Genomic DNA, 56,098 nt, shown 5'->3' with positions numbered 1-56,098 from the left:
GTCTGCGCGATTGCGGTGCGGGGCCGGAAATGATGCTGGCGGATGCCGATTGGCAGCGTGTGGTGGGGGTGCGCCTGACTGGCGGCCAGCTTGCACGGCGCGATATCGGCCCCTTCGCGGGGGCCGAGAGCTTTGCCAAGGCGCTGGCTTGTGAATAAGGGGCGGCTGCGGCTTTGGTAGAGCCGCTACCCGTCAGCTCAGCGCGCGCCAGCCGATGTCGCGGCGGCAGAACCCTTCGGGCCAATCGATGCCATCGACCATCGCATAGGCACGCTCTTGCGCCTCGGCCAAGCTGGCCCCGCGTGCGGTCACGTTCAGCACCCGCCCGCCATTGGCCAAGATCGCCCCGTCCTGCGCCTTGGTGCCCGCGTGGAACACCATATTGGCACTATCCTCGGGCAGGGCGGAGAGGCCCTTGATCTCACTGCCCTTTTCATAGTCGCCGGGGTAGCCTTTGGCGGCCATCACCACGGTCAGCGCGTGATCCTCGGCCCAGTTCACCTGCATATCGGCCAGCGTGCCCTTGGCCGTGGCCTGCATCAGGTCGAACGCCTGCGCGCCGAGGCGCATCATCAGCACTTGGCACTCCGGGTCGCCGAAACGGACGTTGTATTCCACCAGCCGCGGCTGGCCGTCCTTGATCATCAGGCCAGCGTAGAGCACGCCCTGATAGGGCATCCCGCGTTTCGCCATCTCGGCCATACAGGGGCGGATGATCTCATCCAGCGCGCGTTCGGCGATCTCGTCGCTCAGCACCGGGGCGGGGGAATAGGCGCCCATGCCGCCGGTATTGGGGCCGCTGTCGCCTTCGCCGACCCGCTTGTGGTCTTGGGCCGTGCCGATGGGCAGCACCGTCTCCCCGTCGCAGAGCACGAAGAAAGACGCCTCTTCGCCCTCCATGAACTCTTCGATCACCACTTCCGCGCCCGCCTCGCCAAAGGCGCCGTCAAACATCTCATCCACGGCGGCCAGCGCTTCGGCATCGGTCATGGCGATGATGACACCCTTGCCCGCCGCCAGACCGTCGGCCTTGATCACAATCGGCGCGCCTTGCGTTTCGACATAGGCGCGGGCGCTGGCGGCATCGGTGAAATGGCCATAGCCCGCCGTGGGGGCCGCGCAGGCGTCGCAGATTTCCTTGGTGAAGGCTTTGGAAGCCTCCAGCGCCGCCGCCGCTTTTGAAGGGCCGAAAACGTCGAAACCCGCCGCGCGCAGATCGTCGCCCACACCCGCGGCAAGGGGCGCTTCGGGGCCGATGATGACGAAGTCGATGTTGTTGCCCTCGCAAAAGGCCACCACCGCCGCACCATCCATGATGTCGAGCTTGGCGCATTGCGCAATCGCGGCGATGCCCGCATTGCCCGGTGCCACGATCAGCTTGTCGCATTTGGGGTTCTGCATGACCGCCCAAGCAAGTGAATGTTCGCGGCCACCGCTGCCGAGGATCAGGATATTCATGCCGCGCACTCCCTTGGACTTCTTTGCTCCGCGTTCTAAGCTGGGGGGGCCACAGACACAAGGTGCCCAGATGGATCTGTTCGACGACCCCGCCCCCGGTGGCAACAGCCCCGAATTCACGGTGACCGAGCTTTCGGGCGCGATCAAACGGGTGATCGAGGGGGAGTTCGGCCATGTGCGGATTCGCGGTGAAGTGGGCCGCGTCAGCCGCCCGCGCTCGGGGCATGTCTATCTCGACCTCAAGGATGACCGCTCGGTCATCTCGGGCGTGATCTGGAAGGGCGTGACCGCGCGGCTTGAAACCCAGCCCGAAGAGGGGATGGAGGTGATCGCCACCGGGCGCATCACCACCTTTGGCGGGCAGTCGAAATATCAGATCGTCATCGAGGATATCAAACCGGCGGGCATGGGCGCGCTGATGGCGCTGTTGGAGAAACGAAAGGCGGCGCTGGCGGCGGAGGGGCTGTTCGCCCCCGAGCGCAAGCGCCCGCTGCCCTACCTGCCTGAGATCATCGGCGTGGTAACTTCGCCCTCGGGGGCCGTGATCCGCGACATTCTGCACCGGCTGCGGGATCGTTTTCCGCGCAAGGTGCTGGTCTGGCCGGTCGCCGTTCAGGGCGCGAAATGCGCGCCCGAGGTGGTGCGCGCCATCCAAGGGTTCAACCGGCTCACCCCCGGCGGCGCATTGCCCCGGCCCGAGTTGATCATCGTGGCCCGTGGCGGTGGCTCGGTCGAAGACCTGTGGGGCTTTAACGAGGAAAGCGTCGCGCGCGCGGCGGCAGCCTCGGAGATCCCGCTGATCTCTGCCGTGGGGCATGAGACGGATACGACGCTGATCGACTTCGTCTCGGACAAACGCGCGCCCACGCCTACGGCGGCGGCGGAGCTTGCCGTGCCGGTGCGGCATGAATTGGCGGCATGGCTGGAGGGGCAGGGCGCGAGGATGCGTCAGGCGCTGAGCCAAGGGCTGACCCGGCGCGGCCAGCGGATGCGGGATCTGGCGCGGGCCTTGCCCCGGGCCGACACGCTGCTGGAGGGGCCGCGCCAGCGTCTTGACCGCGGGGGGGAGAAACTGGCCCCCGCGCTGATCGCAGGCGTCCAAGGCCGCCGCGTCAAGCTGGCCGATATGTCCGGCGCGCTGCGCCCCGGCACCCTGCGCCGCCAGTTGGAGGCGGATCGCCAACGTCTGGCGCAGCTCTCGGCACGGCTCGACCCTGCGTGGCAACGCAATTTGGCCGGGCAGCGCGAGCGGCTGGCCGCGCGGGTCGACCGGTTCCACCCCGAGGTGCTGCACCGTCAGATCCTCCGCCGCCGGGAGCGGCTTTTGGACCGCACCCAAACCTTCCGCCCCGAGGTTTTGCGCCGCGACCTGTCGCGTCAAGACCAGCGGTTGCAAGAGGTGCTGGCCCGGCTGGCGCGCGCAGGCCGCGCCGATCAGGACCGCCGCCGCCGCCAGATCGACGCGATGGGCCGCACGCTTGGCACGCTCGGCTATCGCGAAACGCTGGCCCGTGGTTTTGCCGTGGTGCGGGGCGATGGTGATGTGGTGACCAGCGCAAAGGCCGCCAAGACCGCCATGCATCTGGAGATCGAATTCGCCGACGGTCGCTTGCCGGTCAAAGGCGAGGGCTGAACTGGCCTAGACCCCGACCTGCGGCCCAAGGCACAGCAGAGGCTCGGTCATCTCCCGCGCCTCATAAAGCGCGGTTTCGGTCGGATCATTCTCGAACCGCGCGACCAGCCCGGTCGGGCTTTCGCTAAAGCTCCAGCATTGCGGGGCGGGGTCGTCTTCATAGACAAAGCAGATCAGCCCTTCGGCCTCATACCAGCGCCCCTCTTTGCAATGGCCATCCAGAAAGGACCACTGCACGCGCCGATTCTCGCGATAGATTTCCGCTCCATAGGGCGCGCCGGACTGGCCGAAATAGAGCGTCTTGCCTTGGGTATAGGCTTCGAACTCCGCCGCCGACATCTCGGCCAAGGCAGGCAGGGGAAGGAGAGTGCAGATCAGGGCGAGGGCAAGTCTCATACCACGAGCCTGCCAGAAGCCCGCGCCCCGCGCCAGTGGGATCAGCCGCGACCCCACCGGGCCACGCGGCGGTCCATCACGCGCCGCCAAAGCGGGGGGACAAGGGCGATCACCGCCATCACGGGCAGGGAATAGGGCAGTTTTGGCATCTCTGGCGTCACCTCCAGCGCCGGGAAGGCGCGGGCGGGGCGCATGTGGTGGTCCGAATGGCGCGGGGCATTCAGCATCATCGCGGCAGAGTACCATTTCGGCGCGTTCCAACTGTGCTGCGGGCCCATCGGCTCGAAGCGGCCATCGGGGCGTTGCTCTCGCCGTAGCCCATAGTGCTGCACGTAGTCCGACAGCAGCAGTTGCATCTGCGCATAGGCCGTCAGCCCGACATAGGTGAGCAGCCCGGCGACCCCGCCGAGCAGCAGTGCCGTGAGCAGCTCCAGCGCCGCGCCACCGAGGTAGAGCGCATAAGGGTGCAGCCCCTGCGCCCCCGTCTTGCGCGCGCGCTGCGCGCTGTCGGCCTGCCACCCGGCGCGAAACTCCCCCCAGCTTGCGCTCAGCAAAAACCGCCAGAACCCCATGCCCTCGGGCGCGGAGTTGGGATCAGCCGGGGTGGCGGCGGCGGGATGATGCACCCGCAGATGGGCCGAGACGTGATGCCCGTGCAGCAGCGAGATATAGACTGCCGTGCCGATCCGCCGGGGCAGGCGGCGGCTGGCATGGATCAACTCATGGGCGTTGGAATTGCTGATCTGACCCAGAAACAGGCCAAGCGCGGCAAAGATCACCGCGCGGTCCAACCCCTCAAGATGCGGGGCTGCGCCAATCGCCCAGACCCCGAGCGGAAGCAGCAGGAAATGCGCGGCGGCCAAGGTCAGCGTCAGGGCGCGGCCCGAGTTGTCGGACAGGCGCAGCGCGCGGCCCAACCGGTCCATGAAGGCCGCATGCACCGTGATCGACAACAGCGCCAGCACGGGCCAGACCCCACCACAGAGGGCGGCGGCGGCGATCAGCACCGCCGGTGTCAGACTTGCGATCACATACCACAGCATGCGTTTTCCCCTGCGACCCCGCGCCAATCGGCTCGGCCCCCGCATTCTGCCCGCCGCAGGGGCTGTGCACAACGCAAACACCCGCGCGATTGTCGCTTTTTGATCGCGCCTCGGCCTTTGGATTTGCTACCAAGGCGGAAAGCAAGGCGGGGGGAGAGATATGGCGCTGGACGATCACGGCAATGCAGCGGCGGGGGCGCCGCGAAAGGGCGTTTGGAAATCCGGCAAGGGCAAGGGGCGGCATCACCCCAAGGGGCGGCAGTTGCAGGATACGGCTTGGGCGGAGGTCCGCGCGCTGTTGGGCGACCGTCCGCGCGCCCGCGATCTGCTGATCGAGTTTCTGCATCTGATCCAAGACCGCTTTGGTCATCTGTCGGCCGCGCATCTGCGGGCCTTGGCCGAAGAGATGCGCCTGTCGATGGCCGAGGTCTATGAGGTTGCCAGTTTCTACGCGCATTTCGACGTGGTGAAAGAGGGCGAGACCCCGCCGCCCGCGCTGACCATCCGTGTCTGCGATTCGCTGTCTTGTGAACTGGCCGGGGCGCAGGCCTTGAAAACCGCGTTGGAGGAGGGGCTGGACCCGACCGAAGTGCGCGTGCTGCGCGCGCCCTGCATGGGGCGCTGCGACACGGCACCGGTGCTGGAGCTGGGGCATAACCATATCAACCATGCGACGCCCGACAAGGTGCGCTTGGCGATTGAGGCTGGGGATACCCATGCCCGTCTACCTGACCGTGAGGCTTATGAAACCTACGCCGCCTCAGGGGGTTATGACACGCTGTTGAACCTGCGTCAGGGGGGCGATTGGGAAGCGGTGCAAGAGCAACTGCTGGAGGCTGGGCTGCGCGGTCTTGGCGGGGCGGGTTTCCCCTCGGGCAAGAAATGGGGCTTCGTGCGCGGCAACCCCGGCCCGCGCTATCTGGCGGTGAATGGCGATGAGGGCGAGCCGGGCACCTTCAAGGACCGCTGGTATCTCGAACGCCGCCCGCATCTCTTCCTCGAAGGGATGTTGATCGCCGCTTGGGCGGTGGAGGCCGAGAAGGTCTTTCTCTATATGCGCGACGAATACCCGGCGGTGCTGGAGATCCTGCGCCGCGAGATCGCGGCTCTGGAAGGTGCGGGCCTCATCGCGCCCGGCTATGTCGATCTGCGCCGCGGGGCGGGCGCCTATATCTGCGGCGAGGAAAGCGCCATGATCGAAAGCATCGAAGGCAAGCGCGGCTTGCCGCGCCACCGCCCGCCCTATGTGGCGCAGGTGGGGGTCTTTGGCCGCCCGACCTTGGTGCATAACATAGAGACCCTGCATTGGATTGCCCGCATCTGTCGCGAAGGGCCGCAGGTGCTGAACGGTGTGGAAAAGAATGGCCGCAAGGGGCTGCGCAGCTATTCCGTCTCGGGACGCGTGGCGCGCCCGGGGATGTATCTGCTGCCTGCGGGGTCAACCATCACCGACATCATCGCGGCGGCGGGGGGCATGATGGAGGGGCATCTGTTCAAAGCCTATCAACCGGGTGGGCCGTCCTCTGGCCTGTTGCCGGCCTCGATGGATGACCTGCCGCTCGACTTCGACACGCTGCAACCGCACGGGTCGTTTATCGGCTCGGCGGCGGTGGTTGTCCTGTCGGAGCATGACAGCGCGCGGGCCGCCGCCCTCAACATGCTGCGGTTTTTCGAGGATGAAAGCTGTGGCCAGTGCACGCCCTGCCGGGTCGGCTGTGAAAAGGCAGTGAAGCTGATGCAAGAGGACCGCTGGGACCAAGGGCTGCTGGAGGCGTTGTCGACCGCCATGGTCGATGCCTCGATCTGCGGGCTGGGTCAGGCGGCGCCGAACCCGATCCGGCTGGTGATGAAGCATTTCCCTGACGAAATTTAACCCCGCCCCCTCCCGGCGGGCTTGATCTGCCCGGGCGCCCTTCCATCTGCCCGGGCAAGCCTATAGATCAAGACGAAACTGCATGGGAGACGCCGATGGCCTTCTTCACGAAGCTCAAGGACCGCTTGTTCAAATCCTCGTCCAAACTTGATGAGGGGTTGGAGGCAATCGTCAGCGATGGCGGCGAGGCGGAGGCCGAAGCGGCCCCCGTGGATGCGGTGATGGACCAGCCCGGCGCGGCTTCTGACGTGATGCCCGATGGGCAAGAGGACAGCGGCCCGATGTTGGCGGCAGAGGGGAAGAGGGCGGAAGAGCCGACCCCCGCGCCCGAACCCGCCCCGGAGCCCGAGCCGCTTCCAGAACCCGAGCCGCAGCCTGCGCCCGAACCGCACCCCGAACCGTCTGAGCCTCAGCAGGAGCCCACGCCCGCGCAGGAACCCCCTGCCGCTGACCCTGAGCCTGCCCCGGCACCGGAAGAAGTTCCCGCGGCGACCGACCTGCGCCAAGCGATGACCCCCGTCGCCCCGGTGCTGGACGAAACCGCAGCCGAGGCCACCCCCGCCAAAACGGGCATCCTGGGCCGCCTCATGGGGCGCGGCGCCGCACAACCCGTGCTGCGCCGGACACTGGATGACGAAATGCTCGAACAGCTCGAAGAGCTGTTGATAAGCGCCGACATGGGCGTCGACACGGCGCTGCGGGTCACCGCAAATATGGCCGAGGGGCGCTTTGGCAAGAAGCTCTCGGTGGCAGAGATCAAGCAACTGCTCGCCAGTGAAGTCAGCCGCATCATGGAGCCTGTGGCTCGGCCCCTGCCGCTCTATCCCAAGACCCCGCAGGTGGTGCTGGTGGTCGGCGTGAACGGCTCGGGCAAGACGACGACCATCGGCAAATTGGCCTCGCAATTCCGTGCGGCGGGCAAGAAGGTCGTGATCGCCGCGGGGGATACCTTCCGCGCCGCGGCGGTGGAGCAATTGCAGGTCTGGGGCGAACGCGCGAACGTGCCGGTGCTGACCGCGCCCGAGGGCAGCGACCCGGCGAGCCTTGCGTTTGACGCGATGGGCCGCGCGCAGGAAGAGGGGGCGGACCTGCTCCTGATCGACACGGCGGGCCGTTTGCAGAACCGGGGCGACCTGATGGAGGAATTGGCCAAGATCGTCCGCGTTATCCGCAAGAAGGACGAAACCGCGCCGCATAACACCCTATTGGTGCTGGATGCGACGACGGGGCAGAACGCGGTCAATCAGGTGAAAGTCTTTCAAGAGATTTCCGATGTCAGCGGTCTGGTGATGACCAAGCTCGACGGCACCGCCAAGGGCGGCGTGCTGGTGGCGTTGGCGGATCGCTTTGGCCTGCCCATCCATGCCGTGGGCGTGGGTGAGCAGATCGACGATCTGTCGCCGTTTGACCCCGATGAATTCGCCGCCGCCTTGGTAGGCACGGATGGCTGAGAGTACACTGGCCGCCGAAAGTGGCGGCCCTGTTCAGTCATGGGTGCCAAGCTTTCGTTCGATCCAGCGCAGAACGGTCAGAACCAGCACCACAATCCCTGCGGTCAGACAGGCCAGCAGGATTTGCCCCGCGCCGCAGGACAGGCCGATGGCCCCGGCCAGCCACATCGACGCGCCGGTGGTGATGTTGCGCACCTCACCGTTCGAGGTGAAGATGATCCCCGCTGCAAGGAAGGCCACGCCCGCGGTCACCGCTTCGATCAGGCGCAGCGGATCGAAACGCATCTGGTCGCCTTCGCCAAATTGCAGACTGCCAAGCTCTTGCCCGATGATGATGAACAGACAGGCGGCGATGGCCACCATGATATGGGTCCGCAGCCCCGCAGGCTTGTCGCGCCGCTCACGCTCATATCCGACGATGCCCGCCAGAAAGGCCGCCATCAGCAGCCGCGCGGCAGCAACAGTGACCGGCACTTTTGAAAAACTGTTGGTGAGATCCGAGATCAGGCTTTCGAACATGGAAATTCCGTTAGTGCTAAAGGCTTTGAAATATAAACTTCTCGCTCAGGGGGGAGTTCCGCGATGACCGATTGGATCCTGTCGATCGAAGGCACCCCCGCGGGCCATACCGCGGCCCTGTGGCTCGCGCTTTCCGCCGCCTTCCTGCATGCGGTTTTCGGCGCATTGCAAAAGGGGCGGCATGATCCGTGGCTCACGCGCGGGGCGATCGACGTCTCTTATGGCGTGATGGCCGCCCCCTTCGCCCTGTTCGTCGTGCCATGGCCCGAGCCGCATATGTGGGTGATCTTCCTCGGCGCTTTCGTGATCCATGTGATCTACAAGCTGTTGCAGGCATGGGCCTATACCAAGGGCGCCTATACGGTGGTCTACCCGGTGGTGCGTGGCACGGGGCCGCTCTTTGCCGTGGTCGGCGCCTATCTGATCTTTGGCGAGCGGTTCAATGCGGTGCAATGGCTGGGTGTGGCGGTGCTCTTGAGCGGTATCTTCGGCCTTGCCCTTTATAACCTGCGCAATCTGGTCGCGGCGCGGGATACGCTGCACGCGGCCTTGGGCCTTGCAGTGCTTACGGGCTTGTTCGTGGCGCTTTACACCACATATGACGCATATGGCATCCGCGCCACGGCGGATCCCTTCACCTTCCTCGCATGGTTTTTCATGATCGACGGGCTGGTGATGCCAGTGATCGCATGGCGGCGCTGGCATAGGATGGAGAACCCGCCCGAAGTGGCGCCGCTGATGCTGCGCGGCTTTATCGGGGGGATCATCGCATTCGCGAGTTTCGGGTCGGTCATGCTGGCCACGCGGCTCGACAAGGTGGGCGAGGCGGCGGTGCTGCGCGAGACCTCGACCGTCTTTGCCGCGCTGATCGGGGTGCTGGTGCTGAAAGAAACCGTCGGCCCGCGCCGCATCGCGCTGATGGCGCTGATCGCAGCCGGGGCGGTGATTGTTGAAATGGGCGGCTGAAGGAACAGGCATGTCAGAACCAAGAGAGATCAACCCAATGCTGCGGGCGGGCTTGGAATACGGGCCGGTGCTGGCCTTCCTCGTGGCCTATCTGTGGCTCAAGGATAACACCTATACCTTCGGCGGGACGGCGTATGACGGCTTTATCGTCGTCACCGCGATGTTCGTGCCGCTGCTGGTACTCTCGACCGGCGCGCTTTGGGCGCTGACGGGCAAGCTCAGCCGGATGCAGGTCGCTACCGTGGTGCTGGTGGTGATCTTTGGCGGGCTGTCGGTCTGGCTGAACGACGACCGCTTCTTCAAGATGAAGCCGACGCTGATCTATGTGCTTTTCGGCGGCCTTCTGGCGGTCGGCCTGCTGCGCGGGCAATCCTACCTGAAATACGTCATGGAAGAGATGATGCCTCTGCGCGATGAAGGGTGGATGCTGCTGACCAAACGGCTGATGTACTTCTTCTTTGGTCTGGCGCTGGCGAATGAGGTGATCTGGCGGTTCTTTTCGACCGACACATGGGTCTATTTCAAGACCTTCGGCCTGACGGCGGCGATTTTCGTTTTCTTCATGGCGCAGGGCAAGCTGTTCGAAGCCTACGGCGAGAAGAAAGACCAAGGCTGACCCGAATTTAACGAGTGCCCCGCGCGAAACTGTTGACCTGTAGCGTCGCGCGGCGTAATCCACCCCGCGTGGCGATTTGTTACCGGATTGTGGGCCACGTTAAACATGCCGCTAAAAGGTCAGGATGAAAGACCCCTTTCGCTTGGCCGCGTCTGGGGTTTTTTTATGCCCGCGAGGTCGGGCCGGAAGGATGAGAGAGATGAGCAACGACCGTCACCCGCGCACCCAAGCGATCCACGCAGGCACCCGCCGCAGCCAATATGGCGAGGTGAGCGAAGCGATCTACCTGACCCAAGGTTTTGTCTATGACAGCGCCGAACAGGCCGAAGCGCGTTTCGAAGAGATCGGCCCGGATGAGTTCATCTATGCCCGCTACGGCAACCCCACGGTCGCCATGTTCGAGGACCGCATCGCCACGTTGGAAGGGGCCGAGGATGCCTTTGCCACCGCCAGCGGCATGGCGGCGGTGTCGGGCGCGCTGATCTCGATGCTGAAGGCGGGCGATCATGTCGTCTCGGCCCGGGCGCTGTTCGGGTCTTGTATCTATGTGCTAGAAGAGATCCTTGGCCGCTACGGGGTGGAGGTCACTTTCGTCGACGGCAGCGATCTCTCTGCTTGGGAGGCCGCGATCCGCGAGGACACCCGCGCGGTGTTCTTTGAATCCGTGGCCAACCCCACGCTTGAAGTGATCGACATCGAAGCCGTGTCCAAGCTCGCCCATGCCAAGGGCGCGCTGGTGGTGGTCGACAATGTCTTTGCCACGCCGGTCTTCTCGCGCGCGATCTCGCAAGGGGCGGATGTAGTGGTCTATTCCGCGACCAAACATATCGACGGGCAGGGCCGTGCGCTTGGCGGTGTGGTGCTCGGCAGCCGCGATTTCATTCGTGGCACGCTTGAGCCTTACATGAAACATACCGGCGGCTCGATGAGCCCCTTCACAGCTTGGATCATGCTTAAAGGGTTGGAGACCATCGACCTGCGGGTGCGGGCGCAGGCGGCCAGCGCACAGGAACTGGCCGAAGCGCTGAGCGGTCACGCAGCCTTGGCGCGGGTGCTCTACCCGGGTCTTGCGGGCCATGCGCAGAACGCGCTGGCGATGCGCCAGATGGGGGCAGGGGGCACGGTGCTGTCCATCGACCTCAAGGGCGGCAAGGCGGCGGCTTTCGCTTTCCTGAACGCGCTGAAGGTGGGCGTGATCTCAAACAACCTTGGCGATGCCAAGACCATCGTCACCCATCCGGCCACCACCACCCACCAGCGTCTACCGCAGGAAACCAAAGACCTTTTGGGCATCACGCCGGGGCTGGTGCGGATCAGCGTGGGGCTGGAATATAGCGGCGATCTCAAGGCCGATCTGCTGCAGGCCTTGGACGCGGCGGCGCAAGCCTGACCTGATGTGTCGCGGGCGCGGTGGCATTTTGGCCCCGCGCATCATACATTGAGAGCGACAGACCGGAGGGCCGCGCAATGAACATCGTGACTGAAATGTCCGAGACACCGGACCGGGAGGCGGCGCAGTCCGCGCTCGCCACGCTGCGCGCTTGGGCCGAAACGGCCACCCCGGCTGAGATTGCGGCGCTGGACCCGGCCATGGCGCGGATGCTGGCTCCTGCCGAATATCCCGCCCTCAGCCGCGCCTATCCCGAAGATTTCACCGCGGGCGACAACTACCGCGCCAGCCTGCCGGATCTGCAAAACGGCCCCTCCAGCCTGATCCGCGGCGCGCAGCAGTTGATCCAGCATGTCGGCATCTCGAACTTCCGCCTGCCGATCCGCTACCGCAGCCGCGAGGGCGGGGATCTGCGGCTTGAGACCTCGGTCACCGGCACCGTCTCGCTCGATGCGGAAAAGAAGGGCATCAACATGTCCCGCATCATGCGCAGCTTCTACCGCCATGCCGAAGCCACCTTCAGCTTTGAGGTGATCGAAGCGGCGCTGGATGATTACAAAGCCGATTTGGAGAGCCTGGACGCCCGGATTCAGATGCGCTTTTCCTTCCCGATGAAGATTGGCAGCCTGCGCTCGGGCCTCACGGGTTATCAGTATTACGACATCGCGCTTGAGCTGGTCGAACAGAACGGCGAGCGCAAGAAGATCGTGCATCTCGACTATGTCTATTCCAGCACCTGCCCCTGTTCGTTGGAACTGAGCGAACACGCGCGCCAGACCCGAGGGCAGTTGGCGACGCCGCATTCGCAGCGCTCCGTCGCGCGGATATCGGTCGAGACGCGGGACGAGGGCGATTGCCTGTGGTTCGAAGACCTGATCGAGATTTGCCGCCGTGCCGTGCCGACGGAGACGCAGGTCATGGTCAAACGCGAAGACGAACAGGCCTTCGCCGAGCTGAACGCCGCCAATCCGATCTTTGTCGAGGATGCCGCGCGGCTCTTTTGCGAGCAACTCTTGGCCGATGGCCGGGTGGGCGATTTCCGCATCGTCGCCAGCCATCAGGAAAGCCTGCACAGCCACGATGCGATCAGCGTGCTGACCCAAGGTGAGACCTTTGCAGCGCAGAGCATCGACCCCAAGCTTTTCAACACGCTCTTTCACGTCGGCTGATCCGGCACGGGCCCGACAATCGCGCGTAGGTTGTCCGCGTCTCGCGCTGCGCCCCTTTGGGGGGCATTCCGCCAGTCTTAGCGCAGAAATGGCGAATATCTCCCTGCCAGCCCTGCAAAGCCCGACCATCGGCTATGCGAAAACGTCGGTTCTGCTGCGGCGCAGCATTGCCTATCTAGCGGTCATCGAAATACTGGAAATTGCAAAGGCAATCAGATGACCTACCAGAGCACTGCTCACCCCGCCCACTCCGTCTCTCCCCTCGAAGGGCTGCGGCGCGCCGGCGCCGGTCTGCGCCGCTTTTTCGCGGGGATCGGCCATGGCATCATGATGGGCTCCACCGCCCAACGCCGTTTTGAGCAGGTCCAAGCCCTGCAAGCGAAAAGCGACGAAGAACTGGCCGCCATGGGCATCAAGCGTGACGACATCGTTCACCACGTTTTCAAAGACCTCTACTACATCTAAGACGACACGGACCGGGGCCAAATCACGCCCCGGTCCCGTCTCGGCTTGACAGCGACGAGCGGCCAAGCCAACGCTGCGCGCATGTTGGATATACGACCTGTCGGATATGTCGTGGGCCTTTTGGTGGCCGTGCTTGGCCTTGCCATGATCATTCCGATCTTGGTCGATCTGGCCGAGGGCCGGGGCCATTGGTGGGTTTTCGTCGAAAGCGCCTTGATCACGACGCTGGGTGGCGGGATGATCGCCCTCGCTAGCGCCAATGGGGTCCGTGAAGGGCTCACCATTCAACAGACATTCATGCTGACCACCAGCGTCTGGTTGATGCTGCCGCTCTTCGGGGCGCTGCCTTTCGTGCTGGGCGCGACCGAGGCCAGCGTGACCGACGCGATGTTCGAGGCGATGTCGGGGCTGACGACGACCGGGGCCACGGTGCTGACCGGGTTGGAAGACCTGCCCAAAGGGCTGCTGATCTGGCGCGGGATCCTGCAATGGCTGGGCGGCATCGGTATCGTTGTCGTCGCCATGGTCTTCCTGCCCGAGCTGCGGGTCGGTGGTATGCAGATCTTCAAATCCGAATCCTTTGACACCTTTGGGAAAATTTTGCCCCGCGCAGGGCAGATCGCGACGCAGATCTCGGTGATCTACCTGTGGCTCACGCTGGCCTGCATGCTGAGCTATCTGGCCCTTGGGATGACCACCTTTGACGCGACGGTTCATGCGCTGACCACGGTCTCCACGGGTGGTTTTTCAAATTACGATGCCTCATTCAGCACCTTTTCCGGCGCTGCCGAATATGTTGCCGTGATTTTCATGATCCTCGCCGCGTTGCCCTTCGTGCGCTATGTGCAGCTGATCAACGGCAACCCCGTGGCCCTGCACCGCGACCCGCAGGTGCGCGGCTTTTTCATGACGATGACCTTTCTGGTGGTGATCGTCTTTTTCGTTCTGCGCAGCGCCACGACCTATGATTCCGAGCGGGTTGTGCGCGAAGCATTATTCAACATCACCTCGATCATCTCGGGCACCGGCTATGCTTCGGCAGACTATATGCAATGGGGCAGCTTTGCGGTGGCGCTGTTCTTTTTCATCGGTCTGATCGGCGGCTGCGCGGGCTCGACGACCTGTTCGATCAAGATCTTCCGCTATCAACTGCTTTTTGCGTCGATCCGCGCGCAACTCCGGCGGATCCGCTCGCCCCATGGCGTGTTTACCCCACGCTACGATGGCCGCCCGGTGGGGGCGGACGTGCTAAGCTCTGTGATGGCCTTCTTCATGTTCTTCGTCGTATCGCTCGGCCTGATCTCGGTCGCGTTGAGCCTGACGGGATTGGACTTCGTCACCTCCGTTTCAGGGGCGGCGGCGGCGCTGGCGAACATCGGCCCGGGGTTGGGAGAGATCATCGGCCCGGCGGGGAATTTCAGCAGCCTTAACGACACGGCGAAATGGATTTTGATCATCGCCATGTGGATCGGGCGGCTGGAGCTAATGGCGGTCTACGTCATGTTCACCGCCAAGTTCTGGCGCGCCTGAAACGTGAAAGGGCGGCGCCGATGGCACCGCCCTTTGATTTGCTCGCGACAGGCGCTGCGCCGCCCGCGTTACTCCCAACAGCTGACCAAGACGGTCATGCCCTGCGCGCGCAGGGTCAGGTCGCGCGGCGCGATCGGGCCTGTGGCCCCTTGCGCCTGTGTGCTGCCCAGACCTGCGTCTTGCGCGGCCTTGAGGATCACATCGCCATCAAGGGCAAAGCTTACGTCTTCGGGGAGTTTGCGGTCAGCATCGCTTTGGGGAAGCAGCATGCCCACGACATGGCCATTCTCGTCGAACACCGGCCCTCCGGCATCACCCGGCTGGGCCTTGACCGACAGGCGTTTGAGGGTCTCATCCCCGTCCAGCCCCTTGAGGTCCGACAGGGCGCCAAAGGTCAGGGTCGCGGCGCTCAGCACCCCTTCGTAGGAGTAGCCCGCGACGGAGATTTCCGATTGCAGGCGCGGGGCTGCGTTGCTGAACTCGGCCACGGCCAGCGGGGCGAGGCGGCTCTCGGGTTTGAGCAGGGCAAGGCCGCGCGCCTCATCGGTGGCGACCACCGTGGCATCGGTATCGGCGTCCAGCGTCACCCGCCCGCAGGAGGCCACGACTTCGCTGGTTGTGACGACCGCGCCATTGCCATCAATGAAAAAGCCGCTGCGGGCGATCTTGGGTTGGCGGATTTGCAGACCGGCGACCAGATCAATCGCCTGCGTATCGTTGTTGCCAGCGGCGGCGTCGAGCACGCCGGGCAGGCGCGTGAGGCTTTTCGACATCTCGGCCACCACACGGCGGCGGCGGTCTTCGTCCCCGGCAGGCCAGATCAGGGTGAAGCCCTTGATCCGACCATTCTCAAGCGAGACCTGTGTCTGGCTGATGATGCTGCCGTTCTCGCCGATCAGTTCAAAGGAATTGCGCTTGCGTTCGCGCGGGCCATCCAAGGGGACGATCTCAAGCGTTTGCATGATGTCGTAGAGGCCGTAGAGCGTATCTTGATTGCCCGGCTGGCTGATCAACAAGACCCGCGCGCCGATGTTGCCGCTGCTGTCGTAATGGGCAAAGGGCGGCTCGTAGCGGGCGAAGTCGACTTCGGCGGTGGGCATCATGATCTCGATCCCGGCCTTCTCGTCGCGCACCAGTTGCAGGCCCAGCCCGTCGAGCACGGCATTATACTGCGCCATCAGCGCGGCGCGCTGGCGGGTGGTCAGTACGCCGGTTTCGTCATATCCGTTCGCCGCCTGCCATGCCCCCATAGAGGCGCGGGTGCCCCGGCCGAAAGCGCCATCAATCGCGGCGTCGTAAAATCCGGCCCATTGCAGGGCGATTTGTAAATCCTTGCGCTCCTGCGCCGAAAGGGCGCGTTCCGAACGGCGCGCTTCTGCCGGGGTCTCATCCGGTTCGGGCGGGGTGGGGGCCGGGGCGCTCTCGGCCTCTGCGGCTTCGGTTTCACCCTCCGTCCCTGCGGGATCAAGCGGGGTTGTCGTGACATCGGGGGTAGTGCTGGCTGCGGCGGCTTCCTCTGGCGCATTGCCATCTACGCCCACGGGCGCGTCGATCACGCCGGTCTCCAGAACGTTGTCGCCGACGGGCCAGAACTGCTGCTGGAAACGGCTGGATTGCTGGATGAAGCTGTCGCGCGGCACCAGACCGTCGCGCACATAGCTGCGCCGCACCAGTTCCGCGTCTTCGCGCCGGTAGGGGCCCACGGCAATGCCGTACCAGCCGCCGCCCAAGGCAAAGCCATTCACGTCATCCAACAGGGTCTCATAGGCGCGGGCCCGGTCCGTGGCCTCAGCCAAGGACGGCTGCGCTTCGATCTGAACCCAAACGACATCCTCTGCCGATTGCGCCCGCGCAAGGCCAGCCCAGATCAGGCTCAGGGCCAAGAAGATCGCCACGGGGGCAGGTAGAATTCGCTTCATCGTCACTCAACTCTCGCAAAACCAAATCCGAGCCAGACTACGCCGGAAAGCGGCGCGAATGCCATGCAAAAGGGGGCGAAATTCTGATAAAGCTGTGATTGACCCCCATGGTTTGCAGACGTAGGAAAGGCGCGCATCATTAAGGGGCAATCACCATGTCTGACGCAGCGCAGAAACCACGCTCTTTCCAAGAGATCATCCTTGCTTTGCAAAGCTATTGGGCGCGGCAGGGCTGCGCGGTGCTGCAACCCTACGACATGGAAGTGGGCGCGGGCACCTTCCACCCGGCCACCACGCTGCGCAGCCTGGGCACCCAGCCTTGGGCCGCGGCCTATGTTCAGCCCTCGCGCCGCCCCACGGATGGGCGCTATGGCGAGAACCCGAACCGTTTGCAGCATTATTACCAGTATCAAGTGCTGATCAAACCAAGCCCCCCCAATCTGCAAGACCTCTACCTCGGCTCGCTCGAGGCCATCGGCATCGACATGGCGCTGCATGACATCCGCTTTGTCGAAGACGATTGGGAAAGCCCGACGCTCGGCGCTTGGGGACTGGGCTGGGAGGTCTGGTGCGACGGCATGGAAGTCTCGCAGTTCACCTATTTCCAACAGGTCGGCGGCCATGACTGCCACCCTGTCTCGGGCGAGTTGACCTACGGGCTGGAGCGGCTGGCGATGTATGTGCTGGGCGTCGATCACGTCATGGACATGCCCTTTAACAGCCCCGACGCGCCGATCCCGCTGACCTATGGCGATGTGTTCAAACAGACCGAAGAGGAATTCGCGCGCTGGAACTTCGACACGGCCAATACCGAGGTGCTGCTCGATCAGTTCAACGAGGCCGAGGCCCATTGCAAATTCATCCTCGAACAGCCCGCCGAAGACCCCAAGACCGGCAAGCGCATCGTCATGGCACATCCGGCCTATGACCAATGCATCAAGGCCAGCCATATCTTTAACCTGCTCGACGCGCGTGGCGTGATCTCGGTCACCGAGCGGCAGGCTTATATCGGGCGGGTGCGCGGCTTGGCCAAGCAATGCGCCGATGCCTTCGTCCAGACCCGCGCCGGCGGCTGGACGCCCGAGGCGGACAGCGCGGCATGAGCGGGAAGATTGTTGGCATCGTGATCCTCGTCTCCGCAGTGATCGCCGGTGCGGCGCTCTATTACCTTCAGATCTACGGCTTTTACCACGATGTGCCCGAGGCCAAGGTCGAACTCGTCTCTCTGACGACGCAGGAGCCGGAGGAGATCGCGGCGGCGAAGCTACAGGCCATCGACGCCGACAGTTCCCCGATCCGGTTCCGCGCCTGTTTCGAGCATGACATCAGCCTTGCCATGGCGACCGAGACCTATGAGATGACCGACCATACCGATCCGCGCAACGCGCCTGGCTGGTTCGATTGTTTCGACGCCCCCGCCATCGGGGCCGAGATCGCGGCGGGCAGCGCGCTGACCTTCCTCGGCGGCAAGAACGTGCACTACGGCGTCGACCGGATCGTGGCGCTGACCGACGACGGGCGCGGCTATATCTGGCATGAGCTGAATGACTGCGGTGAGAAGTCCTATGACGGCACCGTGGTGGGCGAAGCCTGCCCCGAACGCCCCGCCGACTGATCTTATCGCCACCCGCGGCCCCTTTCGGCGGAACTTTTTGGCGCTGCTGAACGCTTGTCCCCACATAGATCGGGGGCGAAAATGTCAGAGAAAACACATGAGGGGCTGAAATGGGTGATGCGCGCGGGCTATGGCGCGCGCGGGGTGATCTATACGATCGTCGGCGCGCTGGCGCTTTTGGCCGCGCTCAAAAGCACCCAAGCCTCGGGGACGAAAGACGCCCTCGCGGCGCTGCGGGATGAGCCCTATGGCATCCCCGCGCTATTTGCCATCGGCATCGGGCTGCTTGCCTATCTGGTCTGGCGTGTGGCCGCGGGCGTGAAAGATGTCGAAGACCACGGCACCGACGCCAAGGGGCTGATCGCGCGGCTGGGGCAGATCACGACCGGGCTGATCCACGGCGGTATCGGCGTTTCGGTTCTCGCTCTGGCGATGAGCGGCAAGAACTCCGGCGGCAATTCCGCGCAAGACTGGACGCAAAAGCTGATGGCCATGCCTGCCGGGCGCTATGTCGTGGCCGCCGGTGCGCTGATCCTTTTGGGCGCGGGGATTTACTACGCCTACAAAGGGCTGAGCGGGAAGTATAAGGGCCATTTGGCGCGCACCCATTTCACCGAAAGCATCGACCCCATCGTGAAAATTGGCCTTGTCGTCTATGGCGGCATTCTCGCGCTGGTCGCCTTTTCGCTGGGCTATGCGGCGCTGACCGCCAATCCCGAACAGGCGGGTGGTCTGGGCGAGGCGCTGCAAGACCTGCGCGGCATGGCCTTTGGGCGCTTCCTTCTGGGCGGGGCCGGGCTGGGGTTGATCGGTTTCGCGGTCTATAACTTCGTCGAAGCGGGCTATCGCGTGGTGCCGAAATTCTCTGACCCCGATATCCGCACCTTGTTGGATTAAACGCGGGGCGGGGGGCTAGACCCTCCGCCTAGCACTCGTTATCCAAGCCCCCGATGAGACGCCGCCGTCGCGGCAAGAATTGGGGGCCGCCCGTGCCAGATCTGCTGATTGAACTGTTTTCCGAAGAAATTCCTGCGCGGATGCAGAAACGCGCGGGCGAAGACCTGCAAAAGCTGGTGACCAATGGTTTGGTCGAGGCCGGTCTGACCTATGGCTCCGCCGCCGTTTTCACCACCCCGCGCCGACTGACATTGGCGCTTGGCGACATGCTCGCCGCCAGCCCCCGGCAGGTCGAGGAGCGCAAAGGCCCGAAGGCCGATGCACCAGAAAAGGCGATCGAAGGTTTCCTGCGCGGCGCGGGCCTGACCCGCGACCAGCTTGAGGAACGCGACACGCCCAAGGGTAAGGTGCTCTTCGCCAAGATCGAAAAGCCGGGCCGCCCGGCGGCCGAGATCGTGGCCGAGGTGCTGGAACAGACCATCCGCAACTTCCCCTGGCCCAAGTCGATGCGGTGGGGCAGCGGCAGCCTGAAATGGGTCCGCCCGCTGCATTCCATCCTCTGTGTCATCAGCGATGAGGCCGGGGCCGAGGTCGTGCCGTTGACCATCGACGGGATCACCGCCGGAAATACCACGCGCGGCCATCGGTTCCTCGCGCCCGATGAGATCGAAGTCTCGGGGTTTGAGGATTATCAAGACAAGCTCGCCCGCGCCTTTGTCGTGCTCGACCCCGCCGCGCGGGCCGATACGATCTGGCATGACGCCACCAACATGGCCTTTGCCGCCGGGCTTGAAGTCGTCGAAGACGCAGGGCTGCTGGCCGAGGTCGCGGGGCTCGTGGAATACCCCGTCGTGCTGATGGGCCGGATCGGCGAGGATTTCCTCGGCCTGCCGCCTGAGGTGTTGCAGACCTCGATGAAGGAGCACCAGAAGTTCTTCTCGGTCCGCAACCCGAAGTCGGGGCAGATCGAGCGGTTCGTCACCGTCGCCAACCGCACCACCGCCGATGAGGGTGCGACGATCCTTGCGGGCAACGAAAAAGTGCTCGGCGCGCGGCTGTCGGATGCGAAATTCTTCTGGGACAACGACCTGCGCAGCGTCACCACCGGCGCGGGGATGGAGACATGGGTCAAGGCGTTGGAGAACGTCACTTTCCACAACAAGCTGGGCACGCAAGCCGAGTTGATTGACCGCATGGCGACGCTCTCGCGCGAGTTGGCGCCGCTGGTCGGTGCCGATGCCGATGAAGCCGAAAAGGCCGCCCGCGTCGCCAAGGCCGACCTCAGTTCCGAGATGGTCTACGAATTCCCCGAGTTGCAGGGCCTGATGGGCAGCTACTACGCCCGCCGCGCGGGGATGTCGGACGCGGTGGCGGATGCGGCCAAGGACCACTACGCGCCGCTCGGGCCGTCCGATGATGTGCCGACGGCGCCTGTGTCGATTGCCGTGGCTTTGGCCGAGAAGATCGACAAGTTGACCGGGTTCTGGGCGATTGATGAGAAGCCGACCGGGAGCAAGGATCCCTTCGCGCTGCGCCGTGCGGCATTGGGCGTGATCCGGATTTTGGTTGAGAATGATGTGTCTCTATCGCTAAACGACGTGCTGGCGCAAAGCGCCGAGATCGTCGGCAAGCGCGACGCGGGTCGGGCCGATACCGCGGACATTTTGGGCTTCATCCACGACCGCCTCAAAGTCTACCTCCGCGACCAAGGCATCCGTCACGACATCATCGACGCCTGCATCGCGATGGACGGCAGCGACGATCTCACCCTGCTGGTCAAACGCGCCCGCGCCCTGTCGGAAACGCTCAAAACCGACGATGGCGAAAACCTGATCCAAGGCTTCAAACGCGCCAACAACATCCTTAGCCAAGCTGAAGAGGCCGACGGCGTGGAATACTCCTTTGGCGCCGATCCGAAGTTTGCCGAGACGGAGGCCGAGAAAGACCTCTTCGCCGCACTCGACAAGGCAGAGGCCAAGATCACCCCGGCGATGGCGGCGCAGGATTTCTCGACCGCGATGGCGGCCATGGCAGAATTGCGCGGGCCGATCGATGCGTTTTTCGAGGCGGTGCAGGTCAACGCCGAGAACCCCACGGTGCGGCGCAACCGGCTTAATCTGCTGAGCCGCATCCGCACGATCTGTAGCGCCGTGGCGGACTTGACCAAACTGGACGGCTGACCCCAGAGGGGGCGAGATCCCTTGCCCCTTCTGCATCAACCCCTATGCTGCACCGGAACGATTAAGGTGCCGCAGTGCAGAACGACCCCCATACCACGCTGGTGACCCCCACCGCGCCGATTGCCAATACCACCCACGGCGGGCGGGCGAAATGTTTGCAACGTCTCGTGCGGCTTGACCTGCCCGTGCCGCGCACCATCGCGCTGTCCTTTGATGCGGTGCAGCAGATCGCGCGGGGGCAGATGCCCGACGTGCAGGCGGTGGTCGATCAGTTCCCGAAAGGCGCGCTGCTTTGCGTGCGGCCCTCCAGCCAAGACCCCGATTGGGGCGGGCCGGGGGCGGTGCTGAACATCGGGATCAACGACGCGCTGTTTGAAAGCTATGCGGGCACCATTGGCGAAGGGCCAGCGGCGGCGCTTTATTCGCGTTTCGTGCAGTCCTACGCGGTCAATGTGGCCCGTCTCGATCCGGATATGTTCGACGATGTGAATGGCGATGGCCGCGCGGCGCTGATGGAATCCCTGCGTGCCTATGAGGCCGAAACCGAAGAGCGTTTTCCCCAAGACCCGGCAACGCAACTGGCCGCCGTGCTGCGCTCGATGGCGCGGGCGTGGAACGGCACCTCGGCGCGGCTGCTCAGGCAGGCCAAGGGCGCGCCCGCGGATGCGGGGCTGGGGCTGGTGGTGCAAGAGATGGCCTTTGGCGTGGGGCAGGGGCAATGCGGCTCGGGCGTGTTGCAACTGGTCGACAGCGACACCGGCCTGCCGCAGATCACCGGGCGCTATCTGAGCCAGAGCCAAGGCCGCGACGCGCTCGAAGGCGATGCGGCGGCGATGTATCTCACCCGCGATCCACGCGGGCCATCGCTTGAAGAATTGGTGCCCGAAGCCTTTGCGGAGTTGAAGGATCACGCAGCACTGATGCGCAAGCGTCTGCGGGCCGAGATGCAGGTCGAATTCGTGATCGATCAGGGCAAGCTGCATATCCTGGACGGTGTGAAGGTCGCGCGTTCCTCTCGCGCTGCTGTGCGCATCGCCGTGGCGCTGGCCGATGAGGGGATCATCAGCCGCGAGGAGGCGCTCATGCGGGTGCAGCCGCGCACGCTCTCGGAACTGCTGCACCGCCAAGTTGACCCAAGCGCCAAGCGGGACGTGATCGGGCGCGGCATCGCCGCCAGCCCCGGCGCGGCGACCGGGCGGATCGTCTTTTCCGCCAGTGACGCGCAGGCCAGCGCCGCACGCGGGGAGCCTTGTATCCTCGTCCGGCGTGAGACGTCCCCCGAGGACATTCGCGGCATGCATGCCGCTGCCGCCGTCTTGACCGAACGCGGCGGCATCACCAGCCATGCGGCGGTGATCGGCCGCGGCATGGGGCTGCCTTGCGTGGTCGGTGCCTCGAACATGCGCTTTGTGGTGACCCAACGGCAGATCATTGCCCCCGACGGGCGGGTCTTTGTCGAAGGCGATCAGGTCACTGTCGATGGCTCCACCGGGCAGGTGCTGGCGGGGGCGGCCAAGATGCAGGAGGCCGCGCTCGACGATACCTTCAACCGGCTGATGGGCTGGGCCGAGGACGTGGCCGACATCGGCATTCGCGCCAATGCCGACACGCCGACCGACGCCCAGACCGCGCGCAACTTCAACGCCCATGGCATCGGCCTGTGCCGGACCGAGCATATGTTCTTCGAGCCCGGGCGCCTGACAGTGATGCGCGAGATGATCTTTGCCGAAAGCGGCGAGGACCGCCGCGCCGTGCTGGAACGTCTGCTGCCCATGCAGCGCGAGGATTTCACCCAGCTTTTCCGTATCATGCAGGGCCAGCCGGTCTGCATCCGTCTGTTCGACCCGCCGCTGCATGAATTCCTGCCCTCCGACAAGGCCGGGCAGCGCGAATTGGCCGAGGCGCTTGGCCTTCAGATGTCCGATGTGACCCGCCGCGTGGCGGCGATGACAGAGTATAACCCGATGCTCGGCCTGCGCGGCGTGCGGCTCGGGGTCACCGTGCCCGAAATCTATGAGATGCAGGCCCGCGCCATTTTCGAGGCCACGATCGAGGCCAGCCGCGATGGCGAGCCGGTGGTGCCCGAGATCATGATCCCGCTGGTCAGCGCCCGGCGCGAGGTTGAACTGGTCAAAGCCAGCGTTGATGCCGTGGCCGCCGCCGTGCGCAGCGAGCGTGACGCGAGCTTTACCTACCGCCTCGGCGTCATGGTCGAGACCCCGCGCGCTTGTCTGCGTGCTGCCGACATCGCGCCGCATTGCGCCTTCCTCAGCTTCGGGACCAACGACCTGACGCAGATGACCTACGGCCTTTCGCGCGACGATGCGGGCCGCTTCATGTCGAACTACGTGCAACAGGGGGTCTACCCGGAGGACCCGTTCCATGTGCTTGACACCGATGGGGTCGGCGAATTGCTGCAACTTGGGGCGGAAAGAGGGCGCAGGGCGCAGCCCGGAATCACCCTTTCCATCTGTGGTGAGCATGGCGGCAACCCCGAATCCATCGCCTTTTGCCGCGAATCGGGGTTCGATTATGTTTCCTGTTCGCCATTTCGCGTACCAGTTGCACGTTTGGCCGCTGCCCAGCTCGCCATTGCCCACAAGATCGGGTAGGGGCGGCGGGCTCCGGCCCAATTTATACCATAATTCGGCGAGTTTCTGCACATAACGTCTGGTTGGGTTTACCGCCGGGAACCTTTTGGCTATCCGCCCCGCAGCCCTAACAATGATGCGAGGCGCATAATGCGTTTTATCCGGTCGATTTCTTTTGCTCTTTCCGTGGCGCTGTGCAGCAGCCCTCTGGCGGTTCAAGCCAGCTCTGAAAGCGCAAGCGATCTTGCGCAGATTGAAATTCAAGGTCTGAAGTCCGCCGGTGCGGCGCGGCTTCAGGAGATGGTCGCACAGCCCGTGTCGGCCAACGCGACAGACGTGAAATTCTCCACGGCGTGGATCGACAGCCAGCCCAAGGCCGAAGGCAACGCCGAGTTGCAGTGCCTTGCCGAAGCGCTCTACTTCGAGGCGCGGGGCGAGACGGTCAAAGGCCAGTTCGCCGTGGCCGAAGTGATCATGAACCGCGTGAAATCCGCCCGTTTCCCCGGCACCCTTTGTGGCGTGATCAACCAAGGGACCGGGCGCAAGTATCAGTGCCAGTTCACCTACACCTGCGACGGCCACAAAGAAGTCATCAATGAGCCGCGCGCCTTTGCCCGTGTCTCGAAAGTCGCGCGTGCGATCATCGACGGCAGCGCGCCGAAGCTGACCAATGGGGCGACCCACTATCACACCACCGCTGTGAATCCCAATTGGGCACGGGTCTATACCAAGACCGCCCGGATCGGTCAGCATCTCTTCTATCGCCATACATGGAAGACCGCCTCGAACTGAGGGGCGGGATATGCCTTCGGGTGCTGGTCTGCCGCCGGTGGGCCTGCTAAATGTGCATCGAAGCGCCCCCGGTGGGGCCATTACCCTGATCCGATAGGCGCTGCCGATGTCCGACGACGAAATTCGACTTGCCTTTGCCCACCCTTCCGAGCGGGCAGAGACGATGGCCGGCCCTGAGCCGCGCGACCGTATTTCCCTGCGCGATCATATCGTTGAGGTCGAGATCGGCGCCTTTCAGGCCGAGCGGGACGTCACCCAACGGGTCTGTTTCAACGTGGTGGTCGAGGTGGCCCCCCTGACGGGTGTGGTGGATGATGATGTCGACCGGATCCTGTCTTACGACCGCGTGACCGAAGCCATCGCCGCCGAGCTTGGCGCCGAACGGCTCAATCTTTTGGAAACGCTTGCCGAACGGGTGGCCGATCGTATCCTGATCGAGCCGCAAGCGGTGCGGGTCTTCGTGCGGATCGAAAAGCTCGACCGTGGCCCCGGGGCCCTTGGCGTTGAGATCGTGCGCGCGCGGGAGGAGGCCGCTTCGCAGGACGCGGGCCAAGAGGCGCCGCAGCCGCGCGTGGTTTATCTCTCCAACGCGGCGATTGCGTCAGCGCGGTTGCCGGGATGGCTGGACCAATTGAAAGCCGCTGCGGAGCCGGTAATCCTCTGTGTTGGCCCCTCCGACACCCCTTTGCCCCAGGCCGAGGATGAGAAAGCGCAGCGCCACATCGACCTCTTAGCCATCGAACAGAACGCTTGGATGCTCTCGGCCCGCGATCCGCGCGGCGCGGTTGTCGGCAGCCGGACCGAATTGGACTGGGCGATGAAAAACGGCCAGATCAGCATCTGGGCGCCTGCGCGCATCGTGCTCGACGCGGTGGACGGCCCCACGGCCCCGCCAAGCGCAGCACCCGCCCTAGCCGCGTGGTTCGCCGAGAGTTCAGCAGCCTGCGAATTGGTCCTGATCGGCGCGGAGCGGCCTAGGGGCGCAAAACTGCCGCTACGCCTGCTTGACGTCGAAACTGCGGAGATCGTCTGATGACCGACTACCACCGCCCCTTGGTTCAGATCGGCCCCGCACGGCCCGAAGCTGCGCTGACCCTCGCGGGCGGTTGGGGCTGGTTCACCCATGTTGAAGTCCTGTCGCGGGGGCAGACGCCGCGCGTGATCCCGGCAGAGGCGCTCCCCTTAGCCGCGCGCGATGCCCTGACCGCGCCGCGCCCGGCCATCGCTGGCTTGAGTTTCGACCGCCCCCGCGTGATGGGCATCCTCAATGCCACGCCTGACAGTTTCTCCGACGGGGGGCGTCATGCCGATCCGCAGGTCGCAGTCGCCGCAGGGGTGGCGATGCGGGCGGCGGGGGTCGATATGCTCGACATCGGCGGGGAATCGACCCGCCCGGGCGCGCATACCGTGCCGCAGGACGAAGAAATTGCGCGTGTCCGGCCAGTGATCGAAGGGCTGCGGGCCGCCGGGGGAGGGGCAATCAGCATCGACACCCGCAAGGCCGCCGTGGCCGAAGCCGCCGTGGCGGCGGGGGCGGATCTGGTCAATGACGTGGCGGGGCTGACCTTCGACCCGGCGCTTGCGCCCTTCTGCGCAGCGCGGGGGGTGCCGGTCTGTGTGATGCACGCCCAAGGCGACCCGGCCACGATGCAGCGCGATCCGCGCTATGGTGACGTGCTACTTGATGTCTATGACTATCTGGCCGAGCGGATCGCGGCGCTTGAGGCGCAGGGCATCCCGCGCGAAAATATCATCGCCGATCCGGGCATCGGCTTTGGCAAGACGCTGGATCATAACCTCGCGCTGCTTGCACGCCTCAGCCTGTTCCACAGCCTCGGGGTGCCGATTTTGCTCGGCGCGTCGCGTAAACGTTTCATCGGCACGATCGGCGGCGGTGCGGCGGGGGAAGAACGCGCGCCCGGCTCCATCGCGGTGGCCCTCGCGGCGCTGAACCACGGGGTCCAAGTCTTGCGCGTCCACGATGTGGCGCAAACCCTTCAATCCATTTTACTTTATCGTTCGGCACTGGCAGGTAAACAGGTATGACAAAGCTCTTTGGTACAGACGGCGTGCGGGGCACCGCCAATATTCACCCGATGACCGCCGATATGGCGCTGCGCATCGGGGCCGCTGTCGGGCGCTATTTCCGGCGTGAGAAGAGCGGCGTGCACCGTGTCGTCATCGGGAAAGACACGCGGCTTTCGGGCTATATGTTCGAAAACGCGCTGACCGCAGGGCTCACCAGCACCGGCATGAACGTGTTGCTTCTAGGGCCGGTGCCAACACCGGCGGTGGGGCTTTTGACGCGCTCCATGCGGGCCGATCTGGGGGTAATGATCTCGGCCAGTCACAACCCGGCCAGCGACAATGGCATCAAGTTCTTCGGCCCGGATGGCTTCAAACTTTCCGATCAGGTCGAACAGGAAATCGAAGCGCTGGTCGCCGAGGGGGTCGAGCCATCGGCACCGGATCAGATTGGCCGGGCCAAGCGGATCGACGACAGCCGCTTTCGCTATATCGAGCGGGTCAAATCCTCTTTCCCGCGTCAGATGCGCCTTGATGGGCTGAAGGTGGTGATCGACTGCGCCCATGGGGCGGCCTACCATGTGGCGCCGATGGCGCTGTGGGAATTGGGCGCGAATGTGATCCCCGTGGGTGTTGACCCGAACGGGTTCAACATCAACGACGGCTGCGGTTCCACCCAGCCGCAATCGGCGGCGGAGGCCGTGGTGGCCAATGGCGCCGATGTGGGCATCTGCCTTGATGGCGACGCCGACCGGGTGATCCTGATCGACGAGAACGGGCGCATCGGCGACGGCGACCAGTTCATGGCGCTGATGGCCGCGCGCTGGTCGAGCGAGCAGCGCTTGAAGGGCAACGCGCTGGTCGCCACGGTGATGAGCAACCTCGGGCTGGAGCGATTCCTCAACGACCGCGGCGTGCAGTTGGAACGCACCGCCGTCGGCGACCGCTATGTGGTGGAGCGGATGCGCGAAGGGGGCTTTAACCTCGGGGGGGAGCAGTCGGGCCATATCGTGATGACCGACTATGCGACCACGGGCGACGGGCTGATGGCCGGGATGCAGTTTCTGGCCGAGATGGTCCGCTCGGGCAAGCCTGCCTCGGAACTGCTTTATCAATTCGACCCAGTGCCCCAGCTGCTGAAAAACGTGCGCTTTTCCGCCGGCCAGACCCCGCTGGAAGACGCGCAGGTCAAAGCCGCCATTGCGCAGGCCGAAGCCGATTTGGCGCAGAGCGGGCGGCTGTTGATCCGCAAATCGGGTACGGAGCCCCTGGTGCGCGTCATGGCCGAACATGAGGACGCGGCGCTGATGGAGCGTGCCGTCGACAGCGTGGTCGAGGCGGTGAATACGGCGGTGGGCAGCTGAGCTGTTCTACCCGCGCTGGAACAGCCGTTTCAGCGCGCCGTATTGGCTAAGCCCAACCCCTGCAAGGATCAGCGCCATCGCGTAGAGCAGCGACATCGGCAGCGGCTCTGACAGCACCAGCGCGCCCAGTAGGACCGACCAAACCGGCACTTGGTAATTCACCAGTGACATGAAGACCGGCCCCGCGGTGCGCACCACATAGACCCGCAAAAACGCCGCGCCCGCGGTGGGGATCAGGCCGAGAAAGACCAGCACGGCCAGTATCTTGGGCGCGGGCAGGGGCGGCGGGCCCTCGCTGAGGACGGCGGCGGGTAGCATGACCGCAGCGCCGATCAGCATCAACACCGTCCCCAGCCCAATCGGATCGACCGCAGGCAGCCGCCGCATGAGGATCGAGCTGACCGCATAGCAAGAGGCCGCGGCGACGCAGGCCATTCGCCCCGCCGTCTCCATCGCGGCGCCAGTGCTTTCAAAGGCTTGCCCGCCGATCAACACGATGACGCCGACAAAACCGATGACAAAGCCGCCGACCTTGCGCGGGGTCATGCGCTCTCCCGGCAGCAGGAAATGGGCCATGGGGAGGACGATCAGTGCCACGGAGGCCATTGTCACCCCGGCAAAGCCCGAGGTCACATATTGCTGCCCCCATGCGAGCAGCGAAAAGGGCAGGGCTGCGCTTATGATGCCGATGGTCACCAGCACGAGGATGTCGGAGCCAGAGGGGCGCGCGGTGAAAAGCGCGAACCCCCGCAGGGCCCAGAGCGCCAGCATCACCACCGCCGCCAAACCGATCCGCGAAGCGGCGAGCCAGAAGGGCGTGATCCCGGTGAGCGCCACTTCGGTAAAGAGAAAGGTGCCCCCCCAGACAAACCCCAAAAGGGCGATCAAAAGCCAGCTTGTCAGCGTGATTTGAGGCGTGGTGTTCATCGGGGCTCCGGGTGTAAAGGCAAAGACCCCGGCGCAAGGCCGGGGTCGATGTCGTCTTATCTATGGGGAGACTTGGCTCAGTTCTTGGCCTTGTCCACCATCTTGCCTGCGGAAATCCACGGCATCATCTCGCGCAGCTTTTCGCCAACCTGTTCGATGCGGTGCTCGTCGTTGATGCGACGGGTCGCTTTAAACGAAGGCTGGCCCACGGCGTTTTCTTGCATGAAGTCACGCACGAACTTGCCGTTCTGAATGTCCGTCAGCACGTCTTTCATGCGCTTCTTGGTCTCGTCGTAGGGCAGAATGCGCGGGCCGGAGACATATTCGCCGTATTCCGCGGTGTTTGAGATCGAGTAGTTCATGTTGGCGATGCCGCCTTCGTAGATCAGGTCCACGATCAGTTTCACTTCGTGGAGGCACTCGAAATAGGCCATCTCGGGGGCGTAGCCCGCCTCGACCAGCGTCTCAAAGCCCATGCGGATCAGTTCCACCAGACCGCCACAGAGCACGGCCTGTTCGCCGAAGAGGTCGGTCTCGCATTCCTCGCGGAAGTTGGTCTCGATGATGCCGGAGCGTCCGCCGCCGATGGCGGAGCAATAGGAGAGGCCGATTTCCAGCGCTTTGCCGGAGGCGTCTTTGTCGACGGCCACGAGGCAGGGCACGCCGCCGCCCTTGGTGTATTCGCCGCGCACCGTATGGCCGGGGCCCTTGGGGGCCATCATGATGACATCGACGCCTTCCTTGGGCTCAATCAGGCCGAAGTGCACGTTCAGACCGTGGGCGAAGGCAATGGCGGCACCCTCGCGGATGTTGTCATGCACGTATTTCTTGTAAGTTTCGGCCTGAAGTTCATCGGGCATGGTGAACATGATCAAGTCGGCCCAAGCGGCGGCTTCGGCGATGCCCATGACCTTGAGGCCTTCGCCCTCGGCCTTGGCGGCGGATTTGGAGCCTTCGCGCAGGGCGACGACGAGGTTCTTGGCACCGGAATCGCGCAGGTTCAGCGCGTGGGCATGGCCTTGGGAGCCGTAGCCGAGGATCGCCACCTTCTTGTCCTTGATGAGGTTCACGTCGCAGTCGCGGTCGTAGTAAACGCGCATGATCTTGTCCTTTGGTTTGTCTCGTTCTGGGTCTCACCATAGTGGAGTTGCGCCCAGTAGCCATTGTCATCGCAGAGGTATTTGTGAAAGGATGAAGATAGTTATTCGTGACAATGCTCAAAAACGGAAAAATCATGCTTGATGATCTGGATCGCCGTATTCTGCGCTACTGGCAGGCAGAGCCGAGTCTCAGCCCCGGGGAATTGGCGGAGCGATGCAATGTCACCTCCGGCAAGGCGGCGCGGCGGATTGCGCGTCTGCAAGATCAGGGGATCGTGCAGGGCAGCGGGGTGGTGATCGATTGGGCGGCGCTTGGCTATGCTTTGGAAGTGTCCTTGCGGGTGACTTTGGACAAGACGCAGGCGAATGCTTTTGATGTCTTCATGGCAGAGGCGCGGCAGGTGCCTGAGGTGATCGAGTTGCAGACCTTTTTGGGGCGGGTCGATCTGCGGCTGTCGATCATTGCGCGGGACATGGGGCATTATCAGCAGATTTACCGCAGTCGCATCCTGACTCTGCCGCATATCGCCGAGATCGAGGCGCTGATGCATGTGGCGCGGATCAAGACGCAGGAGGGGCTGCCGCTGTGATTGATCTTGATGACATTGACCGGGCCTTGCTGCGGGCGCTGGCGCGGGACGCCAATCAAAGTGCCAGTGCCTTGGGGCGCCGTTTTGGCCTGTCGCAGCCTGCCACATGGCGGCGGATCAAGCGGCTGGAGGAGGGGGGCGCGATTGCCGGGCGGCGGTTGCGTTTGAATGCCGAGGCTTTGGGCTTTGGTGTGACGGTGTTTTTGGGCATCAAGCTGGCCACGCGCGGGCGGGTGAGTTTGGAGGACTTTGAGCGGGCGGTTTCGGCCATTCCCGAGGTGCAGACGGTGGAGCATGTTTTGGGGCTGTTCGACTACCGTCTGCGGGTCGTGGCGCGAGACTTGCCGGACTTCGAGCGTGTGCTCAGGCGGCGGATCATGACCCTGCCGGGCGCGGGGGAGGTGGAGGCCAATGTGCTGTTGAGCGAAGAACGCCTGCCGGGGCCGCTATAGCCGCATTTGCCTTTTGCCGCGGCGGGCCATATCCCTTTGCTTCGAATGATGGAGGAAGAACGATGGCATTGCTCGACATGGTAGACCCTTCGGGGCTTGATGAATTCAGCGTGGTCTTTACCGACCGGTCGCTCAACCACATGTCGGCGGAGTTTCAGCAGGTCATGCGTGACCTCTCGGGCTGGCTAAGCGAGGTGTATAACGCCGATGCCGTGGCGCTGGTGCCCGGTGGCGGCACCTACGCGATGGAGGCCGTGGCGCGGCAGTTCGCGCGGGGGCAGGATGTGCTCGTGGTGCGCAACGGCTGGTTCTCTTATCGCTGGAGCCAGATCATCGAGAGTGGCGATCTGACCAAGAGCGCCGAGGTGATGAAGGCGCGGATGCAGGGCAATGCCAGCCCCGCGCCCTTTGCGCCCGCTCCCATCGACGAGGTCACCGCCGCGATCCGCGCGCAGAAGCCGCAGGTGGTGTTTGCACCGCATGTGGAGACAAGCTCGGGCATGATCCTGCCGGATGACTATATCAAGGACATGGCCACGGCGGCCCATGAGGTGGGCGCGCTGATGGTGCTCGACTGCATTGCCTCGGGCTGTGTCTGGGTGGATATGAAGGCGCTCGGCGTCGATGTGCTGATCTCGGCCCCGCAGAAGGGGTGGAGTGCCGCGCCCTCGGCCGGTTTGGTGATGATGTCGGCCCGGGCCGAGGCGCGGCTGAACGAGACCACGTCGGACAGTTTCGCCATCGACCTGCGCAAATGGCGCGACATCATGAAAGCCTATGAGGCCGGAGGGCACGCCTATCACGCCACCATGCCGACGGACGCGCTGCGCGCTTTCCGCGATACGGTGAAAGAGACGCGGGACTATGGGTTCGATCGGCTAAAGGAGGCGCAGTGGCGTTTGGGCGAGGCGGTGCGTCAGGCATTGGCCGCCCGCGGCGTGACTTCGGTCGCCGCAGAGGGTTTTGCCGCGCCGGGGGTGGTCGTGTGCTATACCGCCGATCCCGATGTGCAAAACGGCAAGGCTTTCGCCGCCCATGGCATGCAGATCGCCGCCGGGGTGCCGTTGCAGGTGGGGGAGCCGGATGATTTTCGCACCTTCCGTCTGGGGCTGTTCGGATTGGACAAGCTCTATGATGTCGACGCGACCGTGGCGCGGCTGACGGCGGTGTTGGACGAGGTTCTGTAAGCCCCTCTGCGCCGCAATTCAGCGGCGCAGGCCCAGCCCCATTTGCATCAACATCTTGCGCACCGGGGGCAGGGCATAGAGGGCGTTGAGCCCCGCCGCGCGCGCGTCTCGGGCGAGCGGGCTGCTGGCTTGGCTGGCGCGGTTCAACAGGTCGATGCCCCGGACCCTGAGCGCGATATCGGCGTGGCGGGCCTTGTGATAGGCCTCCCGCATCTCCGCATCGCCGAGGCGTTCGGGCGCGGCGCGGGCCAGATCCAGCAGCGTCGCCATATCGGTCAGCGACATGTTCAACCCCTGCGCGCCGATGGGGGGCATCACATGGGCGGCTTCCGCCACGAGCGCCAGCCGTTCGGCGGAAAGACGTTTTGCCTCTTGGCTGATGATGGGCCAGAGGGCGCGGGGGCTGGCGAGGGTGAGCGGGCCGAAGAGATTGGCCGACCGCGCGGTCGCTTCGGCCTCGAAAGCGGCGGGGTCGAGCGTGGCGCGGGCTTGGGTTGCGGGGCCATCGTCCATCCAGACCACGGCGGAACAGGGCATGCCATCGCGGTCCGGGAGGGGCACGAGGGTGAAAGGCCCGCCCGCGCGGTGTACTTCGGTTGAGACATTCTCATGCGGGATCGGGTGGGTCACGCAAAAGGCCAGTGCCTTTTGCCCGTAGCGGCGGGTGGTGACCTCGATCCCGGCGGCCTCGCGCATTGGGCTGTTGCGCCCGTCAGCGGCGATCACGAGCCGGGTTCTGATCCGGCTGCCATCGCTCAGCCCGACACGCGCTTCGCTTTGGCGGGTGAAAAGCGTGGTGGTGCCGGTGCCGGGGCGGAAATCGACGTTGGGCACCTCATTCAGCCGGGACAGAATTTCGCGCCGCAGCAGCCAGTTGGGAAAGTTCCAGCCGAAGGGTGCGTCAGAGATATCGGCGGCGTCGAACGCGCGGGTGACGCGGGGGCTCGGGTCTTCGCCGCCCGCATCGACGATGCGCATGATTTGCAGCGCGGCGGCATGGGGGGCAAGACGATCCCATAGACCGGCGTCTTCCAGCAGCCGCCGCGCCGGTTGCAGCAGCGCGGTGGAGCGCATGTCGGCCCCCTTGGCGGCGCCATCGGTGACGGGCGGGGTGGGGTCGACGCAGATCACATCGAAGCCCGCCGCGCCAAAGGCCGCCGCCGCGGTCAACCCGGCGATGCCGCCGCCGGAAATCAGGATATCGCAATCGAAGGTCATCAGCCGGCCACCCGTGTTAAGAATTCGCAAAGATCTTGCGTATGGTAGTGGATGTGATCGCCTTCGCCACGTTCCGGAGCCACATGTACCGTGCGCATACCCAAAGCATGGGGCGCGGCGAGGTTGCGCGGATCATCCTCGAACATGGCGGCGGATGCGGTCTGGAACCCGTCGATGCCAAAGACCTTGTCATAGGCGGCGGCTTCGGGTTTGGGCAGGAAATCAGCGTGTTCCACACCGTAGATCGCGTCGAAAAGCCCTGAAAGGCCGCGGGCCTCAAGCACCCGTTCGGCATAGGGCGCGCAGCCGTTGGTATAGACGATACACCGCCCCGGCAGCACGCGAATGGCCTGAGCGAGCAGGGGATCGGGGGTGAGCCGGTCCATCGGGATGTCATGCACCTCGGTCAGGTAGGGGCCGGGGTCGACACCGTGTTCGCGCATCAAGCCGGCCAGTGTGGTGCCGTATGTCTGCCAATAATGCTGGCGCAGGTGGTTTGCCTCGGCCCGGTCGACCTTGATCGCGCGCATCACCCAATCGACCATACGCGCTTCGATCAGGTCGAAAAGCCGCGCTTCGGGCGGGTAAAGCGTCTGATCGAGGTCGAAGACCCAAGTGGTGACATGAGAAAAAGCATCGCGCGGCATGGCGCAGAGGTAGGCCGAGACGCGCGCCCGCGCAAGCCCTGCCGGGTTGCGCAAATGGTCGCGGTGAGTAAGGTGGCACAACTTTCAAGGACTGATAGCTGATGCCCGACCCCAAGACCGGCCCGACCGACGCCTATTCGATGATTCTGGAGGCCATCGACATTGGCACCTATCGCCCCGGTGACCGCTTGGTGGAGAGCGAATTGGCCGAGCGTTTCGGCGTGTCGCGCACGCCGATCCGTGAGGCATTACAACGGCTTGAGACGCAATCCTTGCTGATGCGCGATGGGCGCAGCCTGATCGTGGCCTCGCTGGATCACAACCAGATGGCCGAGCTTTACGTTGTCCGGGGCGAGTTGGAGGGGCTGGCCGCGCGATTGGCCGCGCGCCATGCCACCGCCGAGGAGGTGCGCGTGCTGCGGGAGATGGTGGATGCCGACAACGCGCTGGCAGGCAATCCCAATGCGCTGGCGCGGGCGAACAAACGGTTTCACAAGCAAATCCATCTGGCATCGCACAACCGCTATTTGGTGCAGCAGCTCGACCTCGTGCACCGCTCCATGGCCTTGATGGCGACCTCATCCCTCGCGGTGGAGGGGCGTGGGGAGATTGCGCAGGCCGAACATGACCGCATCGTGCAGATGATCGAAGCCCGCGATGAGGATGGCGCGGATGAGGCGCTGCGCACGCATATCTCCGTCGCCTTCATGACCCGCTTGAAGCAGGAAGCGGTCCGGCGCGAGGATGATTTTTGATCTTCCTGCGCGGTCTCACATAGCGCGGCAGAGTGTGGCCATGGGCGGTTTTGTCCCAGAAATGTGGGCTGCGATAGAGCTCAAACAGCGCTTTGGCGGCGGCCAAGGCTCCCAATGCGAAATAGAGCGGGCAGGTGATGACCCAAGGCAGCAAATGCCGCTGACCCCGGCCTGAGACCGCGATGGTGGCGGCGCAGAAGTTCAGTAATTCCGATAGAATGAAGAGGGCGAAGATCACTCTCAGGACGGGCGGGGCAAGCCAGTGCGTAACCGGGTGGTACAGCCCGAAAAAACTCAGCCACAGCGACCAGAGAAGGGGCGCGAGGGCGAATTGCGAGACCGTGGCGAGAAAGATCGCCTGCACGCCGATGAACCGCCGCAGCCCGAGGTCATTCAGCAGGGCACGCGGCCTTTGCATATGGACCGCCCAAGTGATGAGGTAGCCCTTCAGCCATCGGGATCGTTGCCGCACCCAAGGCCACGGGCGACAATTGGCCTCTTCATAGGTGGTGGTGCGCATCAGTTCGGTCACATAGCCGCGCCGCGCCAGCCGGAGACCCAGATCGGCATCCTCGGTCACGTTATGGGCGTCCCAAGCGCCGAGCCGTTCGAGGATGTCGCGCCGGAAAAACAACGTGGTGCCGCCCAGCGGGACAACCAGCCCCAGCCGGGCCACGCCTGGTAGGATCACCCGCCACCACGTCGCATATTCGATCGAAAAGCAGCGGGCCATCCAATTGCCGCGGCTGTTGTAGAAATCTAGAACCCCCTGCAAACAAGCGACATTTTCGGGTGCGTTGTGAAAGCGGGTGACAATCTGTTCGATCTGGTCCGGCTCCGGCGCATCCTCGGCATCCCAAACGCCGATGATGCTGCCGCGGCAGAAATCAAGCGCGTAGTTCAGCGCGCGGGGTTTGGTCTTGAGCGCCCCGGCGTCGGGCACTTCGATCACGCTGATCCATGGCGGCAGGGGGGTGCGGGCGATGGTCGCACGGGTGAGTTTGTCACTCGCTTCGAGGACCAGAACCGCCTCCAACAGCGATTTCGGGTAGGTGAGCCGCGAAAGCCGCGCGATCAGCGCCTGCGCGATCTCTTCCTCATGCAGCAGGGGCACGAGGACCGAGACTTGGGGCAGGCGGAATCCCTTACTCTCTTGCAAATGCGGCGGTAACCGGGGGGGCTTGGGCCGGGCGAGCGCGGCCCAAAGGGCCGTGGCCTTGAGCCCGCTGGTCAGCAGCAGGGTAAACGCGCCCCAGAGGAGCGCAATGGCAAGGACCGCAGCGGGGAAAAGCACCAACAGGCCGAGGAGCGACAGCAAAACACCCCGCAAGGCAAACCGCCGCTTGAGGCTGCGTAGCCCCCAGTTTCGACAGCTTTCCGCCTCCGCCACACGGGTGACGGCACGTTCCGCCAGTTCGGCAGCATAGAGCCTGCCGATCTGGGTTCGTACCTGTCTGGCATCGGCGACGACCAGTACCAGAGTCTTCCCCCGCTCCCCCAAGGCATCGCAAAGCTGAGTGAATTCAGCGGGGCGACCGCTGGCCACGAAAAGCCGGTCCCCCAGTTCCAGCCATGGCACGGCCTCGAATTGCAGGCACAAATGCGCGGGTATCCGAGCGGCAAGCCGTTGATCGCAGGGGCTGCGGTCGAGGTCGACCGGCTGGGCGCCATGTTGGCGGGCAAGCGCTTTGACGATGTCATCGGGGGCGATCAAGCCTTCGGTGGCCAAAACTTCGCCCAGAGCGGCGTCGATGTGGCGCTGCAGGTCAAGCCCGTGCAGTAGATCGCGCGGGCCAATGACCCCTGCGGCGATCAAATGCTCGCCCAACCGCATTCGGCGGGCGGGCGCGGTGGCCATCCGCGGCGCTGAGAGTTTCAGGCGAAGGTTGCTCATTCCGTGCCCCGTCGAGGTTCCGGAATGAGACTGGCAGGCGACCGTTAATCGAGAGTTAAAAGTCGCCTGCGCAATCAGTGCATGTAGAAAATTTTACGCGCTGCGCTCGGCCATCGCCTCGCTGAACCGCTCGAACAGGTAATAGCTGTCTTGCGGGCCGGGGCTGGCTTCGGGGTGGTGCTGGACCGACCAGATCGGGCGGCCATCGACGCGGATGCCACAGTTCGACCCGTCAAAGAGCGAGACATGCGTCTCGCGCACGCCCTCGGGCAGGGACTGGCCGTCGACCGCGAAACCGTGGTTCATCGAGGTGATCTCGACCTTGCCTGTGTCATAGTCTTTGACCGGATGGTTGGCGCCGTGATGGCCGTGGCTCATCTTGACCGTGGTCGCTCCAAGCGCCAGTGCAAGCATCTGGTGGCCAAGGCAAATGCCAAAGACGGGCAGATCGGTCTTGTCCAGAACCTCGCGGATCATCGGCACGGCATAGGCGCCCGTCGCCGCCGGATCGCCCGGACCGTTGGAGAGGAAGACGCCATCGGGCTCATGGGCCATGATGTCTTCATAGGTCGCAGTGGCGGGCAGCACGGTGACATCGCAGCCCGCAGAGGCGAGGCAGCGCAGGATGTTGCGTTTCGCGCCATAGTCCACGGCGACCACCTTGTGCTTGGCTTCGGTTTGGGGCGCGTAGCCGTCGGGCCAGGCCCACCGCATCTCGTTCCAGCGATAGGTCTGGGCGCAGGTCACGTCCTTGGCCAGGTCCATCCCTTCGAGCCCGGCAAAACCGCGCGCGGCGGCGACCAGCGCTTCGATGTCGAAGTTTCCATCCGGGTCATAGGCGAGAGCGGCGTGCGGCGCGCCTTGCTGGCGGATCGCGCGGGTCAGGCGGCGGGTGTCGACACCGCCGATGGCGATGCGGCCGCGCGATGCCAGCCAATCCGACAGCGGCTGAATGTTGCGCCAGCTGCTGGGCGTGGTGGGCATCCATTTGACGACCATGCCCGCGGCGACCGGATCGCCCGTCTCATCATCTTCGGGGTTGGTGCCGACATTGCCGATATGCGGGAAGGTGAAGGTCACGATCTGGCCCGCATAGGACGGGTCGGTCATGATCTCTTGGTAGCCGGTCATCGCGGTGTTGAAGCACAACTCCGCCACGGTCTGGCCGGTCGCGCCAAACCCCATGCCGTAGAAAATCGATCCATCCGCAAGGGCAAGGCAGGCGGTTGGGCGTGGGCGAGCGGGCGCGGACATGGGGCAGTCTCCGGGCAGAAAGGGGCGGGTAAACGGGTGGCAACCTAATCCCGCGCGGGCGCGGGGTCAATAGGGGGAGGGAAATGAGATATCGTTTCAGAACAGGGGGTTACCTATGGTCGCCCCCCATTGCTCCGCGCGGAGAGAGCAGGTAAGCTGCGACCCTTGGATTTAGCGAAACACAGGAAACCACCATGTCATTGCGGATGCGCATCTCGGATGCTTTGAAACAGGCCATGAAAGACAAGGCGGCGGACCGGCTTTCGACGCTGCGGCTTATCAATGCCGCGATCAAGGACAAGGACATCGCCGCCCGGGCCAATGGCAAGGATGAGGGCGTGTCGGATGCCGAGGTGCTGGGCATCCTCAGCAAAATGGCCAAACAGCGTCAGGAATCGGCGCGCGCCTATGAAGAGGGCGGGCGGCTGGACTTGGCGGAGCGCGAGCGCGAGGAGGTCGAGGTGATCGAAGAGTTCCTGCCAAGGCAGCTCAGCGTCACCGAAACCGCCGCCGCCGTGGACAAGGCCGTGGCCGATGTCGGCGCGACCTCGATCCGCGACATGGGCAAGGTCATGGGGCTGTTGAAAGAGCGGTATACCGGCCAGATGGATTTCGGCGCGGTGGGCCCGGTTATCAAAGACCGCTTGAGCTGAGCCGCGATTGAGTTGAAGGGCAGGGGACTGGGCCGCAAGGTCTGGCCCTTTTCAGTGTCTGGCCCTTTTCAGTGTCTGGCCCTTTTCAGTTTTGCAGGTGACGCGCCAGATCGTCGTAGAGCGCGATGCGCTCTTCTTCGCTGAGAAAGGCACCGATCTCAACCTCGCGGCCCTCGCCGCGTAGGGTGACGTAATGCGGCACGGGGCCGTCATCGTCATATTTCTTCACTTGGGTCCAGTAGCGGTTACAGTCCCAATCCTTGACCTCGCCCTTGGCGGTGGTGTGCACCAGCCGCGCCGTGGTGTCGTCGAGGGTCAGCACCTCTTCGATCTGGCGGGTGCGGTGATTGTGCTGCAAAGCCCAATAGACCGCCCCCAAAGCCAAAAGCACGAAGGGCAGCAGCCCCCAAAGCAGGGCGGTGCCGAGCATGGCGAAAAGCGGAATCATCGCCAGCGTAAAGCTGGCCAGCATGAAGGCCGCAAAGCCGCGCGCGGGCAGGGATTGATGCGGCCAAAGGCGCATCTGCTGCGGAGTGGCGCGGGGCGGGGTGGTCCATTCGTAGGGCATGGGATCGCTCAGGCTCAGTCAAAAGCCAAGATAGCGATGGGCCGGGCAATGGCAATGCGGCGCGGAGCCGCGGGAGGGGTCAATCGCCCAGCAAATCCCAGCGGTTTCCGAAAGGATCGCCAAAAACGGCCACTTTGCCATAGGGCTCATGACGCGGTTCTTCTTCGAAGGTCACGCCCGCAGCGGTCAGGCGATCAAATTCCGCCGCGAAATCCTTAACCTTCAAGAACAGCCAAACACGCCCCGCGCCCTGATTGCCGATGGCGGCGCGCTGCGCCTCTCCGTCCGCCCGGGCCAGGACGAACCCCGTCTCGCCGCCGGGCGGGGTGACGCGGACCCAGCGTTTGCGGCCTTGGTCGACGTCTTCGGTCAGTTCGAACCCCATGGCGCCGCAGTAAAAGGCGATGCCGGCGTCATAGTCGGGGACGATCAGGGTTATCGCAGAAAGATGCATCGGCTCGCTCCTTGTGAAGGCGCGGCAGGGGGCCGCGCCCGGGGGTGATTTACTCCAACTCGACAAGCAGGTCTTTCGCATCGATCTGGCCACCGGCCTGCACATGCACGGCCTTTACCACCGCATCGCGTTCCGCGTGGAGGCCCGTCTCCATCTTCATCGCTTCGATGGTCAAGATCAGGTCGCCCGCCTTGACCTGCTGCCCCGCTTTCACCCCGACGGAGGCCACGACCCCCGGCATCGGCGCGCCGATGTGATCGGGATTGCCTGCCTCGGCCTTGGGGCGCTGCACGGTGGCATCCTTGACCAGCCGGTTCGCCACGCGGATCATTCGCGGCTGGCCGTTGAGTTCAAAGAAGACCTTCACCTCGCCATCCTCTCCGGCCTCAGATTCGGCCTGAAGACGGATTTCCAAGGTTTTGCCGGGGTCGATCTCGGCCGAGATCTCCGCCCCCGGTTCCATGCCATAAAAGAAGGTATGCGTGGGCAGGGTGCGCACCGGGCCATAGACGCGGTGGCGGCCCATGTAGTCGAGGAAAACCTTGGGATACATCAGGTAGCCGCAGAGGTCTTCGTCGTCGATCTGCATGCCGTCCAACTGGTCGGACAGTTCCTTGCGCACGGCCTCAAGATCGACAGGGGCCAGATGTTTGCCGGGGCGTTCGGTGTTCGGCGTCTCGCCCTTCAGCACCTTTTTGACGATGCCCGCCGGGAAGCCATTCGGCGGCTGGCCGAGGTTGCCGCGCATCATGTCGATCACGCTGTCGGGGAAGGAGACATCGACATTCGGGTCTTCGACCTGCGCCCGGGTCAGCCCTTGGGAGACCATCATCAACGCCATGTCGCCCACCACTTTGGACGAGGGCGTGACCTTTACGATATCGCCGAACATCTGGTTCACATCCGCATAGGTGCGCGCCACCTCGGGCCAGCGGTCTTCCAGCCCCATGGAGGCGGCCTGCGCCTTGAGGTTGGTGAACTGGCCCCCGGGCATTTCGTGCAGGTAAACCTCGGAGGAGGGCGCCTGCATCCCGGTCTCAAAGGCCGCGTAATGGCCACGCACTTCTTCCCAGTAGTCCGAGATTTCGCGCACGGCCTTCATGTCGATCCCGGTGTCGCGGTCGGTATGTTGCAGGGCCGAAACCACGGTGCCGAGCGTCGCCTGAGAGGTGTTGCCCGAAAGCGCATCCATCGCGCAGTCGACCGCATCGACGCCCGCCTCAGAGGCCGCGAGGATGGTGGCCGTGGCACTGCCCGCCGTGTCATGGGTGTGGAAATGGATCGGCAGACCGACCTCGGATTTCAGCGCCTTGACCAGCACGCGGGCCTGGGCCGGTTTCAACAGGCCTGCCATGTCTTTCAGCCCCAGCACATGCGCGCCCGCGGCTTTCAGATCCTTGCCCATATTGACGTAATACTGAAGGTCGTACTTCGCGCGGTGAGGGTCAAAGATGTCGCCCGTGTAGCAGATCGTGCCCTCGCAAATCTTGCCGGATTCTACGACCGCATCCATCGCCACGCGCATGTTCTCAACCCAGTTGAGACTGTCGAACACGCGGAACACGTCGACGCCGGTATTGGCCGCCGTGGCCACGAATTTCTGCACCACATTGTCGGGGTAGTTGGTATAGCCCACCCCGTTAGAGGCGCGCAGCAGCATCTGGGTCATCACATTGGGCAGGGCCGCGCGCAGGTCGCGCAGGCGCTGCCACGGGCATTCCTGCAAGAAGCGATAGGCCACGTCAAAAGTCGCCCCGCCCCAGCATTCGACCGAGAAAAGCTGCGGCAGATTGGCGGCATAGGCGGGGGCCACCTTGATCATATCGAGGCTGCGCATCCGCGTGGCCAAGAGCGATTGATGCGCATCGCGCATGGTGGTGTCGGTGATAAGCAGTTGGCGCTGCTGGCCCATCCACTCGGCCACCGCCTCGGGGCCCTTTTGTTCCAAGAGGTTACGCGTGCCCATCTGCGGCTCGCCGCGCAGCACGGGCGGCTTCGGGTCACGCACATGGGCGGCGGGCAGGGCGTGGCCCTTGGTCTCTGGATGGCCGTTTACGGTGATGTCGGCGATATAGGTCAGCACCTTGGTCGCGCGGTCGCGGCGCTGCTCGAACTGGAACAGTTCGGGCGTCTCGTCGATGAATTTGGTGGTGTATTCGTTGTTCAGAAACGTCGGGTGCTTCAGCAGGTTCTCGACGAAGGCGATGTTGGTGCTGACCCCGCGCACCCGGAACTCGCGCAGGGCGCGGTCCATGCGGGCGATGGCCATCTCGGGCGTCGGCGCCTTGGCCGTCACCTTGGTCAGCAAGCTGTCGTAGTAGCGCGTGATGACCCCGCCCGCATAGGCCGTGCCGCCATCGAGCCGGATGCCCATGCCGGTGGCCGAGCGGTAGGCGGTGATGCGGCCATAGTCGGGGATGAAATTGTTCTGCGGGTCTTCGGTGGTGACGCGGGTTTGCAGCGCGTGGCCGGTGAGGGTGATGTCCTCCTGCCGCGCCTTGCCCGTCGCCTCGGCCAGTGGCTTGCCCTCGGCGATGAGGATCTGGGCGCGGACGATGTCGATGCCCGTGACATCTTCGGTGACGGTATGTTCGACCTGCACGCGGGGGTTCACCTCGATGAAGTAGAAATTGCCGGTTTCCATATCCATCAGGAACTCGACGGTGCCCGCGCATTCGTAATTCACATGGGCGCAGATGCGGCGGCCAAGCTCACAGATTTCGGCGCGTTGGTCCTCGCTCAGATAGGGGGCGGGGGCGCGCTCAACCACCTTTTGATTGCGGCGCTGGACCGAGCAGTCGCGTTCATACAGGTGGTAGATGTCGCCCTGTTTGTCACCGAGGATCTGCACTTCAACATGGCGGGCGCGCAGGATCATCTTCTCCAGATAGCCTTCGCCATTGCCGAAAGCGGCTTCGGCCTCGCGGCGCCCTTCGCGGACTTTCTCTTCCAGTTCCTTTTCGGACATGATCGGCCGCATCCCGCGCCCGCCGCCACCCCAAGAGGCTTTGAGCATCAGCGGATAGCCGACCTCGGCCGCTTCGGCGCGGATCGCGTCCATGTCTTCGCCCAGCACTTCGGTGGCGGGGATGACCGGCACCCCCGCCGCCATGGCGACGCGGCGGGCTGAGGCTTTGTCCCCCAAGGCGCGCATCGTCTCGGCCCGCGGGCCGATGAAGGTGATGCCGTTTTTCTCACAGGCATCGACGAAATCCGGGTTTTCCGACAGCAGGCCATAGCCCGGGTGGATGGCATCGGCGCCCGCCGCCTTGGCCACGCGGATCATCTCGTCGATGCTGAGATAGGCCGCGACGGGGCCGAGCCCCTCACCGATGCGATAGGCCTCATCCGCTTTGAAACGGTGCAGCCCCAGCTTGTCCTCTTCGGCGTAGACCGCAACCGTTTTCTTGCCCATCTCATTGGCGGCGCGCATGATGCGGATCGCAATCTCACCACGGTTCGCGATCAGGATTTTTTTGAAATCGGTCACTGGCTGGTCTCCCCTGCTGGTTTTAGAGGCAGCTTAGGGATGCTGCGGTGCAGCGCAAGAGGGCTGTGAACGTCTTTGTCACATTTCTGAAAGCTTTCCGATCAGAGCGGCGAGAGACCAAAGGGGGCTGGAAGGTTGCGCAGGTTCCGCGCGCCCAACTGTCCCATATTGGCGGTCAAGTCACGGGCAAGCACATCGATCAGGTGATCGACCCCGCGCGGCCCAAGGGCGGCGAGGGCAAAGTGGAAGGCCCGGCCCAGCATCACGAAATCCGCGCCGAGCGCGAAGGCGCGCAGAATGTCGAGACCCGATTCAACGCCGCTGTCAAAGATGACGGGCAATCTCGTGGCGGCGCGAATGGCGGGCAGCGCCTCGGCGCTGGCGGGGGCCGCGTCGAACTGGCGGCCTGCGTGGTTCGAGACCCAGATCGCATCGGCCCCGGCCTTTTCCATCTTCGTGGCGTCTTCGGGGCGCAGCACGCCCTTGATCACCAGCGGCCCCTCCCAATGGTCGCGCAGCCAATGCAGATAATCCCAATCGGGCGCGGTGCGCAGCAGATAGCCCACATGCGCGGTGGGCGGCAGGTTCGCGGTGGCCGTGCCTTCGGTGTATTTGTCGAGCATTTTCATATGCGGCAGACCCCGGCGCGCCATGCCCATCGCCCAAGCTGGGCGCATCGCGACCTGCGCCATCAGCCGTGGGGTCAATTTGGGCGGGCTGGTCAGGCCAGAACGGGTCTGCCGCTCACGGCGCGAGGCGACCGGAACGTCGACGGTCAGGACCAAAGTGGAGAAACCCGCAGCCTTGGCCCGCGCCAGCATATCGGTTCGAATTTCCGGGTCACGCGGCGGGTAGAGTTGGAACCAACCATGCGCGCCTAAATGGGGTGCGACATCTTCCGGGCAGGTCGCGGCCACGGTGGACAGGCCAAAGGGGATGCCGGCGCGATCCGCCGCGCGGGCAAGATGGGCTTCGGCATCGGGCCAGATCAGGCCGGACATGCCCAAGGGGGACATGCCGAAGGGCAGGGGAAGCCTTTGCCCCATCAGATCGACGCTGAGGTCAGGGGTGAATTCGCCGTGCAACACCGAAGGCATCAGCCCGACGCGGTCTAGGGCCGCGCGGTTGCGGTGTTTTGTGGCCTCCGTCCCGGTGGCGGAATCAAGGTATTCCCAAACGAATTTAGGCAGGCGCGACTGCGCGCGGCTGCGAAGGTCCGAAAGGGCGGGGTAGGTTGCATGTAGGTCCATGGCGGCATTTGCGCCAAAGGGTTGCGGTTTGTCCAGATGGTGCGGCTGCGTCGGAAATAGGTTGAGAGTGCTGCCGTCTTGGTCGGGCGCCGGAGCCCTACTGACGGAACGCCGAGCGGGCGAGGGGTGCGGCCTCGCTTACCTTGCGGCCCGGCGGTGTGGGTAGGTTGTCCGCCATATCCACGAGCGCCGCGATGGCTGCTTCGATTTCGTCGCCTTCGCTGGCGGCGGTGCCTTCCATGTCGATCAGGTGAACGGTCGGATTGGCCTCGGCGTCCAGCCGTTCCTGCGCGATCGAGCGTAGCTCTTGCATGGTGCTGTCGATGGCGCGGCAGAGCCCGGCCAGCATCCCCGCCGACCCGGTGAGCTTCGCCGGATCGATCAGCCCCTTTTCGGCGGCATCCAGCACCGTCGAGATTTGTTCGAGTTTGAACGAAGATGTCGCCGCGAAATAGCGCACATCCTCAAAAGCGAGGGTATCGCGGTTGTCCCGCTGCACCCGCTCTACAACGATGGCGCTGCCCACCACCCGGTCGAGGCCGCGGTAAGATTGCACATGATGCAGCGTGGTATCCCAAATCAGCGGCCCGCGCGGCATATGCAGCATCTCGCGATAGCGGATTTGCCCCACATTCGAGACGCAGCGCGCATAGCGTTCATTGACCGCCTCGGCCTCCTCATGGGGCATAAAACTGTGCAGGGGGCGGTTTATCACCTCGCTCATCACCATGCCGCTATGCGCCTCATGGGCGGTGTTGAGGGCCAAAAGTTCGAAATGCCCGCTGTCCGCGTTCAATTCGGCAATGAACATCGGCAGCTTGAACCGGTCAATCTCTCGGCGCAGTACCGAAGCATCATCGTTTCTGAACATGAGCGGTTCCTCTCGTTTATCGTTGTGTCAGCACATTGCCGCCAAAGCATTATCAACGGGTAAAGATTTCCCCCGCATTTTAAATTCACCCGGTTTTGCCCGCGGCGGTACCAAATCGGACTTGAATATCTTTCGAAAGAACATTTGAGGAACGTCTCTTTATCTCGTACCCTGGACGCGCTAGATTGCGGGCATGAGTGATTTTGACGAAATGGACGCCTTTGAGGGCGCCTCTCTCTCCGCCCGCGCCATGGCCGCGCGTCCGCAGCCTTATCTGGAGGGGTTGAACCCCGCCCAACGGGCCGCGGTTGAGACTTTGGATGGCCCCGTACTGATGCTCGCCGGGGCGGGCACCGGCAAGACGCGGGCGTTGACGGCGCGAATCGTGCATCTGCTCAACACCGGGCGCGCGCGCCCGCATGAGGTTTTGGCGGTCACCTTCACCAATAAGGCCGCGCGCGAGATGAAGACCCGCGTGGGCCAGATGCTCGGCCAGCAGGTCGAGGGGATGCCATGGCTTGGCACCTTCCACGCGATCTGCGTCAAGCTGCTGCGGCGGCATGCGGAATTGGTGGGGCTGAAAAGCAATTTCACGATTCTCGATACGGATGATCAGCTGCGCCTGCTCAAGCAATTGGTCGCTGCCGAAGGGATCGACGACAAGCGCTGGCCCGCGCGGATGCTGGCGGGGATCATCGACAGCTGGAAGAACCGCGCACTGACCCCGGACAAGATTCCGAGCGCGGATGCCGGGGCATACCATCATCGCGGGCCTGAGATTTACGCGCAATATCAACGCCGTCTGATCGAACTGAACGCGACCGATTTCGGCGATCTGCTGCTGCATATGGTGACGATTTTTCAAGCGCACCCGGATGTGCTCGCGCAGTATCAGCGCTGGTTCAAATATATCCTCGTCGACGAATATCAGGATACCAACGTGGCCCAATACCTGTGGCTGCGGCTCTTGGCGCAGGGGCATAAGAACATCTGCTGCGTGGGGGACGATGACCAGTCGATCTATGGCTGGCGCGGGGCTGAAGTGGGCAACATCCTGCGGTTCGAGACGGATTTCCCCGGCGCCCATGTGGTCAAGCTTGAGCAGAATTACCGCTCGACCCCGCATATCCTCGCCGCTGCCTCGGGCGTGATCGCGGGCAATGAGGGGCGTTTGGGCAAGACCCTCTGGACCGAAGAGACCGAGGGCGAAAAGGTCCGTCTGATCGGCCATTGGGATGGCGAGGAAGAGGCGCGTTGGATCGGGGATGAGATCGAATCCGCGCAGCGCGGCACAAGGGGGCTCGACCCTTTTTCGCTTGACGATATGGCGATTCTTGTCCGCGCAAGCCACCAGATGCGCGCCTTTGAAGACCGGTTTTTGACCATTGGCCTGCCTTATAAGGTGATCGGCGGCCCGCGGTTCTACGAGCGTTTGGAAATCCGCGACGCGATGGCCTATTTCCGCGTGGTTACCAGCCCTGACGATGATCTGGCGTTCGAGCGGATCGTGAACACGCCCAAGCGCGGTCTGGGCGAAAAGGCACAGCAGAAAATTCAGCGCACGGCGCGGGATCACGGGGTGAACCTCGTCGAAGGCGCGCGAATCCTTTTGGCGCATGGCGGGATCAGCGGCAAAGGGGCGGCGCAACTGCGGCTTTTGATCGACGGGATCGACCGTTGGTCGTCCATGCTGCAAGGTCCGCGGATCGAAATCAGCGAAGACGACGCGGTGCTTGACGATGGCGTCGCGCCGCTTCGGGTGGATTACGGCCCGCCCGAGGTGTCCCATGTCGAACTGGCCGAGATGATTCTCGACGAAAGCGGCTACACCGGCATGTGGCAGAATGACAAAACGCCCGAAGCGCCGGGGCGGCTGGAAAACCTCAAGGAGCTGGTGAAAGCCTTAGAAGGCTTCGAAAATCTGCAGGGCTTCCTCGAACATGTTAGCCTGATCATGGATAATGAGCAGGAGGGCGATGGCGAGAAGGTCTCGATCATGACGCTGCACGCGGCCAAGGGCTTGGAATTCCCCATGGTTTTCCTGCCGGGCTGGGAAGATGGGCTGTTCCCTTCGCAGCGTTCGATGGATGAAAGCGGGCTGAAAGGGCTCGAAGAGGAGCGGCGGCTGGCCTATGTCGGCATCACCCGGGCAGAGCGGATTTGCACGATCTCTTTCGCCGCCAATCGCCGGGTCTTTGGCCAATGGCAAAATGCGATGCCGTCGCGTTTCATTGATGAACTGCCCGAAGAACATGTGGATGTGCTGACCCCGCCGGGGCTTTACGGCGGTGGCTTTGGCGCGGCCATGCCGCAATCGGACCTGCATGACCGTGCGGCAAGCGCAAATGTCTATAATTCACCGGGTTGGAAACGCCTGCAATCGCGCAGTGGGGCGCGGGGCACCAGCCAGCCGCGCGAAAGCCGCAATGTCACGATCGACATGCAAGCGGTCGCCGCCTTTGAGATGGGTGAGCGCGTTTTTCACGATAAATTCGGCTATGGCGAAGTGATCGGCATCGAAGGCGACAAGATGGAAGTCGCTTTCGAAAAAGCCGGGACGAAGAAGGTCGTCTCGCGGTTCTTGACCGGCGGGAAAGACGTACCGTTCTAAATTAAACCCTGCGGTGGGCTGTCAAAAGCCTGCCTAAACAGGGCCTTGCAAACAAAAACGACGACACCTTGGGAGGAAGGTGCCGCCGTTTCTATGTCGGCCCGAAGCGTCGAGGGAGGGTCGGCTTCGGGTCTCCTTGCGGGGTCCGCCTCATTCAGGGAGGAGGAAGGTGACGCGCACCCCGGCTTTCAGACGACAGAACAGGGAGGGGTTCTGGCGTCCGATCTCTATCTCTGCTTAGCCGCGGGAAGATTCCCATGCGACGCGGCGCAGTTCGGAACGGCTCAGACCAAGGTCGGCCAGTTCACGGTTGCTCAACGCGCTCAGACCGTCGAAAGTTTCACGGTACAGACGGTGCTGTTTGTAGCGGGTTGCCAGTGCTTCGAATGCGCCGCCGATACGGGCGAAGACGGAAGTTGTGTTTGCGGTCGTTGTGTTCATGTAAGCCATTTCGGCGCCTCTTTTTTCATCCGTTGATCATCTCGTTGCCCGCTATTTACGCCCTTTCTGCATTTGCACAACGGGCATAAAGTCAATGCCGCTATGCAGAAAGCGCATAGGTTATGAGTGGCGCAACTTGTTGTTAAAAAACGGTTTTGCCCGCGCGGCAAGATGGCGCAGGGTCATAAAACTGTCATATGAGGGGAGGGGAAAGGGGGCGACGACATCTGGGAGGAGGTAGATGTCGCCGCCAATAACAGACACATCCGGGAGGAGGATGGACGCGTCTGGTCTTTCCAAACTCGGCTGCATCCGGGAGGAGGAGTGGATGCATCCAAGTCTTGGTAAAATCAGACACATTCGGGAGGAGGAGGAATGTGTCTGGTCTTTCCGAAAGCGGGGCGCTTGGCCCTGCCTATGACCTTAAGTTAGCGCTAATTGCTGCGGGTGCACAATATTTCTTTTTGCAATGCTGCTATGCGGCGAAAACATGGTGCCCCTGCGTAATCCTTGGGCATTGCGCCTGTTCCCTATGCAAAAAGGGCCGTCCCCTTGCGCTTGGCGCAGAACCTGCCATTTCAGAAGCCGTAATAGAGGAGAATTTGCGCATGTCTGTGACCAAAGCAGAAGTCGAAGCGGCGCTGGCGCGGGTGCAACTGCCCGATGGCAAAAGCCTGCTTTCCCATGATCTGGTCCGCGCGCTGGTGGTCGAAGGCGATAAAGTGCGATTCGTCATCGAAGCGCCCAATGCCGATGTCGCACGCCAAATGGCGCCCTTGCGCGACGCGGCAGAGCAGGTGGTCCGCGATCTGCCGGGAGTGGGCGATGTGTCGGTCGCGCTGACCGCGCATGGCCCCGCACCGAAAGCGCCCAGTCTCAAGATCGGCGGGCATCCCAAGCCGCAAGAGGGGCCGATGAAACCCTCGGGCGTGAAGCGCATCCTCGCCATCGGCTCGGGCAAGGGCGGTGTGGGTAAATCCACCGTTAGTTCCAACCTCGCCGTGGCGCTGGCGCGCGCGGGCCGCAAAGTGGGGCTGCTCGACGCCGATATCTACGGCCCCAGCCAGCCGCGCATGATGGGGGTCAACAAGCGCCCCGCCAGTCCCGACGGCAAGACGATCATCCCCCTGCAAGCCCATGGCGTGACCCTGATGTCGATCGGCTTCATGCTGGAAGAGGGCAAGGCCGTGGTCTGGCGCGGGCCGATGCTGATGGGTGCGCTGCAGCAGATGCTGGGGCAGGTGGAATGGGGCGAGCTTGACGTGCTCCTCGTCGACTTGCCGCCCGGGACCGGGGACGTGCAACTGACGCTCTGCACCAAGTCCGAGCTTTCGGGCGCCATCGTGGTCAGCACGCCGCAGGACGTGGCGCTGATCGACGCGCGCAAGGCGCTCGACATGTTCGCCACGTTGAAGACCCCGGTGCTGGGCCTGATAGAAAACATGTCGATGTTCGTCTGCCCGGACTGCGGTTCGCAGCATGAGATCTTCGGCCATGGCGGTGTGGCGGCGGAGGCCGAGAAGATGGGTGTGCCGCTTTTGGGCAGCCTGCCGATTGATCTCGATACCCGTTTGGCCGGGGATAATGGCACGCCGGTCGCCGCGGGCGAGGGGCCGATGGCCGATGCCTATGCCCGGCTCGCGAAGGGCTTGGTCGACGGTGGCATGGCCTGACGGGGGCGGCGCGGGCGGTTAGCCCAGCTCGCGCCCTTCGATCAGGTGGCCATAGAGCGTTGTCAGCATCGAGACAAAAACCAGCCCCTCTATAAGATAGAGCAGGGAATCCAGCATCAGCCGCAGGCCGGGGTCGGCAGGCAGCAGCATGCTGGCGATCACGCCGAGCAGCGTGTTCACCACCGCCAGCAAGACAGCCAGCGCCCAAAGCGTGCCGGCCAAAGGCTCGGTCGCGCGCCAGCTGTCGCGCACCGACATGACGTGGCCCAAAGCGGCGGCGGGCAGCACGAGGCTAAGCCGCAGCGCCAGCCAGAGGAAAGCCACCCCCGCCACCAATCCAATCAACATCAGCGCCGCCGGGCTCGACCCGGTCAGCCCGCCCAAGAGCAGCATGGCAAGGCCGATGGGAAGGGCCGCGAGAAACTGCACGAAGCCCAAAACGATGGCCCGCCAGACATAGGCCCAGAACAGCCCCATGCCCGGACGTAGGTCATCCTCGTCATGATTCAGCAGGACATAGCGGTGCCAAAGAATGGCCATCAGCGCATAGCCAAGGATGCCGGTCAGCCCGCAAGCGATCAGGATCAGAAGTTGACCCGCAGGCGGCGGGGCGGCGTTCTCGATCACCTGATCCATCGCCCCTAGCGCATCCCCCGCCAGCAGGCCCGCCGCTGCAGCGGCGCCCATTACCCAAAGCACCGCGGGCAGGATCACCCGCAGCGTGGTTGAAGGCGCGTGAAACAGCATGTTCAGCGCGTGGGTAAATAGAGCCGTGGCTTGGATCATGATGCACTCCCTCCGTTTCGCGCCATTACATGGCCTGGGTGGGCCGAAAGGACAAGATATCGCTGGCAGAAGGGTTCCAGCCTCTGGGAAAGCATGGGCCGCTGGGAGGGCATGGGAAAAGTCGCGGGAATGCATGGGAAGTCTGGGAAATCATGGGCGTCCCTTGCTCTCTTGGAGGACTTGGCCGATTCGCAGCTATGGGAAATGGGGCGCAAATGGGGAGCACTTCGCGCAATCGGCGGAACAGGCAACGAACACGTCCTGTGGATAACTATGTGAGCAAATTTTAGTGGGAAACTGTGGGATATTGTGCAGGTCGCAATTCGTTAACAAGATATAGTGTTGGGAGGCGGCCAGAACTCAAATTGAGCCATTTTCCGCCGAGAAAGTTATACCAGATGTTGTTCTCACAGCCTGTGCAAAACAAAATATTGGGCGGAAATCCAAAAAAAATGTAGACGCCCATCAATTCCCATGGCATCCCTAATGCATCGGATGAGAACGGGACACGGGGCAGCAAACGACCCCAAAATAAATCAAAACCTAGCAGGTTTCATACAGGCACCTCGCTTTCATCAGACCAAAGAGATCCGGCGCGCGAGCGAGCAGACATCCCCCCAGGTGGCGCGCGCAGTCGGACTTCCCCCGCCAAGCTGCGGGACGTGGGCGGCGGGTTGATCAGTGGCAGCAGATCAACCCGCCGTTTCCATTTCCGGGGCAGGGGAGCGAGGCGAATAACGAGTTTAAGCGCAAAGGCGCAAGAGGCAGGGACAACAAGTGAGCCGCAGGTTCAGAGGCGAAAGCCACCACAAGGTCGATACGAAGGGGCGGGTGTCTATCCCAGCCTCTTTTCGGCGTGTGTTGGAGGCGGGCGACCCGAACTGGAAGAACGGCGACAATCCTGAGCTGGTCATCGTCTATGGCGATCAGCGCCGCAACTACCTTGAATGCTACACCATGGAAGCCATCGAAGAGGTCGACGCCAAGATCGACCGCATGCCGCGCGGCTCCATGCAGCGCAAGGCGCTTCAGCGTCTGTTCCACGGCCAGTCTTTCCCGACCACGGTAGATGAGACCGGCCGTTTGGTGCTGCCCGCCAAGCTGCGCAACAAGATCGAACTCAACGGCGAGGCGTTCTTTATCGCCGCCGGTGACACCTTCCAGATCTGGAAGCCCGAAACCTACGAGACCGAGGAAGAGGCGTGGCAACAGGAACTGCCCGACGATGTCGATCCGCTCTCGTTCCTCGATGGTGATATGGAGATCTGAGGGAATGGTTGCTGCCTCTGATCCATCTGCCCCTCACACCCCCGTTCTGCTGCGCCCGATCCTATCTGCCGTGGCGCCCGTGGAAGGGGTCTGGCTCGATGGCACCTTTGGCGCGGGCGGCTACACCCGTGGCTTGCTAGAGGCCGGTGCCGCGCGTGTAGTGGCTGTCGATCGCGATCCGCTTGCCTTTGAGATGGCGGCGGCATGGGCCGGTGACTATGGCGATCGGATCACCATGCAGCAGGGCGTCTTCTCGCGCATGGATGAATATGCCCAAGACCTCGATGGTGTGGTGCTGGACCTCGGTGTCTCCTCCATGCAACTCGATCAGGCGGAGCGTGGCTTTTCCTTCATGAAAGATGGCCCGCTCGACATGCGGATGAGCCAAGATGGCCCCTCGGCTGCCGATCTGGTCAATGAGGCCGAGGAAGAGGTGATCGCCAATATCCTCTTTCAATACGGTGAAGAGCGCGCCTCGCGTCGGATCGCCAAGGCGATTGTCCGCGCCCGCGAAGAGGCGCCGATCTCCACCACGCTGGAATTGGCGAAATTGGTCGAAGGCTGCCTGCCGCGCGCCAAGCCCGGCCAGAGCCACCCGGCAACCCGCAGTTTCCAAGCGCTGCGAATTGCGGTGAACAATGAATATGGCGAACTTTTTCAAGGTCTTATGGCCGCTGAACGGGCGTTGAAGCCGGGCGGGAAACTGGCGGTGGTGACCTTCCATTCGGTCGAGGACCGGATGGTCAAACGCTTCCTCACCGCGCGGGCCGGGGCCGGGGGCAATGCCAACCGTTTCGCCCCCGCGCTCGAGCAGGCGCCGCCGCAGTTCACGCTGAAATCCCGCAAGGCGATCGGCCCCGATGCGCAGGAATTGGAAGAGAACCCGCGCAGCCGGTCGGCCAAGCTGCGGGTGGCCACGCGCACCGATGCGCACAGTGGTGAGATTGACGCGAAAACCATCGGCATGCCGATGGTCAGGGGGATCTGAGTGATGCGCACGGTGATGTATATCCTCACCACCATTGCCGTGGTTGGATTGGCCTTCTGGGCCTACCGCGAGAATTACGCGACCCAGCAGGCACTGAGCGATGCCGACAGGCTGCATGCCAATATCCGCGCCACCCATGCCCGTCTGGCTGTGCTGCGCGCCGAATGGGCCTTCCAGAACCGCCCGGACCGGCTGCGCGATCTGGCGGATCTGAACTTTGACCGTCTGGGCCTGCTGCCCCTGCATCCCGGCCAGTTCGGTCAGGTCGATCAGGTCGCCTATCCGCAGCCGCCCTCCGAGCTGCTGCCGATCACCGATCCTGTGGAAGTCTCGACGATGAATTACGACGCGCTCACCGGCGCGGATGAGTCCGAGGAGGACTTCGAATGATCCGCACCCCGCTGCGCCCGCTGGCCCGTATCCTCGACGCCCGCGAGAAGGGGGAGAACCCCGACGCGATCGAACGTGAGAACAAGCGCATCCGCCACGAGCAGATGCGCGACAAGGCGCGGATGCGCGCCGAGGGGCGGCTTCTGGTGCTGGGGGTTTGCTTTCTCTGTGCCTTCACCGTGATTGGCGGGCGGATGGGTCTGCTGGCGATGTCCGAGCCTTCCGAGCCGCGCGGCCATGCGCCGGGGGCCGTGATCTCGGCCTCGCGTGCGGATATCACGGACCGGAACGGCAACCTTCTGGCCACCAATTTCGAGACCCACGCGCTCTATGCGCAGCCGCGGCACATGATCGACCCTGAGATGGCCGCGAAAAAGCTGGTCAAAATCTTTCCTGACCTGAAAGAAGAGCGTCTGATCAAGGATTTCACAGGCAAGCGCAAGTTCCTGTGGATCAAGAAGAAAATCAGCCCCGAACAGATGCAGGCGGTGCATGACATTGGCGATCCGGGGCTTTTGTTCGCGCCGCGCGACATGCGTCTTTACCCCAATGGCGCGCTTGCGGCCCATGTGCTGGGCGGGGCGAGCTATGGCAAGGAAGGTGTCCATGCCGCCGAGGTGATCGGCGTGGCAGGGGCCGAGAAATATTTCGACGACTACCTGCGCGACCCGGCCAATGGCAACAAACCCTTGGAACTGTCGCTCGACCTTACCGTGCAGGCCGCGGCGGAGCGGGTGCTTTATGGCGGCATGAAGCTGATGAACGCCAAGGGCGCCACAAGCATTCTGATGGATGTGCACACGGGCGAGGTGATCTCGGTCGCCTCCCTGCCGGACTTCGACCCCAACAACCGACCCCGGCCCTTGACCCAAGGCGATGCCTCCGACAGCCCGCTGTTCAACCGCGCGGTGCAGGGGGTTTATGAACTGGGCTCGACTTTCAAGATTTTCGCCGCTGCACAGGCGGTGGAACTGGGGTTGTTCAACGCCGACACGATCATCGACACCTCCGGCCCGATGAAGGTCGGCGGCTTCCGCATCGGTGAATTCCGCAACAAGAACTACGGCAAGCTGAGCGTTGCCGACATCATCGTGCATTCCTCGAACCGGGGCACGGGCCGCATGGCGCTGGAAATCGGCATCGAACGGCAGCAGGAGTTCCTGAAAAGCCTTGGTTTCTTTGAACCCACCCCCTTTGAGATCGTCGAAGCCTCGGGCGGCAAGCCGCTCTTGCCAAGCCGTTGGACCGAATTGTCGAGCGTGACGATCTCCTACGGCCACGGGTTATCCAGCACGCCGATGCACCTTGCCGCGGGCTATGCCGCCATCGCCAATGGCGGGCGCGCGGTAAAGCCCACGCTGCTGAAGCAATCCGCCCCCCAACTCGGCGCCCGGGTCATGTCCGAAGAGACCGCCGCGCAGGCGCGGATGATGCTGCGCAAGGTGGTGACCGATGGCACGGCCAGCTTTGCCGAGGTGCCGGGCTATCAGATCGCGGGCAAGACCGGCACCGCCGACAAGCCCAAGCCCACGGGCGGCTATTACGACGATAAGGTGATCAACACTTTTGCCAGCATCTTCCCAATCAACGATCCGAAATATGTGCTGATCGTCACGCTGGACGAACCGGTCGAGACCTCGGGCCCGAAACCGCGCCGCACGGCGGGGTGGACCGCCGTGCCCGTGGCCGCCGAGATGGTGCGCCGCATCGCGCCTCTGCTGGGGCTGCGCCCCGCTGTTGAACCGATGAACGACGCTGTGCTAACGCTGACCAGCAGCAACTGAAAAGACATCCCTATGACCGACCGGGCCGTACCCCTTTCCTCTCTCGGGCTGACCGCGCGGGCGGGGGCCAACCCCATGATCACCGGCATCGCGGTCGACAGCCGCGAGGTGCGCGAGGGCACGCTCTTTGCGGCTCTGCCCGGCAGCCGCGTGCATGGGGCGGCATTCATTCAATACGCCCTGCGCATGGGCGCGGCGGCGGTGCTGACCGATGCGGCGGGCGCCAAACTCGCCGCCGAGGAACTGGCGGGCTCGGATGCCGCGCTGGTGGTCTCTGACCTCCCACGCGAAGCGCTGGCGCGCACGGCGGCGCTGTGGTTCGGCGGCCAGCCCGCCACGATGATCGCGGTCACCGGCACCAATGGGAAAACCTCGGTCTCGACCTTCGTGCGTCAGATTTGGGTTGAGATGGGATTGTCTGCCGTGAACCTCGGCACCACCGGGGTAGAGGGCGCATGGGCCGCCCCCTTGGCCCATACCACGCCCGAGCCGATCACCCTGCACCGCACGCTGGCCGAAGCGGCGGCGAATGGCATCACCCATGCCGCGATGGAAGCGTCGAGCCACGGGCTCGACCAGCGGCGACTGGATGGGGTGACGCTCAAGGCGGCGGGCTTTACCAACTTCACCCAAGACCATCTGGACTATCACGAGACATTCGAGGCCTATTTCGCCGCCAAAGCCGCGCTTTTCGCCCGTGTCCTGCCCGAAGACGGCACGGCGGTGGTCAATATCGACGATGAAAAAGGCGTCGACATCGCGGCCATCGCCCGCGCGCGGGGCTGTGAAGTGATCACCGTGGGCCGCGACGGGGGCGATCTGCATCTGCAAGGCCAGCGGTTCGATGCCACGGGCCAAGACCTGCGCTTTAGCTGGCGCGGTAAGACCTATCAAAAGCGGCTCAACCTGATCGGCGGTTTTCAGGGCGATAACGTCTTGCTGGCCGCAGGGCTG

Annotated in this window: 50 protein-coding genes and 1 riboswitch (2 of these 51 only partly in view); of the genes, 32 read left to right on the top strand and 18 right to left on the bottom strand. The window is 63.8% G+C overall.

Going from position 1 to position 56,098, the window contains the following annotated elements:
- Positions 1-158 carry the 3' portion of an FG-GAP repeat domain-containing protein gene (locus tag ACGYK7_RS06180; protein ID WP_394400032.1) on the top strand. The gene continues 538 nt to the left of window position 1, outside the view, so the window shows 158 of its 696 coding nt (coding positions 539-696); its start codon lies off the left edge, out of view; it ends in the stop codon at positions 156-158.
- 34 nt (positions 159-192) lie between these two features.
- On the opposite strand, the gene purD is transcribed toward ACGYK7_RS06180, so the two are convergent.
- Positions 193-1,458, bottom strand: a complete 1,266-nt coding sequence (gene purD, locus ACGYK7_RS06175; RefSeq protein WP_394400030.1) for a phosphoribosylamine--glycine ligase — start codon at positions 1,456-1,458, stop codon at positions 193-195.
- Positions 1,459-1,528: 70 nt separating this feature from the next.
- On the opposite strand from purD, the gene xseA reads away from it, so the two are divergent.
- Positions 1,529-3,091, top strand: coding sequence for an exodeoxyribonuclease VII large subunit (xseA, locus tag ACGYK7_RS06170; protein ID WP_394400028.1), 1,563 nt, complete (start codon positions 1,529-1,531; stop codon positions 3,089-3,091).
- 6 nt (positions 3,092-3,097) lie between these two features.
- Here xseA and ACGYK7_RS06165 read toward each other — a convergent pair whose 3' ends face one another.
- Both ACGYK7_RS06165 and ACGYK7_RS06160 read right to left on the bottom strand, forming a co-directional pair.
- Positions 3,098-3,487, bottom strand: a complete 390-nt coding sequence (locus tag ACGYK7_RS06165) for a hypothetical protein (RefSeq protein ID WP_394400026.1) — start codon at positions 3,485-3,487, stop codon at positions 3,098-3,100.
- A 41-nt stretch (positions 3,488-3,528) separates the two neighbouring features.
- Positions 3,529-4,530: an alkane 1-monooxygenase gene (locus tag ACGYK7_RS06160; RefSeq protein WP_394400024.1), complete on the bottom strand. Its 1,002-nt coding sequence runs from the start codon at positions 4,528-4,530 to the stop codon at positions 3,529-3,531.
- Positions 4,531-4,690: 160 nt separating this feature from the next.
- On the opposite strand from ACGYK7_RS06160, the gene ACGYK7_RS06155 reads away from it, so the two are divergent.
- Both ACGYK7_RS06155 and ftsY read left to right on the top strand, forming a co-directional pair.
- Positions 4,691-6,403, top strand: coding sequence for an NAD(P)H-dependent oxidoreductase subunit E (locus ACGYK7_RS06155; protein ID WP_394400022.1), 1,713 nt, complete (start codon positions 4,691-4,693; stop codon positions 6,401-6,403).
- Between the two features lie 95 nt (positions 6,404-6,498).
- Complete coding sequence (gene ftsY / locus ACGYK7_RS06150; protein WP_394400020.1) at positions 6,499-7,854, top strand: signal recognition particle-docking protein FtsY; 1,356 nt, start codon at positions 6,499-6,501, stop codon at positions 7,852-7,854.
- Positions 7,855-7,887: 33 nt separating this feature from the next.
- On the opposite strand, the gene ACGYK7_RS06145 is transcribed toward ftsY, so the two are convergent.
- Complete coding sequence (locus tag ACGYK7_RS06145; protein WP_394400018.1) at positions 7,888-8,373, bottom strand: MgtC/SapB family protein; 486 nt, start codon at positions 8,371-8,373, stop codon at positions 7,888-7,890.
- 63 nt (positions 8,374-8,436) lie between these two features.
- Here ACGYK7_RS06145 and ACGYK7_RS06140 point away from each other — a divergent pair, with 63 nt between their 5' ends.
- From ACGYK7_RS06140 to ACGYK7_RS06110, 7 genes are all read left to right on the top strand, one after another.
- The gene (locus ACGYK7_RS06140) at positions 8,437-9,339 is read left to right on the top strand and encodes a DMT family transporter (RefSeq protein WP_271687782.1); all 903 of its coding nucleotides are present in this window, start codon (positions 8,437-8,439) and stop codon (positions 9,337-9,339) included.
- Between the two features lie 10 nt (positions 9,340-9,349).
- Positions 9,350-9,955, top strand: a complete 606-nt coding sequence (locus tag ACGYK7_RS06135) for an inner membrane-spanning protein YciB (RefSeq protein ID WP_168611954.1) — start codon at positions 9,350-9,352, stop codon at positions 9,953-9,955.
- A 58-nt stretch (positions 9,956-10,013) separates the two neighbouring features.
- Positions 10,014-10,090: riboswitch (SAM riboswitch) on the top strand.
- A 64-nt stretch (positions 10,091-10,154) separates the two neighbouring features.
- Entirely contained in the window at positions 10,155-11,345 is a 1,191-nt protein-coding gene (gene metZ / locus ACGYK7_RS06130; protein WP_394400015.1) for an O-succinylhomoserine sulfhydrylase, read from the top strand.
- Between the two features lie 77 nt (positions 11,346-11,422).
- Positions 11,423-12,514: a GTP cyclohydrolase FolE2 gene (gene folE2 / locus ACGYK7_RS06125; protein WP_271693344.1), complete on the top strand. Its 1,092-nt coding sequence runs from the start codon at positions 11,423-11,425 to the stop codon at positions 12,512-12,514.
- Between the two features lie 88 nt (positions 12,515-12,602).
- Positions 12,603-12,734, top strand: coding sequence for a hypothetical protein (locus tag ACGYK7_RS06120; RefSeq protein ID WP_394400013.1), 132 nt, complete (start codon positions 12,603-12,605; stop codon positions 12,732-12,734).
- Complete coding sequence (locus ACGYK7_RS06115; protein WP_394400011.1) at positions 12,731-12,979, top strand: hypothetical protein; 249 nt, start codon at positions 12,731-12,733, stop codon at positions 12,977-12,979. Before ACGYK7_RS06120 ends, ACGYK7_RS06115 begins: the two co-directional genes overlap by 4 nt.
- 81 nt (positions 12,980-13,060) lie before the next feature.
- Positions 13,061-14,509, top strand: coding sequence for a TrkH family potassium uptake protein (locus ACGYK7_RS06110; protein ID WP_394400009.1), 1,449 nt, complete (start codon positions 13,061-13,063; stop codon positions 14,507-14,509).
- A 68-nt stretch (positions 14,510-14,577) separates the two neighbouring features.
- Here ACGYK7_RS06110 and ACGYK7_RS06105 read toward each other — a convergent pair whose 3' ends face one another.
- Positions 14,578-16,428 carry a serine protease gene (locus ACGYK7_RS06105; RefSeq protein WP_394400007.1) on the bottom strand — a complete coding sequence of 617 codons (1,851 nt, stop codon included), beginning with the start codon at positions 16,426-16,428 and terminating at the stop codon, positions 14,578-14,580.
- A gap of 155 nt (positions 16,429-16,583) precedes the next feature.
- Between ACGYK7_RS06105 and ACGYK7_RS06100 the strand changes: the two genes are divergently transcribed.
- From ACGYK7_RS06100 to glmM, 9 genes are all read left to right on the top strand, one after another.
- Positions 16,584-17,531: a glycine--tRNA ligase subunit alpha gene (locus ACGYK7_RS06100; RefSeq protein ID WP_394400005.1), complete on the top strand. Its 948-nt coding sequence runs from the start codon at positions 16,584-16,586 to the stop codon at positions 17,529-17,531.
- Positions 17,528-18,043: a DUF6446 family protein gene (locus ACGYK7_RS06095; RefSeq protein ID WP_394400003.1), complete on the top strand. Its 516-nt coding sequence runs from the start codon at positions 17,528-17,530 to the stop codon at positions 18,041-18,043. The genes ACGYK7_RS06100 and ACGYK7_RS06095 overlap by 4 nt, the downstream gene beginning before the upstream one ends.
- Positions 18,044-18,124: 81 nt before the next feature.
- Positions 18,125-18,940 carry a DUF1206 domain-containing protein gene (locus ACGYK7_RS06090; protein WP_394400001.1) on the top strand — a complete coding sequence of 272 codons (816 nt, stop codon included), beginning with the start codon at positions 18,125-18,127 and terminating at the stop codon, positions 18,938-18,940.
- Positions 18,941-19,032: 92 nt separating this feature from the next.
- Positions 19,033-21,120, top strand: a complete 2,088-nt coding sequence (gene glyS / locus ACGYK7_RS06085; RefSeq protein ID WP_394399999.1) for a glycine--tRNA ligase subunit beta — start codon at positions 19,033-19,035, stop codon at positions 21,118-21,120.
- Positions 21,121-21,194: 74 nt separating this feature from the next.
- A complete protein-coding gene (locus tag ACGYK7_RS06080) occupies positions 21,195-23,732 on the top strand; it encodes a putative PEP-binding protein (RefSeq protein ID WP_394399997.1) in 2,538 nt (845 codons plus the stop codon).
- A 129-nt stretch (positions 23,733-23,861) separates the two neighbouring features.
- Complete coding sequence (locus ACGYK7_RS06075; RefSeq protein WP_394399995.1) at positions 23,862-24,503, top strand: cell wall hydrolase; 642 nt, start codon at positions 23,862-23,864, stop codon at positions 24,501-24,503.
- Positions 24,504-24,609: 106 nt separating this feature from the next.
- A complete protein-coding gene (locus ACGYK7_RS06070; protein WP_394399993.1) occupies positions 24,610-25,536 on the top strand; it encodes a dihydroneopterin aldolase in 927 nt (308 codons plus the stop codon).
- Positions 25,536-26,549, top strand: a complete 1,014-nt coding sequence (folP, locus tag ACGYK7_RS06065; RefSeq protein ID WP_394399991.1) for a dihydropteroate synthase — start codon at positions 25,536-25,538, stop codon at positions 26,547-26,549. The genes ACGYK7_RS06070 and folP overlap by 1 nt, the downstream gene beginning before the upstream one ends.
- Entirely contained in the window at positions 26,546-27,892 is a 1,347-nt protein-coding gene (glmM, locus tag ACGYK7_RS06060; protein WP_394399989.1) for a phosphoglucosamine mutase, read from the top strand. The genes folP and glmM overlap by 4 nt, the downstream gene beginning before the upstream one ends.
- A gap of 6 nt (positions 27,893-27,898) precedes the next feature.
- Here the strand turns inward: glmM and ACGYK7_RS06055 are convergent, their stop codons facing one another.
- Together ACGYK7_RS06055 and ilvC are read right to left on the bottom strand one after the other, a co-directional pair.
- Entirely contained in the window at positions 27,899-28,819 is a 921-nt protein-coding gene (locus ACGYK7_RS06055; RefSeq protein WP_394399987.1) for a DMT family transporter, read from the bottom strand.
- 77 nt (positions 28,820-28,896) lie between these two features.
- Positions 28,897-29,919, bottom strand: coding sequence for a ketol-acid reductoisomerase (gene ilvC, locus ACGYK7_RS06050; RefSeq protein WP_394399985.1), 1,023 nt, complete (start codon positions 29,917-29,919; stop codon positions 28,897-28,899).
- 134 nt (positions 29,920-30,053) lie between these two features.
- On the opposite strand from ilvC, the gene ACGYK7_RS06045 reads away from it, so the two are divergent.
- From ACGYK7_RS06045 to ACGYK7_RS06035, 3 genes are all read left to right on the top strand, one after another.
- A complete protein-coding gene (locus ACGYK7_RS06045) occupies positions 30,054-30,509 on the top strand; it encodes an Lrp/AsnC family transcriptional regulator (RefSeq protein WP_394399983.1) in 456 nt (151 codons plus the stop codon).
- A complete protein-coding gene (locus tag ACGYK7_RS06040; RefSeq protein ID WP_394399981.1) occupies positions 30,506-30,961 on the top strand; it encodes an Lrp/AsnC family transcriptional regulator in 456 nt (151 codons plus the stop codon). The genes ACGYK7_RS06045 and ACGYK7_RS06040 overlap by 4 nt, the downstream gene beginning before the upstream one ends.
- 62 nt (positions 30,962-31,023) lie before the next feature.
- On the top strand, positions 31,024-32,148 hold the full coding sequence (locus ACGYK7_RS06035; protein WP_394399979.1) for an aminotransferase class V-fold PLP-dependent enzyme: 1,125 nt from the start codon (positions 31,024-31,026) through the stop codon (positions 32,146-32,148).
- An 18-nt stretch (positions 32,149-32,166) separates the two neighbouring features.
- On the opposite strand, the gene ACGYK7_RS06030 is transcribed toward ACGYK7_RS06035, so the two are convergent.
- Positions 32,167-33,366, bottom strand: coding sequence for a UbiH/UbiF family hydroxylase (locus ACGYK7_RS06030; protein WP_394399977.1), 1,200 nt, complete (start codon positions 33,364-33,366; stop codon positions 32,167-32,169).
- Positions 33,366-34,013: a pyrimidine 5'-nucleotidase gene (locus ACGYK7_RS06025; protein ID WP_394400400.1), complete on the bottom strand. Its 648-nt coding sequence runs from the start codon at positions 34,011-34,013 to the stop codon at positions 33,366-33,368. Before ACGYK7_RS06025 ends, ACGYK7_RS06030 begins: the two co-directional genes overlap by 1 nt.
- 101 nt (positions 34,014-34,114) lie before the next feature.
- On the opposite strand from ACGYK7_RS06025, the gene ACGYK7_RS06020 reads away from it, so the two are divergent.
- Positions 34,115-34,768, top strand: a complete 654-nt coding sequence (locus tag ACGYK7_RS06020) for a GntR family transcriptional regulator (RefSeq protein WP_394399975.1) — start codon at positions 34,115-34,117, stop codon at positions 34,766-34,768.
- On the opposite strand, the gene ACGYK7_RS06015 is transcribed toward ACGYK7_RS06020, so the two are convergent.
- Complete coding sequence (locus ACGYK7_RS06015; RefSeq protein WP_394399973.1) at positions 34,719-36,662, bottom strand: glycosyltransferase family 2 protein; 1,944 nt, start codon at positions 36,660-36,662, stop codon at positions 34,719-34,721. The genes ACGYK7_RS06020 and ACGYK7_RS06015 overlap by 50 nt on opposite strands.
- Positions 36,663-36,755: 93 nt before the next feature.
- Complete coding sequence (gene carA, locus ACGYK7_RS06010) at positions 36,756-37,916, bottom strand: glutamine-hydrolyzing carbamoyl-phosphate synthase small subunit (RefSeq protein WP_394399971.1); 1,161 nt, start codon at positions 37,914-37,916, stop codon at positions 36,756-36,758.
- 194 nt (positions 37,917-38,110) lie between these two features.
- On the opposite strand from carA, the gene ACGYK7_RS06005 reads away from it, so the two are divergent.
- Entirely contained in the window at positions 38,111-38,569 is a 459-nt protein-coding gene (locus ACGYK7_RS06005) for a GatB/YqeY domain-containing protein (protein WP_067262660.1), read from the top strand.
- 85 nt (positions 38,570-38,654) lie between these two features.
- On the opposite strand, the gene ACGYK7_RS06000 is transcribed toward ACGYK7_RS06005, so the two are convergent.
- The 5 genes from ACGYK7_RS06000 to ACGYK7_RS05980 form a co-directional block, all read right to left on the bottom strand.
- A complete protein-coding gene (locus ACGYK7_RS06000) occupies positions 38,655-39,137 on the bottom strand; it encodes a DUF2244 domain-containing protein (RefSeq protein WP_394399969.1) in 483 nt (160 codons plus the stop codon).
- A 79-nt stretch (positions 39,138-39,216) separates the two neighbouring features.
- Complete coding sequence (locus tag ACGYK7_RS05995; protein ID WP_394399967.1) at positions 39,217-39,591, bottom strand: VOC family protein; 375 nt, start codon at positions 39,589-39,591, stop codon at positions 39,217-39,219.
- 49 nt (positions 39,592-39,640) lie between these two features.
- Entirely contained in the window at positions 39,641-43,081 is a 3,441-nt protein-coding gene (locus ACGYK7_RS05990) for a pyruvate carboxylase (RefSeq protein WP_394399965.1), read from the bottom strand.
- A 101-nt stretch (positions 43,082-43,182) separates the two neighbouring features.
- Entirely contained in the window at positions 43,183-44,331 is a 1,149-nt protein-coding gene (locus ACGYK7_RS05985; protein WP_394399963.1) for an alpha-hydroxy acid oxidase, read from the bottom strand.
- Between the two features lie 97 nt (positions 44,332-44,428).
- Positions 44,429-45,202 carry a hypothetical protein gene (locus tag ACGYK7_RS05980; RefSeq protein ID WP_394399961.1) on the bottom strand — a complete coding sequence of 258 codons (774 nt, stop codon included), beginning with the start codon at positions 45,200-45,202 and terminating at the stop codon, positions 44,429-44,431.
- A gap of 193 nt (positions 45,203-45,395) precedes the next feature.
- Between ACGYK7_RS05980 and ACGYK7_RS05975 the strand changes: the two genes are divergently transcribed.
- A complete protein-coding gene (locus tag ACGYK7_RS05975) occupies positions 45,396-47,813 on the top strand; it encodes an ATP-dependent helicase (RefSeq protein ID WP_394399959.1) in 2,418 nt (805 codons plus the stop codon).
- 237 nt (positions 47,814-48,050) lie between these two features.
- Here ACGYK7_RS05975 and ACGYK7_RS05970 read toward each other — a convergent pair whose 3' ends face one another.
- Entirely contained in the window at positions 48,051-48,254 is a 204-nt protein-coding gene (locus ACGYK7_RS05970; RefSeq protein ID WP_271693367.1) for a DUF1127 domain-containing protein, read from the bottom strand.
- Positions 48,255-48,862: 608 nt separating this feature from the next.
- Here ACGYK7_RS05970 and ACGYK7_RS05965 point away from each other — a divergent pair.
- The gene (locus ACGYK7_RS05965) at positions 48,863-49,927 is read left to right on the top strand and encodes an Mrp/NBP35 family ATP-binding protein (RefSeq protein WP_394399957.1); all 1,065 of its coding nucleotides are present in this window, start codon (positions 48,863-48,865) and stop codon (positions 49,925-49,927) included.
- A gap of 18 nt (positions 49,928-49,945) precedes the next feature.
- On the opposite strand, the gene ACGYK7_RS05960 is transcribed toward ACGYK7_RS05965, so the two are convergent.
- Positions 49,946-50,713 (bottom strand): hypothetical protein, encoded by a 768-nt coding sequence (locus ACGYK7_RS05960; RefSeq protein WP_394399955.1) that lies wholly within the window; start codon positions 50,711-50,713, stop codon positions 49,946-49,948.
- 777 nt (positions 50,714-51,490) lie between these two features.
- Between ACGYK7_RS05960 and mraZ the strand changes: the two genes are divergently transcribed.
- The 5 genes in view from mraZ to ACGYK7_RS05935 are tightly spaced (at most 12 nt apart) and all read left to right on the top strand, a layout consistent with a single transcriptional unit that may run on beyond the window.
- A complete protein-coding gene (gene mraZ, locus ACGYK7_RS05955) occupies positions 51,491-51,982 on the top strand; it encodes a division/cell wall cluster transcriptional repressor MraZ (protein ID WP_394399953.1) in 492 nt (163 codons plus the stop codon).
- Between the two features lie 4 nt (positions 51,983-51,986).
- Complete coding sequence (gene rsmH, locus ACGYK7_RS05950) at positions 51,987-52,970, top strand: 16S rRNA (cytosine(1402)-N(4))-methyltransferase RsmH (RefSeq protein WP_394399951.1); 984 nt, start codon at positions 51,987-51,989, stop codon at positions 52,968-52,970.
- Positions 52,971-52,973: 3 nt separating this feature from the next.
- Positions 52,974-53,360, top strand: coding sequence for a cell division protein FtsL (locus ACGYK7_RS05945; protein ID WP_394399949.1), 387 nt, complete (start codon positions 52,974-52,976; stop codon positions 53,358-53,360).
- Positions 53,357-55,144, top strand: a complete 1,788-nt coding sequence (locus ACGYK7_RS05940; protein ID WP_394399947.1) for a peptidoglycan D,D-transpeptidase FtsI family protein — start codon at positions 53,357-53,359, stop codon at positions 55,142-55,144. Before ACGYK7_RS05945 ends, ACGYK7_RS05940 begins: the two co-directional genes overlap by 4 nt.
- A 12-nt stretch (positions 55,145-55,156) precedes the next feature.
- On the top strand, positions 55,157-56,098 hold the 5' portion of the coding sequence (locus ACGYK7_RS05935; protein ID WP_394399945.1) for a UDP-N-acetylmuramoyl-L-alanyl-D-glutamate--2,6-diaminopimelate ligase. The gene runs 540 nt beyond the window's last position; only the first 942 of its 1,482 coding nucleotides appear in the window; it begins with the start codon at positions 55,157-55,159; its stop codon lies beyond the right edge, outside the window.

It is taken from the genome of Sulfitobacter sp. 1A15299 (assembly GCF_043556915.1).
Classification (GTDB): domain Bacteria; phylum Pseudomonadota; class Alphaproteobacteria; order Rhodobacterales; family Rhodobacteraceae; genus Sulfitobacter.
This window is presented reverse-complemented; position numbering and strand designations above follow the sequence as displayed.

Excerpts from the sequence above, each read along its gene's own strand:
- ACGYK7_RS06090 (WP_394400001.1), top strand. The coding sequence starts at position 18,125 with ATGTCAGAGAAAACACATGAGGGGCTGAAATGGGTGATGCGCGCGGGC.
- carA (WP_394399971.1), bottom strand. The coding sequence starts at position 37,916 with ATGTCCGCGCCCGCTCGCCCACGCCCAACCGCCTGCCTTGCCCTTGCG.
- glmM (WP_394399989.1), top strand. The coding sequence starts at position 26,546 with ATGACAAAGCTCTTTGGTACAGACGGCGTGCGGGGCACCGCCAATATT.
- folE2 (WP_271693344.1), top strand. The coding sequence starts at position 11,423 with ATGAACATCGTGACTGAAATGTCCGAGACACCGGACCGGGAGGCGGCG.
- ACGYK7_RS06070 (WP_394399993.1), top strand. The coding sequence starts at position 24,610 with ATGTCCGACGACGAAATTCGACTTGCCTTTGCCCACCCTTCCGAGCGG.
- ACGYK7_RS06025 (WP_394400400.1), bottom strand. The coding sequence starts at position 34,013 with ATGCCGCGCGATGCTTTTTCTCATGTCACCACTTGGGTCTTCGACCTC.
- ACGYK7_RS06055 (WP_394399987.1), bottom strand. The coding sequence starts at position 28,819 with ATGAACACCACGCCTCAAATCACGCTGACAAGCTGGCTTTTGATCGCC.
- ACGYK7_RS05980 (WP_394399961.1), bottom strand. The coding sequence starts at position 45,202 with ATGTTCAGAAACGATGATGCTTCGGTACTGCGCCGAGAGATTGACCGG.
- ACGYK7_RS06115 (WP_394400011.1), top strand. The coding sequence starts at position 12,731 with ATGACCTACCAGAGCACTGCTCACCCCGCCCACTCCGTCTCTCCCCTC.
- ACGYK7_RS06015 (WP_394399973.1), bottom strand. The coding sequence starts at position 36,662 with ATGAGCAACCTTCGCCTGAAACTCTCAGCGCCGCGGATGGCCACCGCG.
- ACGYK7_RS05970 (WP_271693367.1), bottom strand. The coding sequence starts at position 48,254 with ATGAACACAACGACCGCAAACACAACTTCCGTCTTCGCCCGTATCGGC.
- ACGYK7_RS05965 (WP_394399957.1), top strand. The coding sequence starts at position 48,863 with ATGTCTGTGACCAAAGCAGAAGTCGAAGCGGCGCTGGCGCGGGTGCAA.
- folP (WP_394399991.1), top strand. The coding sequence starts at position 25,536 with ATGACCGACTACCACCGCCCCTTGGTTCAGATCGGCCCCGCACGGCCC.
- ACGYK7_RS06000 (WP_394399969.1), bottom strand. The coding sequence starts at position 39,137 with ATGCCCTACGAATGGACCACCCCGCCCCGCGCCACTCCGCAGCAGATG.
- ACGYK7_RS05985 (WP_394399963.1), bottom strand. The coding sequence starts at position 44,331 with ATGGACCTACATGCAACCTACCCCGCCCTTTCGGACCTTCGCAGCCGC.
- ACGYK7_RS06140 (WP_271687782.1), top strand. The coding sequence starts at position 8,437 with ATGACCGATTGGATCCTGTCGATCGAAGGCACCCCCGCGGGCCATACC.
- ACGYK7_RS06135 (WP_168611954.1), top strand. The coding sequence starts at position 9,350 with ATGTCAGAACCAAGAGAGATCAACCCAATGCTGCGGGCGGGCTTGGAA.
- ACGYK7_RS05945 (WP_394399949.1), top strand. The coding sequence starts at position 52,974 with ATGCGCACGGTGATGTATATCCTCACCACCATTGCCGTGGTTGGATTG.
- ACGYK7_RS06145 (WP_394400018.1), bottom strand. The coding sequence starts at position 8,373 with ATGTTCGAAAGCCTGATCTCGGATCTCACCAACAGTTTTTCAAAAGTG.
- xseA (WP_394400028.1), top strand. The coding sequence starts at position 1,529 with ATGGATCTGTTCGACGACCCCGCCCCCGGTGGCAACAGCCCCGAATTC.
- ACGYK7_RS06095 (WP_394400003.1), top strand. The coding sequence starts at position 17,528 with ATGAGCGGGAAGATTGTTGGCATCGTGATCCTCGTCTCCGCAGTGATC.
- ACGYK7_RS06120 (WP_394400013.1), top strand. The coding sequence starts at position 12,603 with ATGGCGAATATCTCCCTGCCAGCCCTGCAAAGCCCGACCATCGGCTAT.
- ACGYK7_RS06030 (WP_394399977.1), bottom strand. The coding sequence starts at position 33,366 with ATGACCTTCGATTGCGATATCCTGATTTCCGGCGGCGGCATCGCCGGG.
- ACGYK7_RS06100 (WP_394400005.1), top strand. The coding sequence starts at position 16,584 with ATGTCTGACGCAGCGCAGAAACCACGCTCTTTCCAAGAGATCATCCTT.
- rsmH (WP_394399951.1), top strand. The coding sequence starts at position 51,987 with ATGGTTGCTGCCTCTGATCCATCTGCCCCTCACACCCCCGTTCTGCTG.
- ACGYK7_RS06035 (WP_394399979.1), top strand. The coding sequence starts at position 31,024 with ATGGCATTGCTCGACATGGTAGACCCTTCGGGGCTTGATGAATTCAGC.
- ACGYK7_RS06160 (WP_394400024.1), bottom strand. The coding sequence starts at position 4,530 with ATGCTGTGGTATGTGATCGCAAGTCTGACACCGGCGGTGCTGATCGCC.
- ACGYK7_RS06005 (WP_067262660.1), top strand. The coding sequence starts at position 38,111 with ATGTCATTGCGGATGCGCATCTCGGATGCTTTGAAACAGGCCATGAAA.
- ACGYK7_RS06020 (WP_394399975.1), top strand. The coding sequence starts at position 34,115 with ATGCCCGACCCCAAGACCGGCCCGACCGACGCCTATTCGATGATTCTG.
- ACGYK7_RS06155 (WP_394400022.1), top strand. The coding sequence starts at position 4,691 with ATGGCGCTGGACGATCACGGCAATGCAGCGGCGGGGGCGCCGCGAAAG.
- metZ (WP_394400015.1), top strand. The coding sequence starts at position 10,155 with ATGAGCAACGACCGTCACCCGCGCACCCAAGCGATCCACGCAGGCACC.
- ACGYK7_RS06075 (WP_394399995.1), top strand. The coding sequence starts at position 23,862 with ATGCGTTTTATCCGGTCGATTTCTTTTGCTCTTTCCGTGGCGCTGTGC.
- ACGYK7_RS06105 (WP_394400007.1), bottom strand. The coding sequence starts at position 16,428 with ATGAAGCGAATTCTACCTGCCCCCGTGGCGATCTTCTTGGCCCTGAGC.
- ACGYK7_RS05940 (WP_394399947.1), top strand. The coding sequence starts at position 53,357 with ATGATCCGCACCCCGCTGCGCCCGCTGGCCCGTATCCTCGACGCCCGC.
- purD (WP_394400030.1), bottom strand. The coding sequence starts at position 1,458 with ATGAATATCCTGATCCTCGGCAGCGGTGGCCGCGAACATTCACTTGCT.
- ACGYK7_RS05995 (WP_394399967.1), bottom strand. The coding sequence starts at position 39,591 with ATGCATCTTTCTGCGATAACCCTGATCGTCCCCGACTATGACGCCGGC.
- ACGYK7_RS05975 (WP_394399959.1), top strand. The coding sequence starts at position 45,396 with ATGAGTGATTTTGACGAAATGGACGCCTTTGAGGGCGCCTCTCTCTCC.
- ACGYK7_RS06165 (WP_394400026.1), bottom strand. The coding sequence starts at position 3,487 with ATGAGACTTGCCCTCGCCCTGATCTGCACTCTCCTTCCCCTGCCTGCC.
- ACGYK7_RS06045 (WP_394399983.1), top strand. The coding sequence starts at position 30,054 with ATGCTTGATGATCTGGATCGCCGTATTCTGCGCTACTGGCAGGCAGAG.
- ilvC (WP_394399985.1), bottom strand. The coding sequence starts at position 29,919 with ATGCGCGTTTACTACGACCGCGACTGCGACGTGAACCTCATCAAGGAC.
- ACGYK7_RS06110 (WP_394400009.1), top strand. The coding sequence starts at position 13,061 with ATGTTGGATATACGACCTGTCGGATATGTCGTGGGCCTTTTGGTGGCC.
- ftsY (WP_394400020.1), top strand. The coding sequence starts at position 6,499 with ATGGCCTTCTTCACGAAGCTCAAGGACCGCTTGTTCAAATCCTCGTCC.
- ACGYK7_RS05960 (WP_394399955.1), bottom strand. The coding sequence starts at position 50,713 with ATGATCCAAGCCACGGCTCTATTTACCCACGCGCTGAACATGCTGTTT.